This window comes from Kineococcus sp. GCM10028916 (assembly GCF_042674865.1).
Taxonomy (GTDB): Bacteria; Actinomycetota; Actinomycetes; order Actinomycetales; family Kineococcaceae; genus Kineococcus.
Genome location: NZ_JBHTFM010000001.1, coordinates 114,079 through 171,749 on the forward strand (window position 1 = coordinate 114,079; position 57,671 = coordinate 171,749).

Annotated in this window: 57 protein-coding genes (2 of these 57 only partly in view); 42 read left to right on the forward strand and 15 right to left on the reverse strand. The window is 71.3% G+C overall.

Annotation, left to right across the window (positions count from 1 at the left end):
- The 6 genes from ruvB to ACFQ46_RS00620 all read left to right on the forward strand — a co-directional run.
- Positions 1–862: the 3' portion of a Holliday junction branch migration DNA helicase RuvB gene (gene ruvB / locus ACFQ46_RS00595; RefSeq protein WP_380256170.1), read on the forward strand. It extends 209 nt beyond the left edge of the window; 862 of the gene's 1,071 nt are visible here — the last part of the coding sequence; its start codon lies off the left edge, out of view; the stop codon is at positions 860–862.
- A 174-nt stretch (positions 863–1,036) separates the two neighbouring features.
- Positions 1,037–1,399, forward strand: coding sequence for a preprotein translocase subunit YajC (yajC, locus tag ACFQ46_RS00600; RefSeq protein ID WP_380256172.1), 363 nt, complete (start codon positions 1,037–1,039; stop codon positions 1,397–1,399).
- Positions 1,400–1,493: 94 nt separating this feature from the next.
- A complete protein-coding gene (secD, locus tag ACFQ46_RS00605) occupies positions 1,494–3,503 on the forward strand; it encodes a protein translocase subunit SecD (RefSeq protein WP_380256174.1) in 2,010 nt (669 codons plus the stop codon).
- Positions 3,504–3,508: 5 nt separating this feature from the next.
- Positions 3,509–4,495, forward strand: a complete 987-nt coding sequence (gene secF, locus ACFQ46_RS00610; RefSeq protein WP_380256176.1) for a protein translocase subunit SecF — start codon at positions 3,509–3,511, stop codon at positions 4,493–4,495.
- Positions 4,492–5,049, forward strand: coding sequence for an adenine phosphoribosyltransferase (locus ACFQ46_RS00615; RefSeq protein WP_380256178.1), 558 nt, complete (start codon positions 4,492–4,494; stop codon positions 5,047–5,049). The genes secF and ACFQ46_RS00615 overlap by 4 nt, the downstream gene beginning before the upstream one ends.
- Positions 5,050–5,124: 75 nt before the next feature.
- Positions 5,125–7,563: a RelA/SpoT family protein gene (locus tag ACFQ46_RS00620; protein WP_380256180.1), complete on the forward strand. Its 2,439-nt coding sequence runs from the start codon at positions 5,125–5,127 to the stop codon at positions 7,561–7,563.
- Here the strand turns inward: ACFQ46_RS00620 and ACFQ46_RS00625 are convergent.
- Both ACFQ46_RS00625 and ACFQ46_RS00630 read right to left on the reverse strand, forming a co-directional pair.
- Positions 7,535–8,164, reverse strand: coding sequence for a hypothetical protein (locus ACFQ46_RS00625; RefSeq protein ID WP_380256182.1), 630 nt, complete (start codon positions 8,162–8,164; stop codon positions 7,535–7,537). The genes ACFQ46_RS00620 and ACFQ46_RS00625 overlap by 29 nt on opposite strands.
- 62 nt (positions 8,165–8,226) lie before the next feature.
- The gene (locus ACFQ46_RS00630; RefSeq protein ID WP_380256184.1) at positions 8,227–9,867 is read right to left on the reverse strand and encodes a DUF349 domain-containing protein; all 1,641 of its coding nucleotides are present in this window, start codon (positions 9,865–9,867) and stop codon (positions 8,227–8,229) included.
- A gap of 119 nt (positions 9,868–9,986) precedes the next feature.
- On the opposite strand from ACFQ46_RS00630, the gene ACFQ46_RS00635 reads away from it, so the two are divergent.
- Complete coding sequence (locus tag ACFQ46_RS00635; protein ID WP_380256187.1) at positions 9,987–10,679, forward strand: MBL fold metallo-hydrolase; 693 nt, start codon at positions 9,987–9,989, stop codon at positions 10,677–10,679.
- A gap of 2 nt (positions 10,680–10,681) precedes the next feature.
- Here the strand turns inward: ACFQ46_RS00635 and ACFQ46_RS00640 are convergent, their stop codons facing one another.
- Positions 10,682–11,368, reverse strand: a complete 687-nt coding sequence (locus tag ACFQ46_RS00640; RefSeq protein ID WP_380256189.1) for a pentapeptide repeat-containing protein — start codon at positions 11,366–11,368, stop codon at positions 10,682–10,684.
- A gap of 51 nt (positions 11,369–11,419) precedes the next feature.
- Positions 11,420–12,091, reverse strand: a complete 672-nt coding sequence (locus tag ACFQ46_RS00645; protein WP_380256191.1) for a hypothetical protein — start codon at positions 12,089–12,091, stop codon at positions 11,420–11,422.
- Positions 12,092–12,526: 435 nt separating this feature from the next.
- Between ACFQ46_RS00645 and ACFQ46_RS00650 the strand changes: the two genes are divergently transcribed.
- From ACFQ46_RS00650 to ACFQ46_RS00680, 7 genes are all read left to right on the forward strand, one after another.
- Positions 12,527–12,661 carry a hypothetical protein gene (locus ACFQ46_RS00650; protein ID WP_380256193.1) on the forward strand — a complete coding sequence of 45 codons (135 nt, stop codon included), beginning with the start codon at positions 12,527–12,529 and terminating at the stop codon, positions 12,659–12,661.
- Positions 12,662–12,975: 314 nt separating this feature from the next.
- The gene (locus ACFQ46_RS00655) at positions 12,976–13,875 is read left to right on the forward strand and encodes a GNAT family N-acetyltransferase (protein WP_380256195.1); all 900 of its coding nucleotides are present in this window, start codon (positions 12,976–12,978) and stop codon (positions 13,873–13,875) included.
- A gap of 76 nt (positions 13,876–13,951) precedes the next feature.
- Positions 13,952–14,320, forward strand: coding sequence for a hypothetical protein (locus tag ACFQ46_RS00660; protein WP_328295869.1), 369 nt, complete (start codon positions 13,952–13,954; stop codon positions 14,318–14,320).
- Positions 14,321–14,438: 118 nt separating this feature from the next.
- Positions 14,439–15,038, forward strand: a complete 600-nt coding sequence (locus tag ACFQ46_RS00665) for an ATP/GTP-binding protein (RefSeq protein WP_380256197.1) — start codon at positions 14,439–14,441, stop codon at positions 15,036–15,038.
- Positions 15,035–15,424 carry a roadblock/LC7 domain-containing protein gene (locus tag ACFQ46_RS00670; protein ID WP_380156736.1) on the forward strand — a complete coding sequence of 130 codons (390 nt, stop codon included), beginning with the start codon at positions 15,035–15,037 and terminating at the stop codon, positions 15,422–15,424. The genes ACFQ46_RS00665 and ACFQ46_RS00670 overlap by 4 nt, the downstream gene beginning before the upstream one ends.
- 86 nt (positions 15,425–15,510) lie before the next feature.
- Positions 15,511–17,301 carry an aspartate--tRNA ligase gene (gene aspS / locus ACFQ46_RS00675; RefSeq protein WP_380256199.1) on the forward strand — a complete coding sequence of 597 codons (1,791 nt, stop codon included), beginning with the start codon at positions 15,511–15,513 and terminating at the stop codon, positions 17,299–17,301.
- Positions 17,298–17,939 (forward strand): phosphatase PAP2 family protein, encoded by a 642-nt coding sequence (locus tag ACFQ46_RS00680; protein ID WP_380256201.1) that lies wholly within the window; start codon positions 17,298–17,300, stop codon positions 17,937–17,939. The genes aspS and ACFQ46_RS00680 overlap by 4 nt, the downstream gene beginning before the upstream one ends.
- Here the strand turns inward: ACFQ46_RS00680 and ACFQ46_RS00685 are convergent.
- The 6 genes from ACFQ46_RS00685 to ACFQ46_RS00710 form a co-directional block, all read right to left on the reverse strand.
- Positions 17,877–18,107, reverse strand: coding sequence for a hypothetical protein (locus ACFQ46_RS00685; protein ID WP_380256203.1), 231 nt, complete (start codon positions 18,105–18,107; stop codon positions 17,877–17,879). The genes ACFQ46_RS00680 and ACFQ46_RS00685 overlap by 63 nt on opposite strands.
- A gap of 129 nt (positions 18,108–18,236) precedes the next feature.
- Positions 18,237–20,321 (reverse strand): ArnT family glycosyltransferase, encoded by a 2,085-nt coding sequence (locus tag ACFQ46_RS00690; RefSeq protein WP_380256205.1) that lies wholly within the window; start codon positions 20,319–20,321, stop codon positions 18,237–18,239.
- The gene (locus ACFQ46_RS00695; protein ID WP_380256207.1) at positions 20,318–21,637 is read right to left on the reverse strand and encodes a glycosyltransferase; all 1,320 of its coding nucleotides are present in this window, start codon (positions 21,635–21,637) and stop codon (positions 20,318–20,320) included. Before ACFQ46_RS00695 ends, ACFQ46_RS00690 begins: the two co-directional genes overlap by 4 nt.
- Before the next feature lie 86 nt (positions 21,638–21,723).
- A complete protein-coding gene (locus tag ACFQ46_RS00700) occupies positions 21,724–23,247 on the reverse strand; it encodes a sensor histidine kinase (RefSeq protein ID WP_380256209.1) in 1,524 nt (507 codons plus the stop codon).
- Between the two features lie 28 nt (positions 23,248–23,275).
- A complete protein-coding gene (locus ACFQ46_RS00705; RefSeq protein ID WP_380256211.1) occupies positions 23,276–24,031 on the reverse strand; it encodes a response regulator transcription factor in 756 nt (251 codons plus the stop codon).
- 159 nt (positions 24,032–24,190) lie between these two features.
- On the reverse strand, positions 24,191–24,655 hold the full coding sequence (locus tag ACFQ46_RS00710) for an STAS domain-containing protein (RefSeq protein WP_380256213.1): 465 nt from the start codon (positions 24,653–24,655) through the stop codon (positions 24,191–24,193).
- 93 nt (positions 24,656–24,748) lie between these two features.
- On the opposite strand from ACFQ46_RS00710, the gene ACFQ46_RS00715 reads away from it, so the two are divergent.
- The 6 genes from ACFQ46_RS00715 to ACFQ46_RS00740 all read left to right on the forward strand — a co-directional run bounded on the left by ACFQ46_RS00715 (position 24,749) and on the right by ACFQ46_RS00740 (position 32,059).
- Positions 24,749–26,128 (forward strand): replication-associated recombination protein A, encoded by a 1,380-nt coding sequence (locus ACFQ46_RS00715; protein ID WP_380256215.1) that lies wholly within the window; start codon positions 24,749–24,751, stop codon positions 26,126–26,128.
- 17 nt (positions 26,129–26,145) lie between these two features.
- Positions 26,146–26,685: a type II toxin-antitoxin system PemK/MazF family toxin gene (locus tag ACFQ46_RS00720; protein ID WP_380256217.1), complete on the forward strand. Its 540-nt coding sequence runs from the start codon at positions 26,146–26,148 to the stop codon at positions 26,683–26,685.
- A 138-nt stretch (positions 26,686–26,823) separates the two neighbouring features.
- Complete coding sequence (gene alaS / locus ACFQ46_RS00725; RefSeq protein ID WP_380256219.1) at positions 26,824–29,505, forward strand: alanine--tRNA ligase; 2,682 nt, start codon at positions 26,824–26,826, stop codon at positions 29,503–29,505.
- 26 nt (positions 29,506–29,531) lie between these two features.
- On the forward strand, positions 29,532–30,074 hold the full coding sequence (gene ruvX / locus ACFQ46_RS00730) for a Holliday junction resolvase RuvX (RefSeq protein ID WP_328295883.1): 543 nt from the start codon (positions 29,532–29,534) through the stop codon (positions 30,072–30,074).
- 8 nt (positions 30,075–30,082) lie between these two features.
- Entirely contained in the window at positions 30,083–31,177 is a 1,095-nt protein-coding gene (mltG, locus tag ACFQ46_RS00735; protein WP_380256221.1) for an endolytic transglycosylase MltG, read from the forward strand.
- A gap of 21 nt (positions 31,178–31,198) precedes the next feature.
- Complete coding sequence (locus ACFQ46_RS00740; protein ID WP_380256223.1) at positions 31,199–32,059, forward strand: shikimate dehydrogenase; 861 nt, start codon at positions 31,199–31,201, stop codon at positions 32,057–32,059.
- A gap of 33 nt (positions 32,060–32,092) precedes the next feature.
- Here ACFQ46_RS00740 and ACFQ46_RS00745 read toward each other — a convergent pair whose 3' ends face one another.
- Positions 32,093–32,731, reverse strand: coding sequence for a hypothetical protein (locus ACFQ46_RS00745; RefSeq protein ID WP_380256225.1), 639 nt, complete (start codon positions 32,729–32,731; stop codon positions 32,093–32,095).
- A gap of 293 nt (positions 32,732–33,024) precedes the next feature.
- Here ACFQ46_RS00745 and ACFQ46_RS00750 point away from each other — a divergent pair, with 293 nt between their 5' ends.
- From ACFQ46_RS00750 to aroB, 15 genes are all read left to right on the forward strand, one after another.
- Positions 33,025–34,401: a type IV pilus twitching motility protein PilT gene (locus ACFQ46_RS00750; protein ID WP_380256227.1), complete on the forward strand. Its 1,377-nt coding sequence runs from the start codon at positions 33,025–33,027 to the stop codon at positions 34,399–34,401.
- A gap of 13 nt (positions 34,402–34,414) precedes the next feature.
- Positions 34,415–35,677, forward strand: a complete 1,263-nt coding sequence (locus ACFQ46_RS00755; RefSeq protein ID WP_380256229.1) for a type II secretion system F family protein — start codon at positions 34,415–34,417, stop codon at positions 35,675–35,677.
- A gap of 250 nt (positions 35,678–35,927) precedes the next feature.
- Positions 35,928–36,389, forward strand: a complete 462-nt coding sequence (locus tag ACFQ46_RS00760; protein WP_380256231.1) for a type II secretion system protein — start codon at positions 35,928–35,930, stop codon at positions 36,387–36,389.
- Positions 36,390–36,454: 65 nt separating this feature from the next.
- The gene (locus tag ACFQ46_RS00765; RefSeq protein WP_380256233.1) at positions 36,455–36,889 is read left to right on the forward strand and encodes a prepilin-type N-terminal cleavage/methylation domain-containing protein; all 435 of its coding nucleotides are present in this window, start codon (positions 36,455–36,457) and stop codon (positions 36,887–36,889) included.
- Between the two features lie 31 nt (positions 36,890–36,920).
- Positions 36,921–38,153 carry a type II secretion system protein J gene (locus tag ACFQ46_RS00770; RefSeq protein ID WP_380256235.1) on the forward strand — a complete coding sequence of 411 codons (1,233 nt, stop codon included), beginning with the start codon at positions 36,921–36,923 and terminating at the stop codon, positions 38,151–38,153.
- Between the two features lie 101 nt (positions 38,154–38,254).
- Positions 38,255–38,791, forward strand: a complete 537-nt coding sequence (locus ACFQ46_RS00775) for a type II secretion system protein J (RefSeq protein ID WP_380256237.1) — start codon at positions 38,255–38,257, stop codon at positions 38,789–38,791.
- 3 nt (positions 38,792–38,794) lie between these two features.
- Complete coding sequence (locus ACFQ46_RS00780) at positions 38,795–40,534, forward strand: hypothetical protein (protein WP_380256239.1); 1,740 nt, start codon at positions 38,795–38,797, stop codon at positions 40,532–40,534.
- A gap of 13 nt (positions 40,535–40,547) precedes the next feature.
- Positions 40,548–41,354: a prepilin peptidase gene (locus ACFQ46_RS00785; RefSeq protein WP_380256241.1), complete on the forward strand. Its 807-nt coding sequence runs from the start codon at positions 40,548–40,550 to the stop codon at positions 41,352–41,354.
- 218 nt (positions 41,355–41,572) lie between these two features.
- Positions 41,573–42,619, forward strand: a complete 1,047-nt coding sequence (pilM, locus tag ACFQ46_RS00790; RefSeq protein WP_380256243.1) for a type IV pilus assembly protein PilM — start codon at positions 41,573–41,575, stop codon at positions 42,617–42,619.
- A gap of 26 nt (positions 42,620–42,645) precedes the next feature.
- Complete coding sequence (locus ACFQ46_RS00795; RefSeq protein ID WP_380256245.1) at positions 42,646–43,272, forward strand: PilN domain-containing protein; 627 nt, start codon at positions 42,646–42,648, stop codon at positions 43,270–43,272.
- Between the two features lie 28 nt (positions 43,273–43,300).
- Positions 43,301–43,987, forward strand: coding sequence for a type 4a pilus biogenesis protein PilO (gene pilO / locus ACFQ46_RS00800; protein ID WP_380256247.1), 687 nt, complete (start codon positions 43,301–43,303; stop codon positions 43,985–43,987).
- Positions 43,987–45,072, forward strand: a complete 1,086-nt coding sequence (locus ACFQ46_RS00805; protein ID WP_380256249.1) for a hypothetical protein — start codon at positions 43,987–43,989, stop codon at positions 45,070–45,072. Before pilO ends, ACFQ46_RS00805 begins: the two co-directional genes overlap by 1 nt.
- Positions 45,056–46,477 (forward strand): cell wall-binding repeat-containing protein, encoded by a 1,422-nt coding sequence (locus tag ACFQ46_RS00810; protein WP_380256251.1) that lies wholly within the window; start codon positions 45,056–45,058, stop codon positions 46,475–46,477. The genes ACFQ46_RS00805 and ACFQ46_RS00810 overlap by 17 nt, the downstream gene beginning before the upstream one ends.
- A 105-nt stretch (positions 46,478–46,582) precedes the next feature.
- Positions 46,583–48,106, forward strand: coding sequence for a shikimate kinase (locus tag ACFQ46_RS00815; RefSeq protein ID WP_380256253.1), 1,524 nt, complete (start codon positions 46,583–46,585; stop codon positions 48,104–48,106).
- Entirely contained in the window at positions 48,103–49,191 is a 1,089-nt protein-coding gene (gene aroB, locus ACFQ46_RS00820) for a 3-dehydroquinate synthase (RefSeq protein ID WP_380256255.1), read from the forward strand. The genes ACFQ46_RS00815 and aroB overlap by 4 nt, the downstream gene beginning before the upstream one ends.
- Positions 49,192–49,206: 15 nt before the next feature.
- Here aroB and ACFQ46_RS00825 read toward each other — a convergent pair whose 3' ends face one another.
- Entirely contained in the window at positions 49,207–49,671 is a 465-nt protein-coding gene (locus ACFQ46_RS00825) for a hypothetical protein (RefSeq protein ID WP_380256257.1), read from the reverse strand.
- Positions 49,672–49,780: 109 nt separating this feature from the next.
- The gene (locus ACFQ46_RS00830) at positions 49,781–50,176 is read right to left on the reverse strand and encodes a hypothetical protein (RefSeq protein ID WP_380256259.1); all 396 of its coding nucleotides are present in this window, start codon (positions 50,174–50,176) and stop codon (positions 49,781–49,783) included.
- Positions 50,177–50,482: 306 nt separating this feature from the next.
- Between ACFQ46_RS00830 and efp the strand changes: the two genes are divergently transcribed.
- Entirely contained in the window at positions 50,483–51,046 is a 564-nt protein-coding gene (efp, locus tag ACFQ46_RS00835) for an elongation factor P (RefSeq protein WP_380256261.1), read from the forward strand.
- Positions 51,046–51,456 carry a transcription antitermination factor NusB gene (gene nusB, locus ACFQ46_RS00840; protein WP_328295909.1) on the forward strand — a complete coding sequence of 137 codons (411 nt, stop codon included), beginning with the start codon at positions 51,046–51,048 and terminating at the stop codon, positions 51,454–51,456. Before efp ends, nusB begins: the two co-directional genes overlap by 1 nt.
- An 81-nt stretch (positions 51,457–51,537) precedes the next feature.
- On the opposite strand, the gene ACFQ46_RS00845 is transcribed toward nusB, so the two are convergent.
- Both ACFQ46_RS00845 and ACFQ46_RS00850 read right to left on the reverse strand, forming a co-directional pair.
- Positions 51,538–52,470 (reverse strand): hypothetical protein, encoded by a 933-nt coding sequence (locus tag ACFQ46_RS00845; RefSeq protein ID WP_380256263.1) that lies wholly within the window; start codon positions 52,468–52,470, stop codon positions 51,538–51,540.
- A 236-nt stretch (positions 52,471–52,706) separates the two neighbouring features.
- Positions 52,707–53,201, reverse strand: coding sequence for a transcriptional regulator (locus tag ACFQ46_RS00850; protein WP_106206055.1), 495 nt, complete (start codon positions 53,199–53,201; stop codon positions 52,707–52,709).
- 280 nt (positions 53,202–53,481) lie between these two features.
- Between ACFQ46_RS00850 and pyrR the strand changes: the two genes are divergently transcribed.
- The 5 genes in view from pyrR to carA are tightly spaced (at most 2 nt apart) and all read left to right on the forward strand, a layout consistent with a single transcriptional unit that may run on beyond the window.
- Entirely contained in the window at positions 53,482–54,054 is a 573-nt protein-coding gene (pyrR, locus tag ACFQ46_RS00855) for a bifunctional pyr operon transcriptional regulator/uracil phosphoribosyltransferase PyrR (RefSeq protein ID WP_380256265.1), read from the forward strand.
- 2 nt (positions 54,055–54,056) lie between these two features.
- Positions 54,057–55,016 carry an aspartate carbamoyltransferase catalytic subunit gene (locus ACFQ46_RS00860; RefSeq protein ID WP_380256782.1) on the forward strand — a complete coding sequence of 320 codons (960 nt, stop codon included), beginning with the start codon at positions 54,057–54,059 and terminating at the stop codon, positions 55,014–55,016.
- Positions 55,013–56,305, forward strand: a complete 1,293-nt coding sequence (locus tag ACFQ46_RS00865; RefSeq protein WP_380256267.1) for a dihydroorotase — start codon at positions 55,013–55,015, stop codon at positions 56,303–56,305. The genes ACFQ46_RS00860 and ACFQ46_RS00865 overlap by 4 nt, the downstream gene beginning before the upstream one ends.
- Complete coding sequence (locus ACFQ46_RS00870; RefSeq protein ID WP_380256269.1) at positions 56,302–56,823, forward strand: hypothetical protein; 522 nt, start codon at positions 56,302–56,304, stop codon at positions 56,821–56,823. The genes ACFQ46_RS00865 and ACFQ46_RS00870 overlap by 4 nt, the downstream gene beginning before the upstream one ends.
- On the forward strand, positions 56,820–57,671 hold the 5' portion of the coding sequence (gene carA / locus ACFQ46_RS00875; protein WP_380256271.1) for a glutamine-hydrolyzing carbamoyl-phosphate synthase small subunit. The gene runs 294 nt beyond the window's last position; the window shows 852 of its 1,146 coding nt (coding positions 1–852); it begins with the start codon at positions 56,820–56,822; its stop codon lies off the right edge, out of view. The genes ACFQ46_RS00870 and carA overlap by 4 nt, the downstream gene beginning before the upstream one ends.

Consider the following 57,671-nt stretch of genomic DNA (forward strand, 5'->3'; position numbering starts at 1 on the left):
GATGATCGTGGCCTCCGAGATGGGCGCCCCGCTGCGCCAGTCCAGCGGTCCGGCCATCCAGCACGCGGGGGACCTCGCGGCGGTGCTGAGCTCGCTCGACGAGGGTGAGGTGCTGTTCCTGGACGAGATCCACCGGATGGCGCGCCCGGCCGAGGAGATGCTCTACATCGCCATGGAGGACTACCGCGTCGACGTCATCGTCGGCAAGGGCGCAGGGGCCACGGCGATCCCGCTGGAGCTGCCGAAGTTCACCCTGGTCGGGGCGACGACGCGGGCCGGCCTGCTCCCGGCGCCGCTGCGCGACCGGTTCGGCTTCACCGGCTACCTCGACTTCTACACGCCCGCGGAGCTCGTGCAGGTGTTGCGCCGCAGCGCTTCCCTGCTCGGGGTGCAGCTCACCGCGGAGGGGGCCGCCGAGATCGGCGGCCGCTCGCGAGGGACGCCCCGCATCGCCAACCGGTTGCTGCGCCGGGTCCGCGACTGGGCGCAGGTGCGGGGGTCGGGGATCGTCGACCGGCACGCGGCCCGGGCGGCGCTGGAGGTCTACGAGGTCGACGAGCGCGGCCTGGACCGCCTCGACCGCGCCGTGCTCGACGCGTTGTGCCGGCGCTTCGGCGGTGGACCGGTGGGCCTCTCGACCCTGGCCGTCGTCGTGGGGGAGGAGGCCGAGACCGTCGAGACGGTCGCCGAACCCTTCCTGGTGCGCGAGGGGCTGCTGGGACGGACCCCGCGGGGTCGGATCGCCCTGCCCGACACCTGGGCCCACCTGGGACTCACCCCGCCCCGCGACGCGCCGGTGGGGGCGGCGTGGGCGTTCGCTCCCGAGGACGACGAGGCCGACGAGGACCCCTCGCAACCCTGAGCGTCGCTGGGCTGGGCCGGACGGGTGAGCCTCTAGACTCCACGGGCGAGTCGGTCCCGGGTGGGTCCCTGCGGAACCTCACAGGGCCCCACCTCGTTGGCCCGGCCGTGCCGGCACCGGGTCGGCGCGAGCACCGGTGAGTCGTCGATCCCACCGGTGCGGAGAGGTTCTGTCGTGGGTGGTGGCAACAGCCAGCTGATCTTCCTGCTGATCATGGTCGCCCTGTTGGTGTTCATGTTCAGCCGGACGCGCAAGCAGCAGAAGGCTCAACAGCAGATGCAGACCGGGGTCGCGCCGGGCGCCAGGGTCATGACGACCTCGGGCATGTTCGGGACCGTCGTCGACATCGAGGGTGACGAGGTCGTCCTCGAGATCGCCCCCGGCCTGCAGACCCGGTGGACCCGCCGGGCCGTCGCCCGCGTGGTGGCACCGACCGAGGTGGCGCCCCTCGAGGAGAGCGCGGACCCGGTCGACGGTGGCCTCAGCCTGCAGAAGCGCGACGACGACGCCGCGGGCGGTGCCACGCGCGCACAGTGACTACTGATAAGACAGCAGTCGACCACTAGCAGTGACAAGCTTGCGCTGACCGGGTGAAATCCATCGCCCGGTGAGCGCCGTCCCGAGGTATTGAGTGTCCAACGACAGGCCGACGTCCACCAGCGGGTCCCCGAACCGGCCGCCCCGCGTGCGCCGCGGTGCGCCCATCCGCCGACCCCACCCGGGCCGCACCCTCGCGGTGCTGGTCCTCGTCGTCGTCGCGATGTTCGCGTCGGTGGCCGCCGGTTCGATCTGGAGCACCGCGAAGTGGTCGCCCGGTCTGGCCCTCGACCTCGAGGGCGGGACGCAGATCGTCCTGACGCCCCGTTCGACCAACGGCGGGACGGTTCCCACCGAGCAGGTCCAGCGTGCGGCCGAGATCATCCGGCAGCGCGTCGACGCCACCGGGCTGAGCGAGACGGAGGTCTCCGTCCAGGGCGGGCAGAACATCTCGGTCTCCATCCCGGGCCAGGCCACCCGTGAGCAGCTCAACCTCATCTCTCAGTCGGCGCAGATGCGGATGCGGGTCGTCCTCTTCGACGAGGCCGTCACCCCGCCCGCCACCGACACGCCCACCGAGGGGGCCACCCCCACGGACGGGGCCACGCCCACCGACGGTGCATCGGCGAACCCCACCGACGGGGCGACGCCCACCGACGCGGCGACCCCGACGGGCGCAGCCACGCCCGAGCCCACGCAGAGCGCGGACGGCGCGGCCGCCCCCGCCGCCCTGCAGGCCGCCACGACCGCTCCCACGGAGGCGCCCACCGCTGCGGTGACGCCGCCGACGCTCGCCGACATCGCGACCCCGACCGCCACCCCGGGGCCGGGGCAGCCCAGCGGCACCCCGGCGGCCTCGCCGACCGACGCGAGCGACTTCGACAACTACCAGACCATCCCGGACCTCCCGGCCCTGTTCCAGAACCTGGACTGCTCCGACCCCGCCCAGCGCGCGCGGGGCATCGCCGACGACCCGACCAAGGTCCTCGTCACCTGCAGCCAGGACGGCACGTACAAGTACGTCCTGGGCCCGGCCGAGCTCGAGGGCACCCAGCTCACCAGCGCGGTCGCCACGACCGCGACGAACAGCTCCGGGGTGAACACCGGCCAGTGGGTCGTGCGGCTGAAGTTCAACAGCGCCGGCGCCGACGCGTTCTCGAAGCTCACCACCCGCATCTCGACGCTGCCTTCGCCGAAGAACCAGTTCGCGGCGGTCCTCGACGGTCTCGTCATCACCGCCCCCACGGTGAGTCAGCGCTTCGGCGCCGACGTCGACATCGAGGGGAACTTCACCCAGGCCAGCGCCGAGGCGCTGGCCCAGCAGCTGCAGTTCGGCGCGCTGCCGGTGTCCTTCGTCGTGCAGACGCAGGAGCAGGTCTCCGCGACCCTCGGCTCGGAACAGCTGCGGAACGGCCTGATCGCCGGGATCATCGGTCTGGTCCTGGTCGTCGCGTACTCGCTGATCCAGTACCGGGCGCTCGGGTTGGTCACCATCGGCAGCCTCGTGCTGGCGGCGGCGCTGAACTTCGGGGTCATCCTGCTGCTGAGCTGGCTGCAGGGCTTCCGGCTCAGCCTGGCCGCGATCGCCGGGCTCATCGTCGCCATCGGCATCACCGCCGACTCGTTCATCCTGTTCTTCGAACGCGTCCGCGACGAGATCCGCGACGGCCGCATCCTGTCCTCGGCCGTCGAGGCCGGCTGGTTCCGCGCCCGGCGCACGATCCTCGTCTCCGACGCGGTCAGCCTGCTCTCGGCCGTGGTCCTCTACGTCCTCGCCGTCGGCAACGTCCGGGGGTTCGCCTACACCCTGGGCATCACGACGATCATCGACGTCGCGATCGTGATCCTCTTCACCCACCCCGTCGTCGCGCTGCTGGCGAAGACGAAGTTCTTCGGCGGTGGGCACAAGTGGTCCGGTTTCGACCCCGAGCACCTCGGGTCCGTCGTGGCCCGGGTCGCCCTGCACCACGGCGAGCACCGGCCCACGGTGGCCGAACGCCGTGCGGCGGAACGGGAGAAGGCCCGGGCGACGTCCGGGTCGGGCAGCGGTCAGGGTGAGGGCGAGCCGGACGCCGGCCGCGACGAGAACGAGGCGGGTTCCTGATGGGCATGGCGCAACTGGGCAACCGGCTCTACACCGGTGAGTCCTCCTTCGACTTCGTCGGCCGCCGCAAGCTGTGGTTCCTCATCGCGGGTGCGCTCGTGCTGATCTCGGCGATCCTGCTGGTCAAACCCGGACTCACCTACGGCATCGAGTTCGAGGGGGGTGCGGAGTTCCGCGTCTCCGGGACCACGAACCAGGACGCCGCCCGCGAGGCGGTCCAGGCGGTCCTCCCGGACGCCGTGCCGACGGTGACCACCGTCGGCGGGAACGGGCTCCGGGTCCAGACCGAGACGGTCAGCACCACGCAGCTCGACGAGATCCGGGCCGAGCTCGCGCAGAAGCTCGGGGTCTCCCAGAACGACGTGAACCCCTCGAGCATCGGTCCGAGCTGGGGTGCGGACGTGACCGACAAGGCCCTCACCGGTCTGATCGTCTTCCTCGTCATCGTGTCCATCGTCATGGCGCTGTACTTCCGGGCCTGGACGATGGCGATCGCCTCGCTCGTCGCGCTGTTCCACGACCTGCTGATCACCGCCGGGGTCTACGCCCTCGTCGGCTTCGAGGTCACCCCGGCCTCGGTGATCGGGTTCCTCACCATCCTCGGCTACTCGCTCTACGACACCGTCGTGGTCTTCGACAAGGTCCGCGAGAACACCGACGGCGCCTTCCTCAAGAAGGACCGCACCTTCGGTGACGCGGCCAACCTCGCGATCAACCAGACCATCGTGCGCTCGGTGAACACGACCATCGTGGCCCTGCTGCCCGTCGCCGCGATCCTCTTCATCGGGGACCTGCTGCTCGGCGCGGGCACCCTGCGCGACATCAGTCTCGCGCTGTTCGTCGGCATGCTCGTCGGGGCGTACTCGTCGATCTTCGTCGCCACGCCGCTGCTGGTCGTGCTCCGTTCCCGAGAGGCGCGGGTCAGGCAGCTCGACCGCGACGTCCGCGAGGGCGTCACCGCCGAACCCGTCACCGCGGGCGACCCCGCGTGAGCCGGGTGCTGACCGTGCCCGACGCCGAGCGCGTCGCGGCCACGGTGGTCGCCGGCTTCCGCGACGTCCCCGACTTCCCCGAACCGGGGGTCGTCTTCAAGGACATCACCCCGCTGCTGGCCGACGCGTCGGCCTTCGCGACGGTCGTCGGCGCGCTGGCCGAGGTGGCCCGGGCGGCCGGTGCCACCGCCGTGGCGGGGATCGAGGCCCGCGGGTTCATGCTCGCCGCCCCGGCCGCCGAACGCGCCGGGCTGGGGTTCTGGCCCGTCCGCAAGGCCGGGAAGCTGCCGGCGCCCGTGCACCGGCGCGACTACGCCCTGGAGTACGGCACCGCCGCCCTGGAACTCTCGGCGCACACCGTCGGTGCGGGGGAGCGGGTCCTCGTCGTCGACGACGTCCTGGCCACCGGCGGAACGGCCCGCGCGGCGTGCGAGCTGCTGGAGGAGGCCGGGGCCGAGGTGGTCGGCCTGGCCGTGCTGCTCGAGCTGGGGTTCCTCGCCGGTCGTCCGCAGCTGGGCGAGCGTCCCGTCGTGGCCCTGCACACCGAGGCCTGAGCGCAGGTCGGCCCGTCCTCCTCCCCTTCCGTCCGCGTTCACCTAGACTGGTGACCGGACGAACGGAGGGGCGACATGGCCGACGGCACCGAGACTCACGCCACTGCCACGAGTGCGCCCGACACACCGGCGCAGGTGGAATCCCCGACGCAGGGATCCGTGGTCCCCGCACCGGCACCGCAACGCCGTCCCCCCACGGGGCGACCCAACGGGCCGGAACGACGTCGCGGCACGGAGGCGCAGCACACCGGTCCGGTCACCGCCGGGCGGATGCTCTCGCGCCTCGCGCGCTTCGGCCAGCACCGCCAGTCCAGCGTCTCGCCGGTGCTGGAGCCGTTGCTGCGCACCGTCTCCAACACCCACCCGAAGGCGGACCTGTCCGTCGTCGAGAAGGCCTTCGACCGCGCCGAGCGCGCGCACGACGGCCAGCGCCGCAAGAGCGGCGACCCCTACATCACCCACCCCGTCGCGGTCGCGACGATCCTCGCCGAGCTCGGCATGACCCCGTCGACGCTCGCCGCGGCGCTGCTGCACGACACCGTCGAGGACACCGACTACACGCTGGCGAACCTGCGCGCCGACTTCGGTGACGAGATCGCCGTCCTCGTCGACGGCGTCACGAAGCTCGACAAGGTCACCTACGGCGACGCCGCGCAGGCCGAGACCGTCCGCAAGATGGTCGTGGCGATGGCCAAGGACATCCGCGTCCTGGTCATCAAGCTCGCCGACCGCCTCCACAACGCCCGGACCTGGCGCTACGTGTCGGCGGCCTCGGCGGAGAAGAAGGCCCGCGAGACCCTCGAGATCTACGCCCCCCTGGCCCACCGCCTGGGCATGAACACCATCAAGTGGGAGCTGGAGGACCTGTCGTTCGCGACGGTCTACCCCAAGGTCTTCGACGAGATCGTCCGCCTCGTGGCCGACCGGGCGCCCGCGCGCGAGGAGTACCTGCAGGGCGTCCGCGCGCAGATCGAGGACGACCTCAAGAGCGCCCGGGTGCGGGCGACGGTCACCGGCCGGCCCAAGCACTACTACTCGATCTACCAGAAGATGATCGTGCGCGGCCGCGACTTCGCCGAGATCTACGACCTCGTCGGGGTGCGGGTCCTGGTCGACTCCGTCCGCGACTGCTACGCCGTCCTCGGTGCGCTGCACGCGCGCTGGAACCCGGTACCCGGCCGGTTCAAGGACTACATCGCGATGCCCAAGTTCAACATGTACCAGTCGCTGCACACGACGGTCATCGGGCCCGAGGGCAAGCCCGTCGAGATCCAGATCCGCACCTACAACATGCACCAGCGCGCCGAGTACGGCGTCGCGGCGCACTGGAAGTACAAGGACGACCCGAACGCCGTCGGCGGCGGCGGGGCGCAGAACGAGATGGACTGGCTGAAGGCCGTCGTCGACTGGCAGCGGGAGTCCGCCTCCAGCGACTTCCTCGACGACCTGCGCTGGGAGATCAACGCCGGTCAGGTGTTCGTCTTCACCCCCAAGGGCGACGTGCAGGAACTGCCGGCCGGTTCCACCCCGGTCGACTTCGCCTACGCGGTGCACACCGAGGTCGGCCACCGCACGATGGGCGCCCGCGTCAACGGCCGCCTCGTCCCGCTGGAGTCGACCCTCGACAACGGCGACCTCGTCGAGATCTTCACCTCCAAGGCCGACGGTGCCGGGCCCAGCCGCGACTGGCTGCAGTTCGTCAAGAGCCCGCGAGCGCGCAACAAGATCAAGCAGCACTTCTCGAAGGAACGGCGCGAGGAGGCGATCGAGGACGGCAAGGACGAGATCGCCCGGGCGATGCGCAAGCAGCACCTGCCGTTGCAGCGTCTGCTGTCCCACGACTCGCTGCTCGTCGTCGCCCGCGAACTGAACCACCCCGACGTCTCGGCGCTCTACGCAGCGGTGGGGGAGCGTCACGTCTCCGCGGCCCACGTCGTGGAGAAGCTCATCGCCGCCGTCGGCGGGGAGGCCGCCGCCGAGGAGGACCTCGCCGAGGCGACCACTCCGGGCCAGACCCGGCCGAGTCGCAGCAGCGGTGACGCCGGGGTCGTCGTGGCCGGAGCGGACGACGTGTGGGTCAAGCTCGCCCGGTGTTGCACCCCTGTGCCGCAGGACCCGATCGTCGGGTTCGTCACCCGGGGTGCCGGGGTCTCGGTGCACCGGGAGGACTGCGAGAACGTGACGATGCTGCGCAACGAGCCCGAGCGGATCGTCGACGTGCAGTGGGCCTCGGCCATCGCGACCGGTCAGACCCGGCTCTTCCTGGTGCAGATCCAGGTCGAGGCGCTGGACCGGGCGCGTCTGCTCTCCGACGTCACCCGGGTCCTCTCGGACAACCACGTGAACATCCTGTCCGCGACGGTGTCGACGAGCCGGGACCGGGTGGCCCTGTCGAAGTTCTCCTTCGAGATGGCCGAACCCAACCACCTCAGCCAGGTGCTGAACGCGGTGCGCCGTGTCGACGGGGTCTTCGACGCCTACCGGGTCATGGCGTCGCGTCCGACGAAGGCCTGACCTCCTCCCGGGGGCGGGGTGCCCGCGGGAGGTCGAGGGCCCGGCGGGCGGTACGCACTCCGCCGCGCCCGCGCGCCCGGTCGCTGGCGTCCTGGAGGTCCCCGTCCGCCAGCAGTCCCGCGTCGAGCATCCGCTCGCGCAGCCACGGTGCGCGGTGGGGTCGGACGGCGGCGACGTCGAGCAGCGTGCGGGCGGGTGTCGTGAGGGCCAGCCCGGCGAGGTCCTGCACGTCACCGGGTGCGGGCCGCACGCGGGAGAAGCTCAACCGCAGCGGAGCGTGGGGGAGTTCGGGGAGGCGCCCGCCCGCGACCTGGACCTCGTGCGGTGCGGGCAACGGTCGGCCCAGGTGCACCCAGGCCGCGGCGTCGGCGATGACCACGACACCGGCGGGGACGAACAGAGCGAGGGCGCGGGCGCGCAGGGTCGCGTCCAAGGTCACGTCGGCCGCGAGGACCACGTCCCCGACGACCTGCTGCAGGAGCCCGTCGCGGACCTCACGGTCAGCCGCCGCCGCTGCGGCCCGACCCTCCGGTCGCCACGGGGTGTCAGCGCTGCCGGCAGCACCCCGGGCCAGGACGGAGGTCAGCCACTCGTCGCGCACGCCACCCAGTCCACACCGTGGACGGGAGCCTGCGCGACGAGCGGCTCGGACCTGTGGACAGCTCAGGCGTCGCGCAGGGTGGCCTGGGCGGCGTCCAACCAGGCGCGACGGGCCCGGAGGGCTTCCTCGGCGCGGGCCAGCGCCCGGGCGTCACCCTTGGTGCGGGCCTTCTCGACGTCGGCCTCGAGGTCCCGGATGGCGTTCTCGAGCTGGCTGGCGAGGCCACCGGCCCGGGCCTGGGCCTCGGGGTTGGACCGCGACCAGCGGGCCTGCTCGGCGTCGCGGACGGCGGTCTCGACGGCGCGCAGGCGCCCCTCGACCCGGCCGAGGTCGGTGCGCGGCACCTTGCCCGCGGCCTCCCAGCGGTCCTGGATGGAGTTGAGGGCCTTCTTCGTCGCGTTGAGGTCCTTGATCGGGAGCAGTGCCTCCGCCTCGAGGAGGAGGGCCTCCTTCGCGACGAGGTTCTCGCGGAACTCCTCGTCCACCTCGTCGTTGGCCGCGGTGCGCGCGGCGAAGAAGACGTCCTGGGCCGCGCGGAAGCGGTCCCACAGGGTGTCGTCGTCCTTGCGGCCGAGGCGGCCCGCCGCCTTCCAGCGGTCCATCAGGGCGCGGTAGGCGTTGGTCGTGCCGCGCCAGTCGGTGGAGGTGGACAGCGCCTCCGCCTCGGCGACGAGGGTCTCCTTCTCGGAGCGGATGGTGCTGCGTTCCTCACCCAGGGCGGCGAAGTGGTGACGGCGCATCTTGTCGAAGGCGCTGCGGGCGTGGCTGAAGCGCTTCCACAGGTCGTCCTCGCTGCGCTTGTCGAGGCGACCCTCGCGCTGGGCCGCCTTCCACTCCTCGAAGAGGGTGCGCAGGCGTTCGCCGGAGGAACGCCACTGGACCTTCTCGGGGTCCTGACCGGCGATCTGCTCGGCCTCCTCCACGATCGCGAGCCGACCCGCGCGCAGCGTCTCGCGCTGGGCCGCGCGGGCGCGGTCGGCGGCGGCCCGGGCCTCGTCGGCCACGGTGGCCAGCGCCTCCACGCGGGCGGCGAGGGCGTCGAGGTCACCGACGGCGCGGGTCTCGGCGAGCGCGGTGCGCAGCGTGGCGACTCCGGAGACGATGTCCTTGCCGGCCAGTTCGGTGCTGCGCAGGCGCTGCTCGAACAGGTCGACCTGGGCGACGACCTCCCCGTACTTGCGCACGAAGTAGGCGATCGCCTCCTCGGGCGTCGCGTCGGGGTAGGCGCCGACCTCGTGCTCACCGTCGGCGCGGCGGACCCAGACGGTGCCGTTGTCGTCGACGCGCCCGAAGGCGGCGGCCGCCTCGCGGTCCACCGAGGTCAGGTGCCCGACCTCGGGGCCCGCCTCGGTGGTCGTCGGGGCGACGACGGTCGGGGCGGGGGTGGGACGCGGGGTCGGGCGCGGCACGGCCGGCGTCGGACGCGGGCCGGGGGCCGGGGTGGGCTCGACCGGCTGCTCCGCCGGAGGGCCGGCCACGGGCTGCGGCTCCGCCGTCGCCTCCGGAGACGCCTCCGACGGTGCCTCCGACGAGGACTGCGGCGCCTCCGACACCGGGTCGGCCTCGGCCGCCGGCGTCTCGTCCGCTGTCGCGTCCTCCTGCGCGGCAGCCGTCTCCGGTGCCTCCGGGGTCGCTTCGGTCGGGGTCTCGGGGGTGTCCGCCACGTCCGTGAGGGACGCCGGCTCCTGGGGCTGCTCGGTCACCCGCCTGATTCTAGGTCCCTCGGGCCCCGATCGGAGCAGGCAGTCACGGCGTGCCCGGTCCTGATCGCGGGCCGTGAGCGGTGACGTCCCTGTCGGCGGCGCGAACTAGGGTGCGTGACGTGCTCATCGACACGGTCGAGGCGACCGTCTTCGGGACCAACTGCTACGTCGTCGCACCCCGGGCCGGGGAGGAGTGCGTCGTCGTCGACCCGGGGGTCGACGTGGCCGACCGCCTGGCCGAGGTCCTGCGCCGGCACCGGTTGAAACCCGCCGCGGTCCTGCTGACCCACGGGCACCTCGACCACACGTACTCCGTCACCCCCGTGTGCGGGGCGCACGGTGTCGCCGCCACGATCCACCGCGCCGACGCGTACCGGCTGAAGGATCCGCTGGCCGGGATCGGGGCACCCCTGCGCCACGCCCTGGAGGCGACGACGGGCACCGTGCAGTGGCGCGACCCCGACGACGTCGTGACCGTCGAGGACGGGGCCTCCCTGCAGGTCGCGGGCCTCTCGATCGCCGTCCAGCACGCGCCCGGGCACACCGAGGGGTCCGTGCTCTTCTCGGTCGACCGGGCCGGGGAGCCCGACCTGCTGCTGTCCGGGGACGTGCTCTTCGCCGGCTCCATCGGGCGGACCGACCTGCCCGGTGGGGACCACCAGGCGATGCTGCGCAGCCTGCTGACGCGGGTGCTGCCGCTGGAGGACGCCACCGACGTGCTGCCCGGGCACGGGCCGGCGACGACGATCGCCCGCGAACGCGCGACCAACCCCTACCTGCAGCAGCTGGCCCGTCTCGCCGGCGGCTCCTGAGGTCAGTCCGCCACCTGCAGTCCCAGGTGCTCGGCGAGCAACGGCGCGAGGCGGAGGAGCTGGAGCTCGCTGATCCGGGCGCCGCGCAGCGACCCGATCCCACTGACGGCCTCGACGTCGGCCCCGCTCAGGTCGACACCGCTCAACCGGGCCGAGGTCACGTCCAGGTGCCCGATCCGGCAGTCGAGGAACCGCACCCGCGTGAGGCCCGCGCCGGAGACGTCGACCTCACGCAGGTCGCACCCGGTGAAGGTGACGTCGGTCAGCGACGCCTCGCGCAGGTTCACGAAGTCGAAACGGCCACCGCGGACGGCCACGCGCGTCCACTGCGCCGCGGAGAGGTCCCACGCGCCGACGCGGCAGTCCTCGACGACCACCTCCTGCCAGGTGGAGGAGCGCCACGGCGCCTCGGTCGCGGCGAGCGCGGTGATCCGCACGTCGATCAGGCGGGCCCCCGCCAACGCCAGCCCGTCGGCGCGCACCCGGGACAGCACGCACCCCAGGAACCGCGCGTCCCGGGCGTCGACGCCGCTGAGGTCCCCGCAGGTCGCCTCGCCGAAGAGGAGTCCGTCGTGGGACTCACCCGCCCCCGGCGGCCGCGTCGCCGCCTCGAGGGTGGACTCGTCGAGCGGGAGGTCGGGGGTGGGCGTCGCCGGCTCCTCGGAGCGGCGGCTGGGCTTCTTCGGCACAGCGCCACTGTGCCCGATCAGCCGCGGTGCCCGATCAGCTGCTGTGCCGGACTAGCCGACGCCGACGTCCTCCGCCGCGAAGCCCAGCACCCGCGCGCCACCGCCGGGACCGTTGAGGACGCGTCCGCGTGCGACGACCACCCCGTGCCGCGGCGGCGCGATCCGGAAGCGCACGTCGTAGGGCAGCCCGGTCGAGGCGGAGGAGTGCAGCGCCGAGGAGACGAGTGAGCGGTCCTCGTCGTGGACGCTGCGCCGCAACCACTCCGGCAGCGACGCGACCCCGGGGTGCTGGCCGAGGCCGTAGAGGACGCCGCTGCGGGCGTCCCAGGCGACGGTGTCCGCGGTGGCGTCGTACTCCCACGCCCCGGTCGACTCGCTCTGCAGCGCGGCCTCCCCGGCGACCCGCAGGTCGATGAGGCGGCCCGTCGGCGGCAGGACACCGGCGAGGCGGGCCCGCAGGGCGGGCGGCACGAGGTGCAGGGTGGCGGAGCTGCGGACGTCGGCGAGGACCCGGGCCAGTGCCTCGTAGCCCAGGCCGTCCCCCTGGACGACGAGCCGGTCGTCCACCCCGTGCTGGTCGTCGACGGCGACGGCGTCCACGAGCACGGTCAGCACCGGGTCGGGAGCCTCGGGGAGCTCGTCCCCCCAGAGGGCCTCCAGGTCCGCGCGCACGCGCTCGGCGCGGTGCCGCAGGTGGTGCTCGCGGCTCAGGGCGTCCGACACGCAACCTCCCAGGGACGATCGACGTCGGACATCCCCCACCCGACGCGCGCAGCCGTCCGAGCGCAGGCTCCACCGGCTAGAGGTCAGTCAACCGTTCCCACGACGCTCCGACAAGGGGCGCGCGCCGGGGGGTGCGCCACCCGGGGCGGTTCCCCGTGGGACACCGGTGACACACCCGCCGACCTGGGCGCGGCGCGGGTTCACGCGGTGGCCGATTCCTCGCCCTCTCCGCCATCGCCGTCGCCCACCCGCACCGGGGCGCCGTCGTCCCCTTGGCCCGTGTCGTGGTCCCGCGCTCGACCGCGTCCGGGCCCCATCGTCGCCGCCTCCACCTGAGCTCTCACCGTCCCCTGTCGCCACCACGCTGCTCCAGGCAGTCGAGCCCCTCGGAGACCTCGCCCGATCCGCCTGGAGGAGAACGCCGCGGCGGCAGAGGTGGTCCTCACCGGTCAGGAGCTGCTCGACATCGACGAGACCGTCCCCAGCGGCAGCGTGACCGGAGCGCGCAACACCGACGCCGCGCTGGCCAGGGACCGCCTGTGGACCACCGTCGCCGAGGCGGGGCCATGACCCGGCCTCGAGTGCCTCGACGCAGGTGGACAGGTCTTCGTCAGCACGCTCGCGAACGATCACGAGCGGAGGATGGCGGACGCGCCATGCGGGGCCCAGCCCGTCGACGTCACGGACACGGTGAGAGTCAACCCCGGGACCAGCTACCTGGACTGAGCGTTGCTGCGCTACGCCGCCCTGCGCCCGACGTCACGGTCATCCCGCGTCGTGAGCGCTGTCGCCGGCGGCCGCGACGCTGCGGCCTCACCGAAGAGCAGACGCGCGACGCAGCCGCGGTGTCTCGAGCGAACGGCCCCCGTCCCTAGGGTTCGACGATGACCGAGGTGAGGCCCGCCGTCCTCGAGGACGCCGACCAGCTCGCACGCATCCACGTCGACACCTGGCGCGCCACCTACACGGGCCTCATCCCCGACAGGGTGATCGCGGGACTGTCGCTGAGCAGCTCCGTCGAACGGTGGCGTGAGGTACTGCCCACCACCCCACCACGACACTGCTCCGTCGCTCTCGACGTCACTGGGGACGTCATCGGCTTCGTGCGTCACGGCCCCAGCCGCGACGAGAGCGCAGCACCCACCACCGGTGAGGTCCAGTCCCTCTACGTCCACCCCGAACACTGGAACACCGGGGCCGGGCGAGCACTGCTCGACACCGCCACCACCGAGCTGCGCGACGACGGCTTCACCGACGTGACCCCGTGGGTCCTGGCCGGCAACGCCCGTGCCCGGCGCTTCTACGAACGGTGCGGCTGGCACACCGACGGACGCACCAGGCAGGACCACCGCCAAGGCGTCGTCCTGGACGAGGTGAGCTACCGGCGCGGCCTCGGACCCACTGACATCCATCCGGTCATCCCGCGGTGCGCGCGGTGGCTCCGGACCGACCACCCCCGGTCGGTGCGGCGCTGCGTCGACCTCCACGCCCGCGGCGCTCACGTGCCAGTCGAGTACCGGTCCGCGTCGTCACGACGGTCCCGCGAGCCGCGGGACCGTCGTCCGGCGGACGAGCGCGCAGGAGGGCGAGTTCCCCCTCGGGGCCACGCCGGAACGGAGCTCCGCAGACGCCGCCGCACCACGTCGGGCCACCCGGCCTCTCCCGACCAGGCCTCTTCCCGCCGGGACTCCTGGACGTCGTGGGCCACAGCGGGTCTCACCCGTTCGTCCGAGCGCGGTTCACCCGTTCACCGATCCCGATTGCGGTTCAGACCGGGACGTTGAGGACCGAAGTAATGGGGGACACCACCGGGCAGCGGATCGACCGCCGTCCGCAGCCCCACCTACGGAAGGACCTGACGTGACCAACGTCGACGCCACCCTGAAGGCCTGCCTCGAGATCGACGGCGCCACCGCCGCGGCCCTCGTCGACTACGAGTCCGGCATGTCGCTCGGCCAGGCCGGGGGCGGCGCCCTCGACCTCGACGTCGCCGCCGCCGGCAACACCGACGTCGTCCGCGCCAAGCTGCGCACCATGCAGCGCCTGGGCCTGTCCGAGAACATCGAGGACATCCTCATCACCCTCGGCACCCAGATCCACCTGATCCGTCTCATCCAGTCGCAGTCCGGCCAGGGCCTGTTCCTGTACCTGGTCCTCAAGAAGGACTCCTCGAACCTCGCCATGGCCCGTCGTCAGCTGACGATCCTCGAGCGCGACCTCGCGATCTGACGATCCCCCCGCACGACCGCACCACCGCACCACCCGTCGGCGGTCGGCCGGACGCCTCACCGCGTCCGCGTCCGACCGCCGACGCGCGCAGCACCCACCCCGCCTCCCGAGGAGCTCCGTGAGCAGCCCCGCCCGCAAGATCGTGGTCACCGGACCCTTCGGGGCCGGCAAGACCACGTTCGCCACCACCGTCACCGAAGGCCTCGGGGGTGGGACGCTCGTGACCACCGAGACCGGGGTCAGCGACGAGACGGCCGCGCTCAAGGCCTCCACGACGGTCGCGATGGACCACACCAGCTTCACGGTGCCCGCCCCCGCCACCGCCGGCTGGGACGACGTCAAGGTCAACCTCTTCGGCACCCCGGGTCAGGAACGGTTCTCCTTCATGTGGGAACTGCTGGCCCGGAACATGGACGGCTACCTCGTCCTCGTCGACGCCAGCCGCTCCACCAGCATCGAGGCGGCCGCCGACATCGTCGGGGCCTTCCAACGCATCGCCCCGGCCGCCCCGCGCCTGGTCGCGGTCAGCCGCTGGGCCGACCCCGCCGGCACCCGCGCCCGACTGGCGCAGCTCCTCGGCACCTCGCCGTCGGCGCTCATCGCCTGCGACCCCCGCGACCTGTCCCAGTGCACGGCCGTCCTGACCGTCCTGCTCGACGGCGTCCACACCCTCGAGAGCCGCCGCGTCGCCGCCGGCACGGACGGAGTCACAGCATGATCGTGAAGCAGCACGCGATGCGGGTCAGCGGCGCCCTCAAGCGCGACATCCCGGGGCTGCGGCGGATCCTCGTCGCCCGCACCGACGGCCTCGCCTTCCACGACGACGGTCCCGAACGCGACCACGAGTCCGCGGCCGCCATCGTCGCGACCGTCCTCGGCATCGCCCAGCGCGCCGCGGACGCCAACGTCCTCGGCCCCTTCCAGTCCACGACCGTCAAGGGCACCGACGGCGCTCTCGTCGTGTACGCGATCACCACCAGCCACATCCTCGCCGTCGTCACCGACCCCTCCGTCAACCTCGTGCTGCTCGACCGCCTCGCCCTCAAGCTGGTCGCCGACCTCGCCGGCGCCGAGTCCGGCGCGACACCGGCCCGCGCCCGCTGACCCCTCGGGGGAGTGCTCCCCGGGGTGCGGCGTTCCGTAGGATCGTCCGTGCGCACACCGCGCTCTGACGATCGAAGGGACCTCCCGTGCTCCGCACCCACGAGGCCGGCAGCCTGCGCGCCGGTCACGCCGGACAGACCGTGACGCTCACCGGCTGGGTGGCGCGTCGACGGGATCACGGGGGAGTGGCCTTCCTGGACCTGCGCGACGCCTCGGGTGTCGTCCAGGTCGTCGCCCGCGACGAGATCCTCGACGCCGGTGGTGCCCGCGACCTGCGCAACGAGTACTGCATCCGCATCACCGGCGACGTCCGGCTGCGCCCCGACGGCAACGACAACGCCAACATCCCCACGGGTGCGGTCGAGGTCGACACCACGGCGCTGGAGGTCCTCTCCGAGGCCGCGCCGCTGCCGTTCCAGATCGACGACCACCTCACCGTCGGTGAGGAGGCCCGGCTGAAGTACCGCTACCTCGACCTGCGCCGCACCGGCCCCGCGAACGCGCTGAAGCTGCGCTCGGCCGCGAACAAGGCCGCGCGCACCGTGCTCGAGGAACACGCGTTCACCGAGGTCGAGACCCCGACGCTGACCCGGTCGACCCCCGAGGGGGCGCGCGACTTCGTCGTCCCCGCGCGCCTGTCCCCGGGCTCCTGGTACGCCCTGCCGCAGAGCCCGCAGCTGTTCAAGCAGTTGCTGATGGTCGCCGGCATGGAGCGCTACTACCAGATCGCCCGCTGCTACCGCGACGAGGACTTCCGCGCCGACCGGCAGCCGGAGTTCACCCAGCTCGACATCGAGATGAGCTTCGTCGAGCAGGACGACGTCATCACCCTCGGCGAGCAGATCGTCTCCGCGCTCTGGAAGCTCATCGGCTACGACGTGCCGCTGCCGATCCCGCGGATGACCTTCGAGGAGGCCATGCGCCGCTACGGCTCCGACAAGCCCGACCTGCGCTTCGGCATCGAACTCGTCGAGTGCGCGGAGTTCTTCGCGGACACCAGCTTCCGCGTCTTCCAGTCCCCCTACGTCGGTGCCGTCGTCATGCCGGGTGGGGCCTCCCAGCCGCGCAAGACCCTCGACGCCTGGCAGGAGTGGGCCAAGCAGCGCGGAGCCCGCGGGCTGGCCTACGTCCTCGTCGGCGAGGACGGCGAACTCGCCGGTCCGGTCGCCAAGAACCTCTCCGACACCGAACGCGCCGGTCTCGCCGCGCACGTCGGCGCGAACCCCGGCGACTGCATCTTCTTCGCCGCCGGCGCCGTGAACCCCTCCCGCGCCCTCCTCGGAGCCGCCCGCGCCGAGATCGCCAAGCGCACCGGCGCGATCGACGAGAACGCGTGGTCCTTCCTCTGGGTCGTCGACGCCCCCATGTTCAAGTCCGCGGCCGAGGATGACGACGTGTCGATCGGCGGCGGTAGCTGGAACGCCGTGCACCACGCCTTCACCGCCCCGAAGCCCGAGCACCTCGACACCTTCGACACCGACCCGGGGTCCGCGCTCACCAACGCCTACGACATCGTCTGCAACGGCAACGAGATCGGCGGCGGCTCGATCCGCATCCACCGCCGCGACGTCCAGGAACGCGTCTTCGCGGTCATGGGCATCTCCGAGGCCGACGCGCGGGAGAAGTTCGGCTTCCTCCTCGACGCGTTCTCCTTCGGCGCCCCGCCGCACGGCGGGATCGCCTTCGGCTGGGACCGCGTCGTCGCCCTGCTCACCGGCTCCGACTCCATCCGCGAGGTCATCGCCTTCCCCAAGTCCGGCGGCGGCTACGACCCGCTGACGGCCGCTCCCGCGCCCATCACGGTGCAGCAGCGCCGCGAGGCTGGGGTCGACTTCACGCCCGAGGCCAAGAAGCCGACGGAGACCGTCGAGGCGTGATCCGGTCCGCCCTGGGGTGTGCCGTCCTGTTCGTGGCGCTCGCGGTCCTCGTGACCACGGGCGCCACGGCGCGTCCGGACCGGTTCCTCTCCGAGCTCGGGACGGCGGCCGCGGGTGCCCACCCCGGGCTCACCCGGGTCGCCCAGGTCGTCGAGGCCGTCACGCAGCCCGTGTGGGTGTACCTCGCGGGTCTCCTCGGCGTCGTGACCGTCTGGCGCCGCGGGCGCCGGCGGGCCGCGGTGGCTGCCCTGGTCGCGGGTGCGGTCGCGTCGGTGACGTCCCCGGCGTTGAAGGCGGCCTTCGACCGGGGACGTCCGGCCGTCGACCTCGGGTACACCACCGCCGGCGGCGGGTCGTTCCCCTCCGGGCACGCCCTGGCGTCGGCGACGGTGGTGCTGCTGTTCGTGCTCGTCCTGGTGCCCGCCCGGTGGCGTTCCCGCGCGATCGTCCTGGGTTCCCTGGAACTCGGGGTGGTCGCGGTGGACCGGGTCTGGGTGGGCGCGCACTGGCCCAGTGACGTGCTGGCCGGGTTCCTGCTGGCGGGTCTGATCGTCCTGCTCGCCGCCCGGTCCGCGTCAGAGGCTGACGGTGACCCAGCTGGTGCGGCGAGTGGTCCCGGTCCCGAGGCTCGCGGGTAGCGCCGCGGGGGAGACCTCGCTGACGTGCACCGGCGCGCGGTGGCCGGCGTCGACGGTCGTGGGTTCGGCCTGCGCCGCCCCGGCGAGCCCGAGGCTGCCCACCCCGGTGACGAGGCCGGCGGCGAGGAGGCGGCGGGGGAGGCGGTTCGTGCGGGTGCGCTGCGTCATGACGTCATCCTGGGGCCGGGGGTTCTGCGTGGCCCGGGAGGTTCCTGTGCGGTGGCCCAGCCCGCACCCGGCTCCCGACGACAGCGAGCGTGGTCCCGCGGGACCACGCTCGCGCTCGTGCCGACCGGGTCAGGAGGCGGTGAGGTCGTAGACCGTGGTGCCGTCGACCGTGGTCGCGGTGAAGTTCGCCGCGACCCACTCGGAGATCTCGTTGGCGTCGTCGCTGCCCCCGGAGGTGGTGGAGGCCATCGAGGAACTCGCGACGTAGTAGTGGATGTCGCCGGCCGCGACGTGGGCCTGGAACTGGGCCAGCGTCGGCGCCGGGTCGGTGCCGTTGAACCCGCCGACGGCCATGACCGGTTCCTGGGTGGCGAGCTGGTACCCGGCCGCGTTGTTCGAACCCGTCGTGGCCGCGACCCACGAGTAGGAACCGGCGTCGGCCTCGAGGAGGGCGGTGAGCGCGGCACCCGGGGTGCTGGCGCCCAGCAGGCCACCGGCCCCGCCACCCCGCGCGGACCGCGTCCCGAGTCCGGTGCCGGCGGAGCCCGTCGTGCCGCCCGTCCCGGTCGGCGGCCCGAACGTCCGCTGACCGGTCTGACCGCCGGCCCCGCCGTGGGCGAACATCCCGCTGAACTGACCGCCCCCGCGGGTGCCGGGCACCCCGCCGGCCATGCCGAAACCGGAGGACACCGTCGGGCCCGCGGAGACGATCGCCCCGGTGTGGGCGGTCGACGCCGTCTGCAGGGAGTACGAGGTGGGACCGGCGAGGACCGCGATGGCGGCCGCGACGGCACCGGCCTGCCGCAGTGAACCCCGCAGCTGACCGGACACCGGGCCACGGACGAACGCCGCCGCGACGAACCCGGCGACGGCCAGGACCCCGGCGACCAGGACGACCCAGCGCACCCACGGGACGAAGTCGGCGCTGCGGGAGAGCAGGACGACGGACCACGCCGTGCTGACCGCGACGACGACCGCGAGGACGGGCAGCGCCCACCGGGCCGACCGCAGCCGCCACAGGTCCACCGCACCCGTCGCGACCAGAGCCGCGACGGCCGGGGCCAGGGCCACCGTGTAGTAGGGGTGGATGATCCCGGACATGAAGCTGAAGGCCACGAACGTGACCAGCAACCAGCCGGCCCAGGCGAGGTAGCCGGCGCGGTGAGCGTCGGTCCGCGGGGCGCGTCGGGTCACGACGAACCCGGCGATCGCGAGCAGGAACGCCGCGGGCAGCAACCAGGAGATGTTCCCGCCGAACTCGGAGGAGAACATCCGCCCGAGACCGGTCTCGCCCCAGCCGTGGGTGGCGCCGACGCTCCCGGTCTCATCGCCGGTCAGGCGACCGAAGCCGTTGTAGCCGAACGTCAGTTCCAGGAACGAGTTGTCCTGCGAGCCGCCGACGTAGGGGCGCCAGGAGTCCGGGACGAGTTCGACGACCGCGACCCACCAGCCGCCGGCCAGCACCACCGCGCCACCCGCGACCAGCAGGTGCCGGACGCGCCGGCCGAGGCCGTGCGGCGCAGCCCACAGGTAGGCCAGTCCGAGGCCGGGTAGGACGAGGAACACCTGCAACTGCTTGGTGAGGAAACCCAGGCCGATGAACACCCCGGCCCAGCACAGGAACCGGGCCCGGCCGGTGTCGATCGACGTCAGGACCGCCCAGGTGGCGGCGATCATCAGCAGGACCAGCAGGGCGTCGGGGTTGTTGAAGCGGAACATCAGGACCGCGACGGGCGTGGTGGCCAGCAGCGCTCCGGCGATCAGACCGGCCGCGGGGGTGCTGCGACGGCGGACGGTCGCGTACAGCAGCGCCACCGCGGCGACGCCTTCGAGGGCCTGGGGCACGAGGATCGACCACGACGACAACCCGAAGACGCGCACCGACAACCCGGTGACCCACAACGCCGCCGGGGGTTTGTCGACGGTGATGGCGTTCGCCGCGTCGGAGGAGCCGTAGAACCAGGCCTCCCACGACTGCGACCCCGCCTGCGCGGCCGCGGAGTAGAAGGGGTTCGCCCACCCCGACTCCGACAACCCCACGAGGTAGAGGACGCCGGTGGTCAGGAGGAGGACGAGCAGGACGGGTCGGACCCAGCGCGGATCGGCGTCGCGACCCCGCCAGACCGACGTCGTCGCGCGTCGCCACCGCCCGGTGCTCGGCGAGGTGCCGGCGGTGCGCTCGAACCGCGGGACGGCGTCGGAGGTGGTGCTCATGCGTGCTCCTGCGGGGTGTCGACGGCCTGCTCGGCCCCGGGTTGGTGGTGCCTGCGGCTGCGGAACACCCAGGAGCGCAGCAGCAGGAAGCGGACGACCGTCGCCGCGAGGTTCGCCGCGGTGAGGACCGCGAGCTCGACCCCGCGACCGGCGTCGGGGTTCCCCGAGTGCAGCGCCGACAGGCTGCCGGCGGTGATGGCCCAGCCGAGCAGGAACACGAACAGCCCCTGCGCCTGGTGCCGTCCCGCCCCGTCCCGCCCGCGGACCCCGAACGTCACGCGACGGTTCAGGGCGGTGTTCGCGACCGCGGTGACGAGGAGGGCCACGAAGTTCGCGACCTGGGCGCTGCCGAACTCCTGGAACAGCAGGTACAGCAGGGCGTAGGCGGCCGTGCTGGTGAGCCCGACCGCGATGAACCGGGTGAGCTGCCCCGCGAGCGAGGTCGGGACGCCGGCGAGGGCGGCGGGCTGCGGGCCGCGGCCGAGGCTGGCGCGGATCTCCTTCAGCGGCAACTGGCCCGAGGCCATCGCCCCCGCGAGCCGGCGGATCCCGCGCAGGTCGGCCACCGCGGTGGCGACGATGTCGACGGTGCTGTCGGGGTCGTCGACCCAGTCGACTGGGATCTCCTGGATCCGCAGGCCGGACCGTTCGGCGAGCACCAGCACCTCGGTGTCGAAGAACCAGCCGGTGTCCTCGACGAGGGGCAGGATCTCCCGGGCCACGTCGGCGCGGAGGGCCTTGAAACCGCACTGGGCGTCGGTGAAGCGCACCCGCAGCGTGCCGTGCAGGATCAGGTTGTAGCAGCGGGAGATGATCTCGCGCTTCGCGCCGCGGACGACGTGGGAACCCTTCGCCAGCCGCGAACCGATGGCGACGTCGGAGTGGCCGGAGAGCAGGCCCGCGACCAGCGGCAGCAGGGCCGCGAGGTCGGTGGAGAGGTCGACGTCCATGTAGGCGAGGACCTCGGCGTCGGAGGCGGACCAGACCCGGTTCAGCGCCCGCCCGCGCCCCTTCTCCTCGAGCCGGACGTGGCGGACGTCGGGGAGCTCCTCGGCCAGGGCGCGGGCGACCCGCGGGGTGCCGTCGGTGCTGGCGTTGTCGGCGACGGTGATGCGGGTGCGGAAGGGGAAGCGGGCCACGTGCGCGTGCAGGCGGCGGACGCAGGGTTCGAGGTCGGTCTCCTCGTTGAAGACGGGGACCACGACGTCCAGGACGGGAGCCCCGGAGGTGGCGGCGGTGGTGCCCCAGGTGGCGGTGTCCGCGGCCGGCCGGGGCCGGGGTGGCGTCGTCCCCGTGGAGGAGGTGGTCGCTGTCATGGTCCCAAGGTCGTCCCGCGACCTCCGGGTGCCGTGGGCTGCCGCTGTGGTCGACCTGTGAGACCCCGCGCCCGCGATCACGGGTCTCAGCTCGAGGGCAGGGTGACGCGGAACGCGGTGCGTCCGGGGCGGCTGTCCACCGTCACGGACCCGTGGTGGGAGGTCACCACGGCCTGCACGATCGCCAGGCCGAGGCCGGTGCTGCCGGCGGCCCGGGAACGCGAGGAGTCCGCGCGGGCGAACCGCTCGAACACGCGGGGGAGGACGTCGGGGTCGATGCCCGGACCGTCGTCGACGACCTCGAGGTGGGTCCTCGCGCCGTCCGGCACGATCCCGACGGTGACCGTCGTCCCCGGCGGGGTGTGGGTGCGGGCGTTGGCGAGCAGGTTCGTCAGCACCTGGTGCAGTCGGCCGGGGTCACCGACGACCTCGACGGCTTCGTCGGGCAGGTCCAGGCGCCACCGGTGGTCGCGGCCGGCGACCTGCGCGTCGCTCACCGCGTCGAGGACGGTCATCGTGAGGTCGACGTTCTCACGGTCCAGCGGACGGCCGGAGTCGAGGCGGGCCAGCAGCAGCAGGTCTTCGACGAGACCCGTCATGCGGACCGCCTCGGACTCGACCCGGCCCATGGCGTGCGCGACGTCGGGCGGGACCTGGTCGCGGGAACGGCGGGTCAGCTCGGAGTACCCGCGGATCGCGGCCAGCGGGGTGCGGAGCTCGTGGCTGGCGTCGGCGACGAACTGCCGGACGCGCTGCTCGGACGTGTGCCGGGCCTCGAGGGCGGACCCGACGTTCTCCAGCATCCGGTTCAGCGCGAGGCCGACCTTGCCGACCTCGGTGGCTCCGTCGGCGTCGGCGTCGGGGACGCGCAGCGAGAGGTCGACCTCACCGCGGTCCAGCTCGAGTTCGGAGACCCGGGCCGCCGTGGTCGCGACCCGTTGCAGCGGAAGGAGATCACGCCGCACCAGGAAGGAACCCACGACGGCCGCGACGGCGACGCCGCCGAGGATGACGGCGACCTCGACGCCCACGACGGTGAGCAGGGTCCGGTTCACGTCGGCCAGCGGCAAGCCGGTGACCTGCAGCGACCCGTCGTCGAGGATGGTGGCCGCGATCCGGTACCGGCCCAGACCGTCGAGGTCCACGGTGAGTTCCTGGCCGGCGGTGATCTCCTCCAGGACGTCCGACTGCGCGGCGCTCAGCTGACGGACGCAGGGGGTCTGCGTGGAGATCGAGTCGTCGTAGACGCCGGACTGCGACGTCAGCAGCTCTCCGCCGGAGTAGCGCGCGTACAGGGTCCCGTCGGTCTGACCCGGTCCGACGAAGGACGGGGTCGTGCCGTCGCTGCACGTGGTCCGGTCGAACTGCTCCGGGGGCGGGAAGTTCCCGCCGCTGCCCCCGCCGCGGTCGGGGTCACCGACGAAGCGCTGGGAGCGGTTCACCGTCGCGTCCAGCTGCTTCTCGACCCGCCCCATGAGCGAGAAGTAGAGCGCCCCCGCCGTCACCACCCCGATGACGAGTCCGACCGCGACCAGCAGCGCGCTCGTCGTGAGCACGAGCCGGCTGCGCAGGGTCTGGGGCTGGCGCAGCCGGGGGAAGGGGGACAGCACCCGGGGATCAGCTCCGACGGATCGAGGGTCAGCTGGCGACGGCGACGACACCGTCGGCGGGCTTGAGCACGTAGCCGGCGCCGCGGACGGTGTGGATCATCGGGTTGCGGCCGGCGTCGAGCTTGCGGCGCAGGTAGGAGATGTAGAGCTCGACGATGTTCGCCTGGCCACCGAAGTCGTAGTTCCAGACGCGGTCGAGGATCTGCGCCTTGGACAGCACCCGGCGGGGGTTGCGCATCAGGTAGCGCAGCAGTTCGAACTCGGTGGCGGTGAGCTTGATCTCCACGCCGTCGCGGGTGACCTCGTGGCTGTCCTCGTCGAGGACGAGGTCCCCGACGGCGAGGACGGGTTCCTGCTTCGCTGCGGCGAGACCGGAACGGCGCAGCAGGCTGCGCAGCCGGGCCACGACCTCCTCCAGGCTGAACGGCTTCGTGACGTAGTCGTCACCCCCGGCGGTGAGACCGGCGACGCGGTCCTCCACGGCGTCCTTCGCGGTGAGGAAGAGGACGGGGACGTCGGTCGCGTCGGCGCGCAGGCGGCGCAGGACCTCGAGGCCGTCGATGTCCGGGAGCATGATGTCGAGGATGACGGCGTCGGGACGGAACGTCCGGGCGGCGCGGACCGCGTCGAGACCGTTGCCGGCCGTCTGCACCTCCCAGCCCTCGTAGCGCAGGGTCATGCTGAGCAGCTCCGACAGCGTCGACTCGTCGTCCACGACGAGGACCCGCAGAGCGGTGCCGTCGGGGCGGGTGAGTTCCGATCGGCGGTTGGTGATCGCGGTCATGGCTCCATGCTCGACCCTGAACCTGCCAGCTGTCGTGGGAAACCCTGAGACGGACCTGTGTGTCGTCACTGGATCGGACCAATGAGGACCCTGTGACTGCTGGTGCGCCACTCCGCCCATCCACCACGCTTCTAGGGCCCTGTCCCGCAACCCCTCTGCTCAGGAGGCGGCGAGTTCCCCGTCGACGACGGGCCGGGCCAGCGCGAGGACCTGCTCGACCGCGGGGCGGGCGGTCGAGGTCGTGCACTCGGCCCCCCACGCGGCGCAGAGCCGGCGCACCCGCTCCACGAAGCGGAGGGCGCTCGCGTCCACGGCGGTCACCTCGCGGACGTCGAGGTGCACGCGGGCCCGGGTGGTCGCGAGGTGGGCGCAGTGCTGCTCCACCCGGCGGGCGATCCGGGCGAGTTCCTCGGCCAGGACGAGGTCGACGTCGCCGGTGAGCGTGACCGTGAACCGGTCCCCGTCGGTGCGGGTGCTCACGCCGGACACCGCGACGGCGGCCCGGGACTCGGCGGAGGTCTCGACCGGGGTCCAGGTCCGTGTCGCGCCCGGGAGCTCGGCGCCCCGCAGGGGCCCGGTGCCCGAGCGGGTGACGAGGTGGATGCGGAGAGGTGTGTGGGTCATCGCGGCAGCCTCGCTGCGCGGTGTGGGTGGGAGTGCGGAGGAACCTGTGACTGGGCTGCGTGCCGTGTCCCGGGGAGCACGTACCTTGTCCGCGTGGCCGACCTCTTCTCCAGTGCGAGCGCGGAGGACTCCGTGGGGGCGGACGGAAGCACGACCCCGTCGGTGCTCGCCGGGGCGCCGCTGGCCGTCCGGATGCGACCGCGCTCGATCGACGAGGTCGTCGGTCAGCAGCACCTCCTGCAACCCGGCTCGCCGTTGCGCCGCCTCGCCGCCGACGGCGACCTCGGTCGCGCCGGTCCGGCCTCGGTGATCCTCTGGGGGCCCCCGGGAACGGGGAAGACGACGCTGGCCAACGTCCTCGCGCACTCCGGGGGTCGCAAGTTCGCGGAACTCTCCGCGGTCACGGCGGGGGTGAAGGACGTCCGCAAGGTCATGGAGGCCGCCCGCGACGACCGCGACCTCTACCGCCGTCAGACCGTGCTGTTCCTCGACGAGATCCACCGCTTCACCAAGGCCCAGCAGGACGCCCTGCTGCCCGGGGTGGAGAACCGCTGGGTGGTGCTCGTCGCCGCCACCACGGAGAACCCGAACTTCTCCGTCGTCACCCCGCTGCTGTCCCGCTCGCTGCTCCTGACGTTGCAGCCGTTGACGATCGCCGACGTGGAGGGGTTGCTGCGCAAGGCGGTCGAGGACCCCCGGGGGCTCGCGGGGGAGGTCACGATCGACGACGACGCGCTCGCCCACCTCGTGCGGGTCGCCGACGGTGACGCCCGACGCGCGCTGACGGCGCTCGAGGCCGCGGCCGGGACGGCGCTCGACGACTCCGCGGCCGGGACGGCGCGGATCACCCTCGTCCACGCCGAACGCGCCCTGGACCGCGCCGCCGTCCGCTACGACCGGCAGGGCGACCAGCACTACGACGTGGCCAGCGCCCTCATCAAGTCGATGCGCGGTTCCGACGTCGATGCCGCCCTGCACTACCTGGCCCGCATGATCGAGGCGGGGGAGGACCCCCGCTTCATCGCCCGGCGGATCGTCATCGCGGCCTCCGAGGACGTCGGGATGGCCGACCCGTCGGCCCTGCAGACGGCCGTCGCCGCGATGCACGCCGTGGCCCAGATCGGGATGCCGGAGGCGCGGATCGTCCTGGCCCAGGCCGTCGTGCACAACGCGACGGCGCCGAAGTCCAACGCCTCCTACCTGGGCATCAACGCGGCGATCGCCGACGTCCGTGCGGGTCTCGGCGGGTCGGTCCCCCCGCACCTGCGCGACGCGCACTACTCCGGCGCGCAGAAGCTCGGCCACGGCAAGGGCTACGTTTACACCCACGACGTCCCCGCCGGGGTCGCGGAGCAGCAGTACGCCCCCGACGAACTCGTCGGCAAGGACTACTACGTCCCCACCGACCGGGGTTTCGAGAACCAGGTCCGCGAGCGCCTCGCCCGGCTGCGCCGGATCCTGCGGGGTCGCTGAGCCGGTACGTTCCCCGCGTGCCCGGTCTCCGTTCCGCCCTCACCCGCCTCCTCGCGATCGGCGGTCGCGCGGCGCTGCGCGAGCTCGAACGCCAGACCGCCGCGCCCCGGCGGACACCCACCTCCGCCGACGCCGGTCGCGAACGTCTCCGTCCGCGTCGCGGCGGTGCCGCGGTGGCCTCCGGCGGGGTGGCGATCGAGTACGCGCCCCGCGCGGACGGTCGCCCCGACCCCGGCGAGGTCGTCTGGGCGTGGGTGCCCTTCGAGGAGATGGACGGGCGCGGCAAGGACCGCCCGGTGCTCGTCGTCGGTCGCTCCGGCGACGACCTCGTCGGGCTGATGATGACGAGCAAGGACCACGACCGCGACCCCGCGGACGGCCGGGTCTGGATCGACGTCGGCTCCGGCCCCTGGGACCGCCAGGGCCGGCCCAGCGAGGTCCGCGTCGACCGCGTGCTGACCGTCTCCCCGCGCGACGTGCGCCGCGAGGGTTCCGCGCTGGAGCGCGCCCGCTTCGACGCCGTCGTCGCCGAAGGCCGTCGCCTCCACGGCTGGTGAGCCCGCCGGGTCCTGACGTGGATCCCCGACCGACCGCTCCACGCAACCCGCTGGACGGGGACGGGTAGGGTCGATGGCTGTACTGAGCACCACCCCCGCACCACACGGCAGCAGACCCAGCAGCAGGAGGCACGTCCGATGCAGACGGCAGAGATCCGTCGTCGGTGGCTCGACTTCTTCGAGCGCAAGGGGCACACCATCGTGCCCAGCGCCTCGCTGGTGTCGACCGACCCGAGCCTCATGTTCACCGTCGCCGGGATGGTGCCGTTCATCCCCTACCTCACCGCTCAGGTGCCCGCGCCGTACAAGCGCGCGACGAGCGTGCAGAAGTGCCTGCGGACCCTCGACATCGAGGAGGTCGGCAAGACCACCCGGCACGGCACGTTCTTCCAGATGAACGGCAACTTCTCCTTCGGCGACTACTTCAAGCGCGAGGCCATCACCTTCGCCTGGGAACTGCTGACGACGCCCGAGGCCGACGGCGGCCTCGGCTTCGACCCGACGCGGCTGTGGACCACGGTCTACCTCGACGACGACGAGGCGTTCCGGCTGTGGCAGGAGATCGGCATGCCCGCCGAGCGCATCCAGCGCCGCGGCAAGGCCGACAACTACTGGAACACCGGCCAGCCCGGCCCCGGCGGCCCCTGCTCCGAGATCTACTACGACCGCGGTCCCGAGTTCGGCGCCGAGGGCGGCCCCGAGGCCGACGAGGACCGCTACATCGAGATCTGGAACCTCGTCTTCATGCAGTACCAGCTCTCCGCGGTGCGGTCGAAGGTCGACTTCGACGTCGAGGGCGAGCTCCCCGCGAAGAACATCGACACCGGCATGGGGCTCGAACGCGTCGCCTTCCTCAAGCAGGGCGTCGACAACATGTACGAGATCGACGAGGTCCGCCCCGTCCTCGACTACGCGGCGCTCGCGGCCGAGAAGGACTACGGCGCCAACCACGAGGACGACGTCCGCATGCGCGTCGTGGCCGACCACGTCCGCAGCGCCCTCATGCTCATCGGCGACGGCGTCACCCCCGGCAACGAGGGCGCGGGCTACGTGCTGCGTCGCCTGATCCGTCGTGCGGTCCGCGCGATGCGCCTGCTCGGTTTCGAGGACGAGGCGCTGCCGATCCTGCTGCCCGCCTCGATGGAGGTCATGAGCGCCTCCTACCCGGAGCTGCGCACCGACTTCGACCGGATCTCGAAGGTCGCCTACGCCGAGGAGCAGGCGTTCCGGCGCACCCTCGTCTCCGGCACCGCGATCTTCGAAACGGCTGTGGCGCAGACGAAGGCGGCGGGCGGTTCGACGCTGACGGGCGACCGCGCGTTCCAGCTGCACGACACCTACGGGTTCCCGATCGATCTGACCCTGGAGATGGCGGCCGAGGCCGGCGTTACCGTCGACGAGCCGGGTTTCCGCACGTTGATGGCCGAGCAGGTCGGCCGGGCCAAGGCGGACGCGAAGGCGAAGAAGCTCGGCGGGCTGGACCTGTCGATCTACCGCCAGACGCTGGAGCAGCTGACCGCGCCGGTCACCTTCACCGGCTACGAGCTCGCCGACGGGGAAGCACGGATCTCCGTGGTCCTGCAGGGCGGGGTCTCCACGCCGTCCGCTCCGACCGGCAGCGACGTCGAGGTCGTGCTCGACCGCACGCCGTTCTACGCCGAGGGCGGTGGACAGCTCGCCGACCACGGCACGATCACCACGACCGGTGGCGCCGTCGTCACCGTCACCGACGTGCAGCAGCCCGTCCGCGGGCTCTATGTCCACAAGGGCAGCGTCACCAGCGGTGAGGTCGTCGCGGGGGACGGCGCGCACGCCGTCGTCGACGCGAACCGCCGTCGTGCGGTGAGTCGCGCCCACACCGCGACGCACCTCGTGCACCAGGTCGTGCGCGAGCACCTCGGTGACACCGCCACCCAGGCCGGGTCGCAGAACGCGCCGGGCCGGATGCGCTTCGACTACCACTCCAGCTCCCAGGTCGCGGCGGCCCTCGTGCGCGACATCGAGGGCGTCGTCAACGAACGGGTGGCCGACGACCTCCCCGTGTCCGCGGCGATCATGGACCGGGAGTCGGCGCTGAACTCGGGGGCCATGGCCCTCTTCGGCGAGAAGTACGGCGACAAGGTCCGCGTCGTCTCCATCGGCGAGAACTGGTCGAAGGAACTCTGCGGGGGGACGCACACCCTGACGTCGCAGCAGGTCGGGCTCGTCTCGATCGTCTCGGAGTCCTCCATCGGTTCCGGTGCGCGCCGCATCGAGGCTCTCGTCGGCACCGACGCGTACGCGTTCCTCACGCGTGAGCACCTGCTGGTCAACCAGCTCACCGAGGTCGTCAAGGCGCGGCCCGAGGAACTGGCCGACCGCATCGGTTCGCTGCTGACCCGTCTCGGCGACGCCGAGAAGGAGATCGCGAAGCTGCGCGCGGGCCAGGTCCTCGCGCTCGCGCCGACGATCGCCGCCGACCCCGTCGACAAGTTCGGGGTCCACGTCGTCACCTACGACGCCGGGACGGTCTCGGCCGACGACCTGCGCACGCTCGTCCTCGACGTCAGGTCGCGGCTCGGGGACGCACGGCCCACGGTCGTCGCGATCGCGGGGGTCGCCAAGGACCGTCCGGTCGTCGTCGTGGCCACCAACGCCGAGGCGCGCCGCTGGGGCGTCAAGGCCGGTGAACTCGTGCGCGGCGCCGCGCAGACCCTCGGCGGGGGCGGTGGCGGCAAGGACGACCTCGCCCAGGGCGGTGGTCAGGACGCGACCAAGGTCGTGGCCGCGCTGCAGGGGATCGAGGACTTCGTCGGCGCCCGCGTGACCGGCTCGGTCTGAGGGTGCGGCCAGGCGCCCGACTCGCCGTGGACGTCGGGAGCGTCCGGGTCGGCCTCGCGGCGTGCGACCCTGCAGGCGTGATCGCCTCACCCGTGCGGACCCTCGTCCGCGATCCGGAGCGCGACGGTGACGTCGCCGAGATCGCGGCCGAGGCCCGCGCGCGGGCGGCGGTCGAGATCGTCATGGGTCTGCCGCTGTCGATGGACGGGTCCCAGGGCCCGGCGGCCTTGCGCGCGCTCGACTACGCGGCCAAGATCGTCCGAGCCGTCCCGGAGGTGCCGGTCCGACTCGTCGACGAGCGGCTGAGCACCGTCGACGCGCACCGGTTGCTGCACGCCGCCGGCAAGAAGGAGAAGCAGTTCCGCGCGGTGGTCGACCAGGCCGCCGCGGTGGTGCTGCTGCAGTCAGCGTTGGACGCCGAGCGTGCAGGTCACGCGCCCGGACGGGTGATGGAAGGGCCGAAGGGGCGCCGCAAGGCCCGCCACCGCGGGCACGGTGTGACCTCTGAGGGTCAGCAGGCCGCGGAAGGACAGGCACGTCCCGACGCCACGGAGGGCAGGGGCTCATGATGGACCTGATGGATCTTCCCGACACCCGCTCGGACGGGTCACGGCGGCGACGCCGCCTCCGTCGCCGACGCGCGCTCGTCGCGATCGTCGCGGCGCTGGCCGTCATCGGGGGCGGGACGTGGGTGGCCTGGGGCACCCTCGGACCGGTCGTGGCCCACTTCACCGAGAGCGACGACTGGGACGGTACGGGCACCGGGAGCGTCGACGTCAAGGTCGCCAGCGGTGACACCGGCCGGGCCATCGGGCGCACCCTCGTCGACGCGGGCGTGGTGAAGACCCAGAACGCGTTCGTGTCTGCTGCCCAGACCCAGCCGAAGTTCTCCGGGATCCAGCCGGGTACCTACCGGCTGAAGGAGCACATGTCCGGCACCGCCGCCGTCGCGCTGATGCTCGACCCGAGCGCCAAGGTCACCACCAAGCTGACGATCCCCGAGGGGCTGCGGGCCGAGCAGGTCTACGCGCTGATCGAGAAGAACACCTCCATCGCCGACGCCGACGTCCGCGCGGCGCTGGCGAACCCGGCCGCGCTCGGTCTGCCGGCGTCCGCGAACGGCAACGTCGAGGGCTACCTCTTCCCCGCGACCTACGACGTCGACCCTGACGAGACCGCCGTCGAGCTGCTCACCGCGATGGTCGCCCAGTCGACGAAGGTCATGGCCGACCTCGGCGTCACCCCCGAGCAGATGCACGACGTCGTGGTCGAGGCGAGCATCGCGCAGAAGGAGGCGCGCAGCGCCGAGGACATGACCCGGGTGACGCGCGTCCTCGACAACCGGATGGCGATCGGGATGAACCTGCAGCTGGACTCCACGGTCAGCTACGCGGTGAACTCCTCCAACGTCGTGACGACCACCGCCGAGCAGCGGGCGACCGACTCGCCCTGGAACACCTACCTGCACCCCGGCCTGCCCGCCGGACCGATCAGCAACCCCGGCGCGGACGCCCTGCGCGCCGCCCTGGCCCCCGCCGACGGCCCGTGGCTGTTCTTCGTGACGGTGAACCTCGAGACGGGTGAGACCCGTTTCGCGACCACCATCGAGGAGCACAACGCCAACGTCGCGTTGTTCCAGCAGTACCTGCGGGAGCACCCGGAAGGCAAGTGACGTCACGATGAGGGGCTCCCGATGAAGGCCGCGGTCTGCGGTTCCCCCATCCGGCACTCGCTCTCGCCCGCCCTGCACCGGGCGGCGTACGCGGCGCTCGGGCTGGAGGGGTGGAGCTACGACCTGCTCGAGGTCGACGAGGAGCGGCTACCGGCCGTGATCGGCGACCTCGACGCCGGCTGGGCCGGACTCAGCCTCACGATGCCGCTCAAGCAGGCGGTCGTGCCGCTCGTCGACGAGGTCAGCGACTTCGCCCGCGCCGTCGGCTCCGTCAACACCGTCGTCGTCACCCCCCGACTGGACCGGCGCAACACCCCGGGGCGGCGGGGGGTGCGGTTGCGGGCCGAGAACACCGACGTCATCGGTCTGGTGACCGCGCTGGCCGAGGCCGGCGCGTCGCGGATCCGCCGGGGCGTCGTGCTGGGCGGGGGAGCGACCGCGCGGTCCGCCGTCGTGGCCCTGCTGCAGGCCGGTTGTCCCCGTCCCGTCGCCGTGGTCAGGTCTCCCGACCGGGCGGCGGAGCTGCGCGGGGTCGCCGCCCGCCTCGGCGGCGAGGTGGAGATCCGCGACTGGTCCGAGCTGGCCGTGGCGTTGTCCGCGGACGTCGTCATCTCGACCGTCCCCATCGGCGGCTCGGACGCGATGACCGACGCCGTCCTCGGCGCCTTCCGCCCGGTGTGGTGGCCGCTGCTGCTCGACGTGGTCTACGCGCCGTGGCCGACCCCGATCGCGCAACGCTGGGGCGGGGTCGTCGTCGGCGGTTTCGAGATGCTGCTGCACCAGGCCGTCGCCCAGGTGGAGCTGATGACCGGACGGGACGGGCCGGTGGAGGCGATGCGCGCGGCCGGGTTGGCGGCGCTGGCGGAGCGGGCGCGGGCCTGATCCACCCCTCGTGGGGACCAGGCACGTCCGTCCTCAGGACGCGGTGAACCGCGCCTGCGACAGGTCGACGGTGAGCTGCGCGGTCGGCGGGGCCGTGCGGTCCGGGTCGGTGGTCGCGCTGGCCACGGTCCACACCGCCAGCGTCGCGGGCCCGTCGCCCCAGGCCGCGTCGCGGGCGAAGACGTGCTTGTCGGTCACGGGCCGGTCGACCGCGATGTCCAGGGCTCCGGTCGCGGGGCACGAGGCGCTGCTCTGCTCCGACGCCGACGCCGCGAGGGCGTCCGACGTCGCCCACCACGACCCACCGGGGGCGGAGTCGCTCGCGCACGAGAGCTGGACGTCCCGACCGGTCGTCGTGGACCAGGTCAGCGCCACCGAGACCGTCCTCGCCGACACGACCACCGACGTCGCCTCCACGCGCACCGCGCCGTCGTCGACGGAGGCGGTGCGGCCCTCGCCGGGCTGGGTGGTGAGGTCGTACGTCCCGAGCTGGGGGAGGTGCTCACCGGCGCGCGCCACCTCATGCGCCTCGCGGGCCGAGCGGACCAGCAACGACGCGATCGTGACCAGGACGCCGACCGCGATGACGGCCGCGATCCCGCCCAGCCACACCAGCGGCCCACCCCGTTGCCGCCGCGTCGTGCCCCGGTCGTCCATCGCCTGCTGACTCACTGCTGTCCCCTCGAGTTCCTGCCCTGCGTGCGGGCACCAGCTTCCACCCGTCGCCTGGGAGGCGCCGGACGGGGACCGCGGCGGCGCACGTGACCTTCGTCGCGTCTGCCGAGGAGGTGCACCACCCGAACGGGCCAGCGTCGTGATCGCCGCTCTCAAGCGGGTCCCCACCCCGACCGATGAGCACAGGGGAGTGCTGGAGGTCAGCGCTCTCCTTCGTCGTGGTCGTGTGTGTGGGGAGCGAGATGGACAACGCTGGTCAGGGCGGACAGCCCTCGGAGGCTTACGTCCCGGTGAACTTCCGACCGGGCGGGGGCGACGGGGTGCCTTCGGCGCGCCCGAACATCAGCGCGCTCCTGAAGCAGCTGGAGAGCGACGAGGCCGTGATCGCCGCGCCGCCCGCTCCCGCTCCCGCTCCTCAGGAGTTCCAGCTGGCGCCCGTGGTCGAGGAGGTGCCCCGGCACTCCTCCACACCCCTCGCCGTCTCGCCCGTCGCCCCGGTGCCCGTCGGTGTGCCCGTCGTGGCGCAGCTCGTCCCCGAGGCCCGGACCGAGCACCCCGAACCCGAGGCGCTCGTGACCTCGGGTGCGGACGCCGACCGCGGCGCGACCGTCCGCATCAACGAGGTCCTCATCCGCGCGCTGGAACTGGGGGCCTCCGACGTCCACTTCACCGTCGGCACACCCCCCTCCGTCCGGGTCTCCGGCGAGGTCGAGCCCATGGACGAGTTCCCGCGGATGACGACGAACGTGCTGCAGGAGATGATCTACGCGATCCTCACCCAGAAGCAGCGCGAGACCTTCGAGGCCAACCTCGAGCTCGACTTCGCCTACCAGGTGCCCGGGCACTCCCGCTTCCGCGTCAACGTCTACCGCCAGCGCGAGTCGACCGGGGCGGCGTTCCGCCAGATCCCCTTCGACATCAAACCCCTCGAGGACCTCGGCGTCCCGCCCGTAGTCGGTTCCTTCGCGAGCCTGCAGCGCGGGTTCGTCCTCGTGACGGGTCCCACCGGTTCCGGCAAGTCGACGACCCTCGCCTCGGTGGTGGACCTCGCGAACCGGACCCGCAAGGACCACATCATGACCGTCGAGGACCCCATCGAGTTCCTGCACCGGCACAAGAGCTGCATCGTCAACCAGCGCGAGGTGGGGGAGGACACCAAGTCCTTCGCCAACGCGCTGAAGAGCGTGCTGCGCCAGGACCCCGACATCATCCTCGTCGGCGAGATGCGCGACCTCGAGACGATCTCGGTGGCCCTCACCGCCGCCGAGACCGGTCACCTCGTCTTCGGCACCCTGCACACCTCCAGCGCCGCCTCCACGATCGACCGCGTCATCGACGTCTTCCCGCCCCACCAGCAGACCCAGATCCGCACCCAGTTCGCCGGCGCCATCCAGGGGATCGTCTGCCAGACCCTCTGCAAGCGCGCCGACGGCCGCGGCCGCGTCGTCGCCACCGAGGTCCTCGTCGCCACCCCCGCCATCCGCAACCTGATCCGCGAGGGCAAGACCCACCAGATCGGCACCGCCATGCAGGCCGGCGCCCAGTTCGGGATGCACACCCTCGACCAGCACCTGGCGGAGCTCGTGAAGACCCGTCAGATCACGTTCGAACACGGCCTGGAGAAGTGCTCCGCCGCCGACGACTTCCGTCGCCTGACCGGGCGCTGAGAAAGGACCAGAGATGGCAACGGCCACGAAGGCGGCACCCCGGCAGGTCAAGGCCGGGCACACGAGCTTCGAGTACTCCGCGCGCGACCGCGGCGGCAAGCTGGTCAAGGGCGTCCTGGAGGCGAACGATCAGCAGGCGGTCGTCACCCGACTCGTCAGTCAGGGCATGGCCCCGGTCTCCGTGGTCGCGTCCAGGGCCGGCAAGGGCGTCAACATGGAGATCACCCTCCCCGGGTCCAACCGGGTGGGGCTGAAGGACCTGGCGCTGATGTCGCGGCAGTTCGCGACGATGGTGTCCTCGGGCCTCTCGCTCATCAAGGCGCTCTCGATCCTGGCGGAGCAGACCGAGAGCAAGAAGCTCGCCGCCACCCTCGGCGAGGTCCGCGGGGAGGTCGAGTCGGGTACGTCCCTCTCGACGGCCCTCGCCCGGCACATCGACGTCTTCCCGCCCTTGATGATCAACATGATCCGCGCCGGCGAGGTCGGCGGTTTTCTGGACCAGGTGCTGATCCAGCTCGCCGACAACTTCGAAGCCGAGGTGAAGCTGAAGGCCAAGGTGAAGTCCGCCATGACCTACCCGGTCGTGGTGTTCGTCATCGCCATCTTGGCGGTCGTCGGGATGCTGCTCTTCATCGTCCCGGTCTTCGCCACGATGTTCTCCGACCTGGGGGGCAAGCTTCCACTCCCGACCCAGGTGCTGGTGTGGCTGTCCAACGCCATGAAGTTCGTCGCTCCGATCGGCCTCGTCGCCGGGATCGCCGGGTCGATCGTCTGGCGCCGGGTCAAGAACCGGGACGGTGTGCGCAACGTCGTCGATCCGCTGAAGCTGAAGATGCCGATCTTCGGCATGCTGACGCAGAAGATCGCCCTCAGCAGGTTCACACGGAACCTGGGGACGATGCTTCGATCGGGCGTCCCCATCCTTCAGAGCCTGGAGATCGTCGGATCGGCCAGCGGAAACGTCGTGGTCCAACGGGCGGCCACTGACGTCATGGAGAGCGTGAGATCAGGGCAGTCGTTGGCGGGTCCCCTGGCCCAGCACCGCATCTTCCCCGCCATGGTCGTCCAGATGATGAGCGTCGGCGAGGACACGGGCGCACTGGACACCATGCTGCACAAGATCTCCGACTTCTACGACCAGGAGGTAGAGGCCACGACCGAGGCCCTCACCAGCCTCATCGAGCCTCTGATGATCGCCGTCCTGGGCAGCATCATCGGCGCCATGATCATCGCCATGTACATGCCGATCTTCGGCGTCTTCAACCTCATCAACTGATCGGATGGGGCCCACTGCCGAGTGGGCTCCGGGGTCAGTGAGCAGGCCGGTCACGGCTCATGAGCGGCAGGCTCCTCACGGGCCGTGGCCGTCGGTTGTTGGAGCGTTGATCTCAACGGGTGATCGCGTGATCTCGATGCTCAAGCCCTGGTCGCCTGCGACCGAAGAACTAAGTGTCAAGAGCCGCCACACCGGACAGCCGGTGCGCGACCAGCGAGCGGCTCCGGATCTCACCGAAGGGGAGCATCGAATGCTCGCTCGCATCCGCAAGTCCATCGACGAGAAGGACCAGGGCTTCACCCTGATCGAGCTCCTCGTCGTCATGATCATCATCGGCATCCTCGCCGCCATCGCCATCCCGGTCTTCCTGTCCCAGCGCGCGAAGGCCCGTGAGACCTCGGCCAAGTCCGACGTCTCGGTGATCGGCAAGGAGCTCGCCGCCTACTACGTCGACGCTTCCGGTGGCCTCACCGCCAGCTCCACCGCTGGCAACTGGAGCCTCAAGACGACCGCCACCCCGGCCGTCGAGGTCACCAAGGGCAAGCTCAGCTCGGGCAACAAGATCCTGCCCGTCTCCACCATCACGAGCTCTACCCAGTACTGCGTCGTCGTGCAGAGCGGCTGGGGCGACAACCTGTCCGCCACGAGCTCCAGCGACAAGGCGTGGAAGTTCACCCAGGACGGCCTCACCCAGGGCGAGACCTGCCCCTGATCCAGGTCAACCGCTGACTGGGCCGGGACCCCGTGTCCCGGCCCAGTCTTCGTAGGAGGCCAGTGATGGGAATCCCCAAGAACCTCAAAGACGACGGTTTCACGCTGGTTGAGCTGCTGGTCGTGGTGATCATCGTCGGCATCCTCGCCGCCATCGCGATCCCGGTCTTCCTCGGCCAGCGGCAGGCCGCACGGGACACCACGACGAAGCACGACGTCTCAGCGTGGGGGCACGAGGTGGCCGCCTACTACGTCGACGGCAAGGGGTCGCTGTCGACGCTCGACACGACCAGCCGCCCCGGCTACGTCCTGCTGAAGGACGACGCCACCGCCCCCTACGTGGTGACGCTCCGGCTCACCGCAGGCACCCAGGTGCCGGCCACCGCCGTAGTGAACGGGGGAGACCCAATCAACTGGTGCGTCGCCCTCACCAACTCCGACGGCAAGGTCAAGACGTTCCACTACAGCGGCAACGCGGGTCTTGGCCTCGGCGCCTGCTGACCCGACACAGACCGACGAACTCGGAGAAGACATGGACGAGCAGAAGGACCGGGACGAGGGTTTTTCCCTCCTCGAAACCGTGGTCGCCATGGTCATCTTCGGCATCATCGCGGCCTCCACCGCCGCTGTCCTCGTGCGAACGGTTGGGGGCGCCAGCGACAACCGCGCCCGTATCGCCGCGGCGAACGTGGCAGCCGCGGCCATGGATGCGACGCGGGACGCGACCCAGAACGCGACCGGGTACACCGCGCTGGCTACATCCGACCTGGACGACCAGACGGTCCAGGACCGCGTCTTCCACGTCTACCGCAGTGTCACACCGGTCACCGGCAACAACGCCGGGAGCGCGTGCACGAGTGGTGGCATCACCAACCAGAAGTACAAGAAGGTCACGATCCAGGTGACCTGGGACGACCGCCCCGCCACGATCAAGCCGGTGGTGAGCGACTCCCTCATCCAGAACCCCGGTGTCTCCTCCGACCCGACCAAGGGTGCGATCGGTGTGATCGTCACCGGCCCCGCCGGCAACGCCGAAGCCCAGGTCCCCGTCCAACTGAGCACCGGTCAGACCGTCCTGACCGACGCGTCCGGTTGTGCCTACTTCGATGGGCTCGCGCCCGCTCAGTACGGCATCACCGCGAGCTCCACGGGCTTCGTGAGCCTGGCCGGTCAGGCCACGGCCACGAGTTCCGCGGGTGTGCAGCAGGCGACGGCGACGACCGTGCAGCTGTCCTACGCGCGCGCGGCGACCGTCGGGCTGAGCTACGCCACCGTCCTCGCCGACGGCACCGTCGACACCAGCTACCAGTGGCCGGGGTCGTGGGCGTACACGCTGACCTCCGGTTCCTCGAGCCGCAGCGGGACCGCGACCACCTCGTCGGTGACCCCGATTCCTGGCCTCTACCCGTTCACCGCCGGCTACACGAGCTACCTCGGGACGGCCGCGTGCGGCAACGCCCCGGTGAACCCCTTCAACTTCGCGAGCCTCGAGGGCGACGCGTCGACGGTCACCATCCCGACCGGCGGCCTGACAATCAGGAACACTACGTCGTCGGCGGTCACCGTGACCCTCGCCAACGCCTCGAACTCCACCTGTCCTGCCCCCGCGCCGGTCTCGGTGCCCGCCGGAGGTCAGGCGAAGATCGCCGTTCCGTTCGGAAACTGGAAGGCGACACGTCCCGGACTGCTGGGCCTGTCGATCGCGTCGTCGCCCAGTTCCGTCACGCTGACCCAGGCCGCCCCCACTGCGACGTTGGGATTCTGACCATGATCTGGCCGAACAGGCAGCGCCGTGGTCGTCAGGAGGGGGACGAGGGTCTGACCCTCGTCGAACTCCTCATCTCGATGATCGTGGGCGGCATCGTCGTGACCCTCGTCGCCACGGTGACGTTGCAGGCCTTTCGGCTGCAGCGGGACACGCTCAGGCGTGAGCAGGACACGACAGCTGCATCACTGGCCATGGAGACCATCACTCGGGACGTACGACAGGCGCTCTCCACCCAGCCGAACAACACGACAGTGAACGCGTTCGCGACCAGCCTCCCGTCGTCCTTGACCGTGATCACCTGGGTGTCGAGCGACCCGGTCAAGGTCACCTACACCTTGGACAACGGGAACCTCACACGGTCCGTGAAGGTGGCCGACATGGTCGGTCAGGGGGTGGCCAGCACGTTCACCAACGCCTCGCCGGTGGCGACCACCACGACGCTCGTCGGGAACGTCACGGGGTCGGCCCTGTTCAAGTACACGCTGAAGGACGGCACATCCGCGGCGTCCTACACCGCGGCGAACGACCAGGCCTCGATCAGCGGGGTGCAGGTCACCCTGAGGGTCAACTCCGACGTCACAGGCAAGCTGCCCGGGACCATGCTCGTCAATTCCGTCGTCTGTCAGAACCTCTGAGGAGTGATCGTGATCCGCCGATTCGCTCGGGTGCACAACCCAGGCAGGACTGACGACGAGGGCTTTGCGCTCATGGGCGTCGTGATGTTCATGATGGTCATGCTCCTGGTCTGCTCGGTCGTCGTGGCCGCCGTGGTGCAGGGTGCGACCTTCCAGCGCAAGCAGCAGGACTGGAACGCCGCGTTGGCCGCCGCACAGGCCGGCGTGGACGACTACATCTCGCGCCTCAACACCAGCAACGGTGGGTACTACCAGTACAACGGGGTCACGACGATCGACCCCACCAACGGTGCGATGGGCACCAATCCAAACGGGTCGCTGAAGTACCAGAAGGTCTCCACCGACTCGGCGTCGTCCTTCCACTACACCGCCGATACGACCGCGTACGTCGGGTCGGCCAGCGTGTCGCAGACCGGCAACATCGTCGTCACGTCGACGGGACGGGTGGGCACGCGCGAGCGCACCCTCCGCTCAACCGTGGGTCGCAAGGGGTTCCTCGCCTACCTGTACTTCTCCGAGTACGAGACGGTGGACCCCGCACTGAAAACCCAGACGGACGTCTGCACGAACTGGTTGAACTCCCGGTCCGACGGACAGAAGCACCTCTACGACGGACGTCCGTCCTCGTGCACCGGCATCCAGTTCGCTTCGGACACCCTGGACGGCCCCGTCCACAGCAACGACACCATCCTCATCTGCAACAACGTGACCTTCAAGGGGCCCGTGACGACGGCTTCCCCGCTGGTCAGCGGCACGCGGTACTACCGCAACTACGACCCGAACTCGACCTGCACCACGAACCCTGCCCCGGTCTTCCAGGCGGGCGAACCGTCGAAGATCACCTCGATCCCGGTCCCAGACAGCAACCAGTCGCTGAAAGACGAGACAGCCGCCACCAGCAACCCGCGGGGCTGTCTTTACGTGGGTCCGACCACCATCACGCTCAACGGGAACACCATGTTCGTCCACTCGCCGTGGACGAAGAGTACCGCTTCCGGGTGCACGTTGGACCAGTGGATCACCATTCCGGCCAACGGAACCGTGTACGTTGACGACCGGCCGGCCAACGGTGTGGTGAGTGACCCCAACAGCTGGACCACCGCAACCGAAGGAACGGTCCGGAACCTCTGTGGGAGCGCGGGCAACCCCGTCGGCTACCCCGTCGCGGGCGAGGCGACCGGGTCCAGCGCCTACGCCTGGTCCAGGTACTCCTGCACGGACGGTGACGTGTTCATCCAAGAGCTCAACGGCCAGGCGGCCAACGGACTCGCGGGGCGTCTGACGGTCGGGTCGGCCGGCAGCATCTACATCACCGACAACCTCGACTACGCGTCCAACAACGCCATGCTCGGGCTCATCGCCAACAACAACGTCTGGTACTGGCACGGGTTGAGCTCTAGCGGCACCAACCTCAACCTGCCGGCAAAGACCTTCCCCACCCAGGCTGCGAAGAATGCGCCGCTCCAGAACCCGACAGTGTCCGCAGCGATGGTCGCTCTGAGCGCATCCATCGGCACGATGAACTCCGCCTACGGGGCGGGCCTGGGGACGCTCACCATCAAGGGCGCTCTCGCGCAGCTCTACCGAGGCGTCGTGCGCCAGGGAACCACGGGCTACGCGAAGAAGTACAGCTACGACAAGCGGCTGATCTACGACGCGCCACCGCACTTCCTGAACCCGCAAACGAGCACTTTCGTCACCAAGTTGTCGGCGGAGCTCCCCGGCTACGCACCGACGCAGTGAGGTGGTCCAACTGATGATCCTGACCACTGATCTCGCACTGCTCGCGGGCGCGGGCGCGGTCGTCGGGTTGCTCGTGGGGTCGTTCCTCAACGTGGTGATCCACCGGGTTCCGCTGGGACTCTCGGTGGTCAACCCACCGAGTGCATGTCCTCGCTGTGGGCACCGCATTCGGGCCCGGGAGAATGTCCCGGTCGTCTCGTGGTTGCTGCTGCGCGGTCGTTGCAGCGGTTGCCAGGGACGGATCAGCGCCCGCTACCCCGCGGTGGAGGCCGGGACGGGACTGCTCTTCGGAGCGGTCACCGCCCTGGTCGGACCCAGCTGGGAACTCCCGGCCTACCTCTACCTCAGTGCCCTCGTCGTGTGTCTGACGCTCATCGACCTCGACGTACGTCGGCTGCCGGACACCATCGTCAAACCGGCCTACCCGGTCACGTTGCTGCTGCTCCTCGTGCCCGCCTGGATCGGGGGCGAGTGGTCGTCCCTCTTCCGGGCCGCCATCGCGGGAGTCGTGCTCTGGGCGGTCTACGCCCTGCTCTTCCTCATCTGGCCCGGAGGGATGGGCCTGGGAGACGTGAAACTCGCTGGGGTTCTCGGAGCCTACTTGGGCTGGTGGGGCTGGTCGGCCCTGGCGGTCGGGGGGTTTGCGGCCTTCTTGCTGGGAGGTGTCGTCGGTGTCGCCCTGGTGGTCCGCGGCGCGGGACGCAAGACCAAGATCCCTTTCGGCCCCTACATGCTGGCCGGCGCCATGCTCGCGCTCTTCGTGGGCGCCCCCGTCGCGCAGTGGTACCTGAACCTCGTCGGTCTGCCCGCAGCGGGCTGAACCACACCTCCCACGGACATGCCACTTCCACGGATGTGTTCGTTGCGCCATCCGTGTGGCGGCTGGATTCGTCTGGCGTGGTCTGTCTCAAGATCTCCTTGCGCGACGCCGACGAACAGAAGGAACGAACTGCAGCGGTGAGCCGCAGTTCACGGCCCTACGGTCATCCATCGACCTGTGCAACGTGAGCCCGTCGGGCTCGGAACTAAGGAGGCGACGTGCCTGGACGGACCGCAATCGGTCTCGACATCGGAACGTCCGGTGTGCGCGCAGCCGAGCTGTCGTACGGACGCGGTGGGATCACCCTGGAGAAGTTCGGCCAGGTAGCCCTCCCGGACGGAGCGGTGCGAGACGGCGAGGTCATCGACCGCGCCCAGGTCGTGGAAGCGATCAAGACCCTGTGGAAGGGGAGCGGTTTCTCCTCCAAGAGCGTGGCCCTCGGGGTCGCCAACCAGCGGGTGGTCGTCCGCCAGGTCGACCTCCCGTTCATGCCTCCTTCGGAGCTGAAGAGCTCGCTCCCGCTGCACGTCCAGGACTACCTCCCGATGCCGGTCGACGACTGCGTCCTCGACTTCCACGTCACTGAGGAGGTGGCGGATGAGAACGGTCGGCGACTGCGCGGGCTGCTGGTCGCGGCCGCCCGAGACATGGTCGTGGGCAACGTGGACACCGTCCAGGCTGCGGGACTCCGCGTCTCCTCCGTGGACCTCACGTCCTTCGCCGTCCTGCGCAGCGTGGCCAAGGCGAGCTCCGAGGTCGCTACTGAAGCGCTCGTGGACATCGGCGCCCGGGTGTCGAACCTGGTCATCCACTCCGACGGGACGCCGCGCTTCGTGCGCGTGCTCTTGAGTGGTGGGCAGGACGTCACCGAGGCGATCTCCGAACGCCTCGGGGTTCCCACCGCGCTCGCCGAGGCCGTGAAACGCGGTGCCGAGACGGACCTGGGCGGTCAGAACCCCGCGCTCGTCTCGAGCGCGGTCGAGCTCATGCAAGAAGTCTTCGTCGATGAGATCCGCAGTTCGATCGACTACTACAGCGCTGCGAACGCGCAGTTCCCCGTCGAGCGGATCGTCCTGACGGGTGGCGGTTCTCTCCTGGCCGGCCTCGCCGACCGGTTGGCTGCCGTGACCCGACGCCCGGTCGTCCTCGGGAACCCGGTCGCCGGCCTGCACCTCGGCAACACCGGGCTGAACGACGACCAGCTCGCATCCGTCCAGCCCCTAGCCGCGGTCCCCGTCGGCCTTGCTCTAGGAGTCGTGCTGTGAGTTTCCAAACCCTGGAAGCAGTGGGAGTGCGGCAGCGGGTCGTTCGCGTCAACCTGCTCCCGACGGAGTTCGCCGACTCACGGCGCATCCGGCGCATCCGTTTCATGCTCGGAGCCGGGCTCGTTGTCGTCCTCGGCGCCTGCGGCGCGGCCGCGGTGATCTCCGGTCAGCACGTCGACGCGGCTCAGTCTGCCTTGTCGGCCGAACAGGCCAGGACGACTTCGCTGCAGGCGGAGCAGAACACTTACGCCGAGGTCCCCGAGGTCCAGACCGCTCTCGCGACCGCGCAGAGGGTCAAGAAGACGATCCAGGCGAACGACGTCGCGTGGTACTCCTACCTCGACAAGGTCGCCTCAGACACTCCCGACGGGGTCGCCCTGACGACGGTGTCTTTCGGGCTGGCCGACACCTCGACCAGCGGGACCGATACGACGTCCTCGAACCCCCTCGCCGTGACGGGCGTCGGCACCGGGACGTTCACCGGCCAGGCGACATCGCTGAACCTGGTGTCGGACTGGCTCGACCAGATGGCCGAGGTGCCTGGCTTCGCCGGCGTCACGCTGTCCAACAACGCTCAGGACCCCGTCAGCGGGGTCATGACCTTCAATGCGACGGTGGCTCTCACCGCTGACGCACTGACTTCCTCGCAGTGATCGTCGAGACGAACGGAGGTAGCACGAGATGAACAAGTCGCAGAACACTGTGTGGATCGCGGGCGCCGGCGTCCTCGCCGCACTGATCGTGATCGCCACGTACTTCCTGGCGGTGGCGCCGCAACGCTCCGAGGCGGCCGACCTGGCGACGCAGCGGGTCTCCGTCGCGGAGACCAACGCTGGCATTGCCCAGCGCACCGAGGAGCTGAAGTCGGAGTTCCAAACCCTGGACGAGAAGAAGAACGAACTCGCAGCCATCCAGGCAACGCTGCCCAAGGCGGCGGAGGTCCCCGACCTCTTGCGCCAGCTCGCGTCCTTTGGTGAAACCTCTGGTGTGAACATCGAGCAGATCACCCCGGGGACCCCTGAGCAGTTCAACGCCACCGCAGACGCGACGACCGACGCTAACAGCGGGATCGTCGCGATTCCGCTCGTGCTCGGCGTGAAGGGGACCTTCCCCGAGGTCGAGCTCTACGTGAAGACCCTTCAGGCCGACTTGACCCGCGACCTGTTCATCGAGGATCTCACCGTCGCGACGGCCGCCGAAGCCGGCGCCACCGACGGTGTCACGGCGACGATTTCCGGCAGGATCTTCGTTCTGCCTGACGCCGCTGACGCGGGAACCTCCACGGGTTCTACCGAGACGACGGGGACTGCCGAGACCGGGACGCCGACCACGACGTCGGGGACTGCTAGCACGGGGACGGTGAGCTGATGAGCGACGAGACGCAGAGCGACGAGTTCGGCAACGGGAACCACTTCGCCGATCTCGGTGCCTACGACGACCTGGTCCGGGTTCCCGTTCGATCCTCGCGGCAGGTGGCCATCGTGGCTGCCGCCGGGATCCTCATCCTCGGTGGTGTCGCTGGAGGGTTCCTGTTCGTCAGCAGCAACCCCGGTGGGGACAGCGCCAGCGCAGCGGTCCCGGGTCTCACGACGAGCACCAGTTCGCCCTCGACCGCGGCGCCGACCACGTCGGCGAACATCCCGCTGGTCGGCAAGGACGTCTTCGTCCCCATCACCGGCAACGCCGCTGAGACCACTACCTCGACCGGTCAGACCGCAGCGGCGGAAACGTCCGTCGCGCGCTCCTCCACCTCGGTGGCGGCTAACACAGGCCCCTCGGTGGCGGTGAGCACAGGGCGTACCACGTCCACCAGCGCGGCGGGCGGCAAGTCCTCTGCGGGCAGCACGAAGACCACGGCGCCGTCCGCGTCCACCACGACCGGCACGGTTCCGTCCGCGATCCCGACGCACTCCACGGCTCCCACCTGGGAGCAGCCGTCGGTCGGTTTCGTCACGGGGACCGATGCGTACGGCATCTTCACGGTCGACGGTGAGCAGGTCCGGGTGGCCAAGGGCACCTTGATCTACCCGCTGTCCGTCCGCTACCAGGGCATCGTCGTAGAGACGACGGCCACTGCGACCGCCACAGCAACGGCGACGAGCACCGAGGACACCAGCGTCCTGGGGGTGTTCACGTCGGAGAACAACAGTTCGACGGGGTGGCTGGTCCCGTCCGACACCGGCGCTCCCACGGAGCTGCCCGCGACCGCGCTGGGAACGACGCACGGTCAGGTTCGCCTGGGGGGTGTCCTGCGCGACAAGTTCTGGCTCCGTGTGGACCGCAACGACGACGTCCTCCTCGCCGCGGGTACGGCCGTCGACGGCACGGGCCTCACCTTCGCGGGTGCGGTGGACACGCGCGTCCCTTCTGCCAGCGCGTTCTTCACCGACGCGGCTGGCATCGTCTACTTCGGATCGATGGGGGAAGGAGACTCCGATGGCGTTCTCTACTGACACGAGTCGTCGAGCTGCTGTCATCGGCGTGCTCGCTGCCACGATGGTGGCCGGCTCGGCCCTTTCGGCGGCGGCCGGGACCCCGGTGGTCGCGCACCGCACGTATGGTTCCGACCGGTACGCGACGGCAGCGTTCCTGGAGGACTACTCCAACCGCACGACGGCCTACATCGTCACTGGCGAGAAGTTCGCCGACGGCGTCACGGCCGGCGCGGTCGCCGGCCGAGCGGGCTCCAACCTGTTCCTGAGCCCGAAGGGCCAGTTGCCGGAGGGCGTCCGCAAGGTCATCGGCTACTACTCCAACGTGGTGGTGGTCGGCGACAAGAACTCGGTGAGCGCCGACGTCGTCACGTGGCTGCAGCAGAACACGCGTGCCCACCTCAGTCGCGTCGGCGGGTTCGACCGGTACGACACGGCGGCCGAGCTGTCGGCGTCAGAGTTCACCGCAGGTGTTTCGACCGTCTTCGTGACGACCGGGGCGAACTACGCCGACGCGCTGGCGGCCTCGGCCGCGGCCGTGAAGCTGGGCGCACCCATCCTCACCGTGCCGGGTACGAGCATCCCGGACAGCACGCGTGCCGAGCTGGCGCGGCTCAAGGCGAAGAACGTCGTCGTGCTCGGTGACGAGAATGCAGTGTCGGAGACGGTGGCTTCCGACCTCAAGCAGTACGCGACGGGCACCGTGGAGCGCATCGCCGGCGTCGACCGGTACGACACCGCGGTGAAGCTGAGCCAGAAGTACTTCGCTCCTGGCGTGGCCTTCGTCCAGTTGGCGGCAGGCACCAGCTGGCCGGACGCCATCGCGGCCGGGGCCAACGCAGGTCGTAGTTCGTCGCCGCTGCTGCTCACCCCCCAGTACTGCATCCCCCAGTCGGTGAACCTCGAGATCGAGCGGTTGCGGACCAACGACCTCCAGGCCATCGGTGGGAACGGCTCGTACTCGACGGTGGCCGCCAAGCGCACCGACTGCGAAGCCGGCGTGAAGACCTACCTGGACGAGCTCGCGGCGCCCACGGGCAACGCGAAGTTCCTCGGCTCCAACGTCACCCTCACGGGCCGCTTCTACCCCAGGACCGTCGCGTTCTCGACCTACGCCCCGACGAACTCCTCGCAGGAGCTGCCCAACGGGGAGTACCGCACCTGGCACCTCGGGGTGAAGTACTCGCGCTTCACGACGGTGGCCGGTGTGGCCGACGGCACCACGTCGGGTCTGCAGTCCACCGTCCAGGTCTTCGGTGACGAGCGCCTCCTCGGCACCTACCAGGTCTCGGCGGGGAAGACGGCGGCGGTCGACCTCGACGTCCGGGGGGTCGACAACCTCAAGATCGTCACGACCTCCTCCGCCCGCACCACCTCGACCGAGGGTGACGCCACGGTGTTCTTCGGAGATGCAGCCGTCAACTGAGGTCAGGACGAGGAGAGCCCGCACCCCACCGGGGTGCGGGCTCTCCTCGTCCTCCGCCGTACGATGCCGGGGCCCGACCGCCCAGCCGTCCTCAGGAGCCCGTCCGTGATCGTCCTCGTCGGCTTCATGGGTGCCGGCAAGACGACCGTGGGTCGCCTCCTCGCCGACCGGCTCGGCCTCCCCTTCGTCGACACCGACCTCGTCGTCGAGGAGCGGGAAGGGCGCCCCGTGCCGGAGATCTTCGCCACCGACGGTGAGACGACCTTCCGCGACCTGGAACAGGCCGCGGTCGCGGACGTCCTCGGCGGCCCCGAGGCCGTCGTCTCCCTCGGAGGCGGAGCCTGCGGACGGGAGGGGACCCGGGGGATCCTGCGCGGTCACACCGTCGTCCACCTCGACGTCTCCCTCGCCGGGGCCAGGGAGCGGACCGCGGCCGACCCCCACCGGCCGATGCTGCACCGGCCCGGCCTCGAGGACCTGCACGCCGCACGGCGCGTGGTCTTCGAGGACCTCGCGGACGTCAGTGTCGTCACCGACGGACGGCGGGCCGAGGCCGTGACTCTCGAGGTCCTCGACGGCGTCACCGGGCACGACGGCCTGCTCGTCACCCCACCCGACGGGACGTCTCGGGTGCTGGTCCGCCCGGGTGTCCTGGGCGAGATCGGTGGGCTGCTCCCCGCCACGGCCCGGGTGCTGATCGTGGCCCGGGCCGGCGATCCTGCCCTCCCGACGATCCTCGCCGGTCTCGGCCGCCCCGGAGTGGTGGTCGAACTCCCGCCCGGTCCCGTCAGGACGCTCGCGACGTACGGGCTGCTCGCCGGCCGGGCGGTGGAGTTCGCGCTGCACCCCGACGACCTCGTCCTCGCCGTGGGCGACGCGGCCGTGGTCGACGTCGCGGGGTTCCTCGCTGCGACCTACCGTCGCGGCGTGCGGTGGGCGGTCGTCCCGCGTTCGCTGGAAGCTCTCGTCGACTCCTCGATCGGAGGGGAGATCGGCCTCGACCTGCCGCAGGCCCCGGACGTCCTCGGTGCGATCCACCACCCCGTCGCTGTCTTCGACGATCCCGTCGGCGTCTCCCCGGAGACCGACCCCCGGTTCGCAGCGGGGTTGGCGCAGGCGATCAAGACCGCACTCGTCGCCGACCCGGCCGACCTCGACCTGCTGGTGCGGGAAGCCCCGGACGTCCTCGCCGGCCGGCCTGAGGCCGTGGCAGCGGTGATCCGTCGTGCGGTCGCGACCAAGGCCCGGATCGTCACCGCGGGCGGGAGAGAGACCCGGAGGCAGCTGAACTACGGGTGCACGTTCTCCCGTGCCTTCGAGCAGGTCCTCGACGACGACGTCGGTGCGCTGCCGTTGGGCCTGATGGCCGCGGCGCACCTGGCCCGGCGGCTCGGGATGTTGGACGACGCCGGGGTGGAACTCCACCGCCGCGTCCTGCGGGCCCTCGGGCTTCCCACGTCGGCGCGGTTCGAGCTGCCCCGACTGGAAACGTTCTGGTTGCGGGACAGGACTTCTCGGAACGACGTCCGGTTTGTGCTGCTGCGCGGCCCGGGCCGGCCCGAGGCGGGGGTCCCCGCCGACCACGACGCGCTCACCGGCGCGCTCGACGACCTCGCGGAGGACAGATGACCACGACACAGCCCGTTCGCATCACGGTGCCCGGCGACGCTCCCTACGACGTCCTCATCGGACGCGGGTTGCTGGGTGAACTCCGCGGCCTGCTCGGCCCCAAGGTCGCAAAGGTCCTCGTCGTCCACCCGCGCGCCCTGCGCAGCACCGGAGAGGCCGTTCGTGACGACCTCGTGGGGCAGGGCCTCGAGGCGATCCTCGCCGAGGTCCCCGACGGCGAGGAGGCGAAGTCCGCCGAGGTCGCGGCGTTCTGCTGGACGGTGCTGGGGCAGTCCGACTTCACCCGCTCCGACGCCGTCGTCGGTGTCGGCGGGGGAGCGGTCACCGACCTCGCGGGGTTCGTCGCCGCGACCTGGTTGCGCGGGGTCCGCGTGGTGCAGGTGCCGACGACGTTGCTGGCCATGGTGGACGCGGCGGTCGGAGGCAAGACGGGGATCAACACCGCCGAAGGCAAGAACCTCGTCGGTTCGTTCCACCCGCCGGCCGGGGTGCTGTGCGACCTCGACGCCCTCGACACGCTGCCCGCTCATGACCTGCGGGCCGGGCTGGCCGAGGTCGTCAAGTGCGGTTTCATCGCCGACCCGCGGATCCTCGAACTGCTCGAGACCGACGTCGACGCGGCGACCGATCCGCGCTCACCGGTGCTCGCGGAACTCGTCGAGCGCGCGGTGCGGGTCAAGGCCCGCGTCGTGGGGGAGGACCTGAAGGAGTCCGACCTGCGCGAGATCCTGAACTACGGTCACACCTTCGCCCACGCGGTGGAACTCGTCGAGCGATACCAGTGGCGCCACGGTGCGGCGGTGAGCGTCGGCCTGGTCTACGTCGCCGAACTCGCACGGATGGCAGGCCGGTTGTCCGACGCCGACGCCGACCGCCACCGGGCGGTGCTCACGTCCCTGGGGTTGCCGACGACTTACCGCGGTGACCGCTGGCCCCAGCTGCTCGACGCGATGAAGCGGGACAAGAAGGCACGTGGCGCGGTGCTGCGTTTCGTGGTCCTGGACGGGATCGGCAGGCCCTCGCGACTCGAAGGTCCGGACCCGGCGATGCTGCAGGCCGCGTACGCGGAGATCAGCGCCGGTTGAGCTCCCTGGTCGGACTCAGCCGCAGGCCTTGTCGGAGACGCCCTGAGCCGGGGTGTAGTAGAGGACGACGTCCCCGGTGACGGACCTGCCCCGGAGGCAGTAGCCGACGGCCGTGACCCCGACCACGGTGACCTGACTGACCGTCTTCGGCATGCTCAGGGCGTCGAAGTCGCTGCCGTAGCTCCCGTTGAGCTTGAAGTAGCTGGTCTGCCCGGCGGCAACGCCCGCGAGGTCGGCGCTGACGGCTTGGATTTCCTTGGCGTGCACCTTCTCCATGACGACGGGGTATCCGTACTTCGCGCCGATCGCCCCCAGGGTGAGCACCACGGCCCAGGTCAGGAGCGTCGTGACCGGGTTGCGACCGACCCGCCGGGGAACCGCCTCGGTCCGCGGCACTTCGAACGGGCGGTTGTTCCCGGGGTTGAACACGGGAGCCCGGGGTGCGTAGAAGTCGTCGCCACCGGTAGGTGCGTTGTTCATCGCGGGTCCCTTCGTGTTGCTGCGGGCGCGCTTCTCGCGTGGCCCGAGGACTGCATCGACCGTTCCCCCGCCGATCTCCAGTTCCACGCCGGGAGGTCACCCGTCGGCACTAGCCGCAGGAAGTACCGCTGAACCCGCGGGCGGGGGAGTAGAAGACCGCCGACCTCGTCCCCGGGTCGTAGGCCCCCACGCAGAAGCTGCCCGCGTCCGCCTGCACGATGGCCAGGTCGTCGTCGTGCCCTGCGAGGCCGAGATCGGCGAGCTGTGTCGTGTAGCCGCCGTGCGCGGCCCTCCAGGCGTCCTGCGCGGTCGCCACCTGCTGCAACTGCTCCCGCAGGTCCGTCGCGGCGCTGGAGGCCCGGTCGTCGAGGACGACGGGGAGGGTGACGGCGCTCGCCAGCCCGAGCACGAGCAGCACCCCGGCGCCCACGACGACGGCGCGGTGCGGTCGTCGACCCGGGCGCGGGGAGTCGGGACGGGTGGGGGTCTCCACGGACAGGCTCACACGCGGTCTCCTCTCCCTGGTCCGACGTCGGCGGTGGTCGCTCGAGCGTTGCCCAGGAGTGATCGGGCGGGGTGTCCGCGTGACTGAGGTCCGGAGCCTCCGGGCCACCCGGACGCGCAGCCCCCTCCACCGTCCGGCCCAACGGGCGCTCCCGCAGGCTGGGCGCAGGGTGATCGCTGGGACACCCGGACGCCACCCGTGCGGACGGGACGGGGGCCGTGCGCTCGGTAGGATGCATCAGCTACACCCGCGCCCGTTCCCGGTCGCCGGGTGATCGACGGACAACGAGATGGACTGAGAGACGACGTGGCATCGACGAACGACCTGAAGAACGGCACCGTGCTGAACCTCGACGGCAACCTCTGGGCCGTGGTCGAGTTCCAGCACGTGAAGCCCGGCAAGGGCGGGGCCTTCGTCCGGACCAAGCTCAAGAACGTCCTCTCCGGCAAGGTCGTGGACCGCACCTTCAACGCCGGCTCCAAGGTGGAGACCGCGACGGTCGACAAGCGCGACATGCAGTACCTGTACAAGGACGGCGAAGACTTCGTCTTCATGGACTCCGCCACCTACGACCAGCTCTACGTCAGCGCGACCACCGTCGGTGACGCCGCCAACTACATGCTCGAGTCCACCGAGGCCATGGTCGCGACGCACGAGGGCACCCCCCTCTACGTCGAGCTGCCGGCGTCGGTCGTCCTCGAGATCACCTACACCGAGCCCGGCCTGCAGGGTGACCGCTCCACCGGTGGCACCAAGCCCGCGACGGTCGAGACGGGCTATGAGATCCAGGTCCCGCTGTTCCTCGAGACCGGCACCAAGGTCAAGGTGGACACCCGCTCGGGCGACTACCTCGGCCGCGTCAACGACTGATGGCTGCCCGCCGCAAGGCACGCACACGCGCGCTGGAGGTCCTCTTCGAGGCCGACCAGCGCGGGCTGGCACCCCTCGACGTCCTCAAGGACAAGATCGTCCGCGCCGACCCACCCGTCGGCGAGTACGCCGTCACCCTCGTCGAGGGCGTCGTCGCCCAGCAGGCCCGCATCGACGAGATCCTCTCGACGTACTCGATGGGCTGGACGATCGACCGGATGCCGGCCGTCGACCGCGCGATGCTCCGCATCGGGGTCTGGGAGATCCTGCACGCCCCCGACGTCCCCGACCACGTGGCCGTCAGCGAGGCCGTGGAGATCGCGCAGGACCTCTCGACGGACGAGTCCCCGAAGTTCGTGAACGGGCTCCTGGCCCGCATCGCCGAGCTCAAGGAGACCCTCTCCGCCTGAGTCGGTGGGCGTGCTGGTGGGGGATCGTTGCCTCCCCGATGACGTGGAGCGTCATCGGGGAGGCAACGATCCCCCTCCGCGTCAGCCGACCCGTCGGGCGGCGACAGCGAGGGTCGCGCCCAGTTGCCGGAGGAACCCGTCCAGGTCGGCGAGGACGTCGGCGGGGGCGATGGAGACGAGCAGGATCCCGGTTTCCGCGTAGGCCCGCTGCTTCGCCTGGGTACGCCGGATGTCGTGGGGCGTCGAGTGCCAACGGATCCCGTCGACCTCGAGTGCGACGCCGAGCTCAGGCCAGTACGCGTCGGCCTCGCCGACGACCAGACCGTTCACGACCACCGTCTCGTTCCAGAGCGGCTGCGGCAGGCCGGCCGCCGAGATCGCACGGAGGACGGTCGCCTCCGCGGTGCTCCTGACCCCGGCCGACACCTCGCTCAGGACGAGACGGGCGTCTGCGGTGCGTTGCGTCGGTCCGTCGAGGACCTCGTCCCTCAACTCCTCCACCGTGCAGCGCCGCTGGTGCAGGGTGGCGCCGAAGATCTCGCGGATGCGCTCGAGGTCGGCGCCGTGCCGGGCGGCGTCAGCAGCGGCTCGCGCGGGAGGAACGACGGGGAGGCCGCGCCGCACGCTGGTGGTGGCCTCGCGCTGGGTGCGTTCGACGGTGACGAATCCCGTGGACAGGCGTTTCCGGGTCCACGGGATGAGCACGAGGATCTGGCCCCCGATGGCGATCCGATCGCCGGTGACGCCCAGGACCTCGAGCGCGTGCTCTCCGCTCAGGACCGCAGCCGGACCGCAGTAGGCCAGGGCGCCGAGGCGTCGCTGACGCCGCGACAGCGTGCCGCGGTGGCCGGCGACGACGCCGGGGAGGACACGCTGCCAGGGGCCCCTGCTCGCCCACCGCGCGATGGTCTTGATCGGCATCCCCAACGCCCTCAGCTGCGCGTGCGTCGCGATGCGGTCGTTCTCCCGGAGGAGCGCTTCGACAGCGTCCGGGTCGAAAGTCCGTCGAGTCATGCCGAGGATGTTCGGGCGGCGCGGTGGCCCACGTGTCGTCCTGCGGTGCCGGGTGTGGACGGCCGGGTGCTCGGGGCGGCTGTGGAGACGGCGCCGTCAGCCCTCCGGTGGGATCGTTGCCTCCCCGGTGACGTCTAGTGGCCTCGGGGAGGCAACGATCCCACCCCCGAGGCGCCGACAACGCCGAACGGCCCGGCCCCCACGGGGGGACCGGGCCGTTCGGCGTTCGGGTGGGATCAGCCGTGCTCGACGGCGCGACGCGCGTCGGCGTTGAGCACGCCCCAGGCGATGAACTCGTCGCACAACGTCGTCGCGGGGACGTCGTAGATGACGGCGAGGGTGCGGAGGTCGTCGGCGCGGATCGAGAGGACCCGGCCGTTGTAGTCGCCACGCTGGGACTGGATGGTCTTCGCGTAGCGGTCGAGGGGGCCGGCCTTCTCGGCGGGGACCTCCTGGAGACGCTCGAGGTCGAGCACGAGCCGCGGCGGCGGCTCGGAGCTGCCCTGCGGGGCGCCTTCGGGAAGCAGGGCCGAGACGGGGACTCCGTAGAAGTCCGCGAGTTCTGCCAGTCGCTGGACGGTCACTGCACGGTCGCCACGTTCGTAAGAACCGACGACGACAGCCTTCCACCGTCCCTCGGACTTCTCTTCGACGCCGTGCAGGGACAGACCCTGTTGAGTACGGATGGCGCGAAGGCGCGATCCGAGTGCGCGGGAGTAGTCCGATGCCATACGAGAATCGTCACGGAGCGTGAACGTCTTCGTCAAGCTGACCTGCCGTTTCCCACCCTGTTCTCAGAGATTCACCACTCTCTCGGCACTCCAGCCATTACTCTGTGTGAGCGTTTGACCCCGCAACGACAGCTCTCGGGAGTCGAGGCGCCCCCGCACGAGGACACCAGCCTGCTCCTGTAAGGTCCCCGGTGACCAGCACCCACCGTCACGACGAGGTGGGGAGCCGGTGAAGACGTCCTTTAAGGATCCGTCCAGTGAGGCGGGGAAGGAGGTCGCAGTGAGCGCTGCCCATGACCAGGCAGACCCGTCCGCGCAGGGCAGGGTGCTCCTCGAAGGAGCCGACATCTCCCGTGCCGTGTCGCGCATCGCGCACGAGCTGCTGGAGACCAACCGGGGTGCGGACGATCTCGTCCTGCTCGGCATCCCCACCCGCGGGGTCCCCCTCGCGAAGCGACTGGCGGCCAGGCTGGCCGAGGTCGAGGGACGCACCGTCCCGACCGGCTCCCTCGACGTGACGATGTACCGCGACGACCTGCGCCGCCACCCCACCCGCGAGCTGCTCCCCACGGAGCTGCCGGCCGGCGGGATCGACGACAAGGTCGTGGTCCTCGTCGACGACGTCCTCTACTCCGGGCGGACCATCCGCGCCGCCCTCGACGCCCTGAACGACCTCGGCCGCCCCCGTGCGGTCCGGCTCGCCGTCCTCGTCGACCGCGGTCACCGCGAGCTGCCGATCCGCGCCGACCACGTCGGCAAGAACCTCCCGACCTCCTCCACCGAGCGCGTCAGCGTCCTGCTGAGCGAGCTCGACGGCCGCGACGCGGTCATGATCACGGGAGGCCCCCAGTGACCATGCGCCACCTGCTCTCCGCCGCCGACCTCGACCGCGACGCCGCCGTCCGCGTCCTCGACGTCGCCGAGGAGATGGCCGCCACCCAGCGCCGGGAGATCAAGAAGCTCCCCACCCTGCGCGGGCGGACCGTCGTGAACCTCTTCTTCGAGGACTCCACCCGCACCCGGACGTCCTTCGAGGCCGCCGCGAAGCGCCTCAGCGCCGACGTCATCAACTTCTCCGCCAAGGGCTCCAGCGTCTCCAAGGGCGAGAGCCTCAAGGACACCGCGCTGACGCTGGAGGCCATGGGCGCCGACGCCGTCGTCGTCCGGCACGGCTCCTCCGGGGCCCCGCACCGCCTCGCGCACGCGGGCTGGACGAAGGGCGCGGTCGTCAACGCCGGCGACGGCACCCACGAGCACCCCACCCAGGCCCTGCTCGACGCGTACACGATGCGTCGTCACCTCCGCGGCGGCACGGGCGACCTCGCGGGCGCGAAGGTCGTCATCGTCGGCGACGTCCTGCACTCCCGGGTCGCCCGCTCCAACGTCCTGCTGCTGCACACCCTCGGCGCGCAGGTCACGCTCGTGGCCCCGCCGACGCTGCTGCCCGTCGGGATCGAGAGCTGGCCGTGCGCCTCCTCCCACGACCTCGACGCGACCCTGCGCGAGCGCGACCCCGACGCGGTGATGATGCTGCGCGTGCAGGCCGAGCGGATGGACGCCTCCCAGGGGTCGTTCTTCCCCTCCGCGCGGGAGTACAGCCGCCGCTACGGCCTGGCCCGCACGCGGCTCGAACTGCTCAACGACCACGCGATCGTGATGCACCCCGGCCCGATGAACCGCGGGCTGGAGATCTCCGCCGAGGCGGCCGACTCGGTCCGCTCCACCATCGTCGAGCAGGTCGGCAACGGCGTCGCGGTGCGGATGGCCGTCCTCTACCTGTTGCTGGCCGGCGAACTCCCGGGAGGGGACGCGTGAACACCACGATCATCCGGAACGTGAGACCGCTGGGCGGCGAGGCGACCGACCTCCTGCTGCGCGACGGCCGCATTGACGCGATCGGTCCGGGGCTCAGCGCCGAGGGCGCCACGGTGCTCGACGCCACGGGGCTCATCGCGCTGCCGGGTCTCGTCGACCTGCACACCCACCTGCGCGAACCGGGCCGCGAGGACGCCGAGACCGTCGAGTCCGGCACCCGCAGCGCGGCCCGCGGCGGCTACACCAGCGTCTTCGCGATGGCCAACACCTTCCCCGTCGCCGACACCGCCGGGGTCGTCGAGCAGGTCCAGCGCCTCGGCGAGGAGGCCGGCTGGGTCGACGTCCGTCCCGTCGGCGCCGTCACCGTCGGTCTCGCCGGACAGCAGCTCGCCGAACTCGGCGCCATGGCCGACTCCCGTGCGGGGGTCCGGGTCTTCTCCGACGACGGGCACTGCGTCTCCGACGCCGTCCTGATGCGCCGGGCGCTGGAGTACGTCAAGGCGTTCGACGGCGTCATCGCCCAGCACGCCCAGGAACCCCGCCTCACCGAGGGCGCGCAGATGCACGAGGGCACCGTGAGCGCCGTCCTCGGCCTGCGCGGCTGGCCGAGCGTGGCCGAGGAGGCGATCATCGCCCGCGACGTGCTCCTCGCCGACCACGTCGGCTCGCGCCTGCACGTCTGCCACCTCTCCACCAAGGGGTCCGTCGACATCGTGCGCTGGGCCAAGGCGCGCGGTGTCCAGGTCACGGCCGAGGTCACCCCCCACCACCTGCTGCTCACCGACGAACTCGTCCGGGGCTACGACCCGGTCTACAAGGTCAACCCGCCGCTGCGCACCCAGGCCGACGTCGAGGCCGTCCGCGAGGGTCTGGCCGACGGGACGATCGACGTCGTCGCCACCGACCACGCCCCGCACCCGGTCGAGGCCAAGGACTGCGAGTGGTCCGCCGCGGCCATGGGCATGACCGGCCTGGAGACCGCGCTGAGCGTGGTCCAGCACACGATGGTCGACTCCGGCCTCATCGGCTGGGACACCCTCGCCGACCGGATGTCGTCCGCCCCCGCGCGGATCGGCCGGCTCGCCACCCACGGTCGGCCGCTGGACGTGGGCAGCCCCGCGAACCTCGTGCTGCTCGACCCCGCCGCGCGCTGGACCGTCGACCCCGCCGCGATGGCCACCGCCGGGCGCAACTCGCCCTTCCGGGACATGGAGCTGCCCGGCCGGGTCGTCGCGACCTTCCTGCGCGGGCGCGCGACCGTCCTCGGCTCGCAGCTGGTGGACGCGTGAAGGTCCTCGCCGTGATCGTCCTCGTCGCGGCGCTGCTGGTGCTGTGGCGGATGATGTTCATGGGCTACCGCGGCCGGGCGTTGCGCCAGCGGCGCGACCTCCCGCGACCGGTCGGGGCCAGGGACTGGAAGGCCATGAGCCGCTCCGTCGAGGGGATCTACGTCTCCACGACCGACGCGGAGAACGCCCTGGACCGGATCGCCGCCCACGGGCTCGGCAGCCGCAGCGCGGTGCAGCTGGGCTTCGTCGAGGAGGGCATCGGGTTCCTGCGCCAGGGCGCGCGCTCGTTCGTCGTCCCGGTCGGTGACGTCCTCGGCGTGGGCCACGGGCCGGGCATGGTCGGCAAGTGGATCGGCAAGGAGAAGGGGCTCATCGTCCTCCGCTGGAAGCTGGGGGACAGGGTCGTCGACACGGGAGTGAAACCGCGACACCCCGCCGAGGGTGCGGCGTTCGCGGAGCAGGTGGAGGAACTCGTGCGGAAGCACAAGAACACGAAGAACCCCGGAGGTGCCCAGTGAGCGACCGCGTTCCCGCCGTGCTCGTCCTCGAGGACGGCCGCACGTTCCACGGACAGGCCTACGGCCGCGTGGGTCAGACCGTCGGTGAGGCGGTGTTCTCCACCGGCATGACCGGCTACCAGGAGACGCTGACCGACCCCAGCTACCACCGCCAGGTCGTCGTCATGACCGCCCCGCACGTCGGGAACACCGGCTACAACGACGAGGACCAGGAGTCGGGCCGGATCTGGGTCGCCGGCTACGTCGTCCGCGACCCCGCGCGCACCCCCTCGAACTGGCGCTCGCAGCGCGGTCTCGGCGAGGAGCTCGACGCCCAGGGGGTCGTCGGGATCTCCGGCGTCGACACCCGCGCGCTGACCCGGCACCTGCGTGAACGCGGCGCGATGAAGGTCGGGGTGTTCTCCGGCGACGCCGCCGCGAAGTCGCCCGCGGAACTGCTGCAGGCCGTGCACGACGCCCCCGACATGGAGGGCACCGACCTCGCCTCGCTGGTCAGCACCGACGCGGACTACCTCGTGCCCGCCGTGGGGGAGCGACGGTTCTCCGTCACCGCCGTCGACCTCGGCATCAAGTCGATGACCCCGCACCGCCTCGCGGAACGCGGGATCGACGTGACCGTCGTGCCCTCGACCGTGACCCTGGAGCAGGTGCTGACCTCCGGGCCGGACGGGAGCGCCCCCGACGGGGTGTTCTTCTCCAACGGCCCGGGCGACCCGGCCGCCGCGACCCACGAGATCGAGGTCCTGCAGGGGGTGCTGGAGCGCCAGATCCCGTTCTTCGGGATCTGCTACGGCAACCAGCTCCTCGGCCGTGCGCTCGGGTTCGGGACCTACAAGCTCAAGTACGGC

Coding starts and splice junctions, on each gene's coding strand:
- secF (WP_380256176.1), top strand. CDS start 3,509: ATGGCGCAACTGGGCAACCGGCTCTACACCGGTGAGTCCTCCTTCGAC.
- ACFQ46_RS00620 (WP_380256180.1), top strand. CDS start 5,125: ATGGCCGACGGCACCGAGACTCACGCCACTGCCACGAGTGCGCCCGAC.
- ACFQ46_RS00655 (WP_380256195.1), top strand. CDS start 12,976: ATGACCGAGGTGAGGCCCGCCGTCCTCGAGGACGCCGACCAGCTCGCA.
- ACFQ46_RS00670 (WP_380156736.1), top strand. CDS start 15,035: ATGATCGTGAAGCAGCACGCGATGCGGGTCAGCGGCGCCCTCAAGCGC.
- ACFQ46_RS00685 (WP_380256203.1), bottom strand. CDS start 18,107: ATGACGCAGCGCACCCGCACGAACCGCCTCCCCCGCCGCCTCCTCGCC.
- ACFQ46_RS00690 (WP_380256205.1), bottom strand. CDS start 20,321: ATGAGCACCACCTCCGACGCCGTCCCGCGGTTCGAGCGCACCGCCGGC.
- ACFQ46_RS00695 (WP_380256207.1), bottom strand. CDS start 21,637: ATGACAGCGACCACCTCCTCCACGGGGACGACGCCACCCCGGCCCCGG.
- ACFQ46_RS00705 (WP_380256211.1), bottom strand. CDS start 24,031: ATGACCGCGATCACCAACCGCCGATCGGAACTCACCCGCCCCGACGGC.
- ACFQ46_RS00710 (WP_380256213.1), bottom strand. CDS start 24,655: ATGACCCACACACCTCTCCGCATCCACCTCGTCACCCGCTCGGGCACC.
- alaS (WP_380256219.1), top strand. CDS start 26,824: ATGCAGACGGCAGAGATCCGTCGTCGGTGGCTCGACTTCTTCGAGCGC.
- mltG (WP_380256221.1), top strand. CDS start 30,083: ATGGATCTTCCCGACACCCGCTCGGACGGGTCACGGCGGCGACGCCGC.
- ACFQ46_RS00740 (WP_380256223.1), top strand. CDS start 31,199: ATGAAGGCCGCGGTCTGCGGTTCCCCCATCCGGCACTCGCTCTCGCCC.
- ACFQ46_RS00755 (WP_380256229.1), top strand. CDS start 34,415: ATGGCAACGGCCACGAAGGCGGCACCCCGGCAGGTCAAGGCCGGGCAC.
- ACFQ46_RS00760 (WP_380256231.1), top strand. CDS start 35,928: ATGCTCGCTCGCATCCGCAAGTCCATCGACGAGAAGGACCAGGGCTTC.
- ACFQ46_RS00765 (WP_380256233.1), top strand. CDS start 36,455: ATGGGAATCCCCAAGAACCTCAAAGACGACGGTTTCACGCTGGTTGAG.
- ACFQ46_RS00770 (WP_380256235.1), top strand. CDS start 36,921: ATGGACGAGCAGAAGGACCGGGACGAGGGTTTTTCCCTCCTCGAAACC.
- ACFQ46_RS00785 (WP_380256241.1), top strand. CDS start 40,548: ATGATCCTGACCACTGATCTCGCACTGCTCGCGGGCGCGGGCGCGGTC.
- pilO (WP_380256247.1), top strand. CDS start 43,301: ATGAACAAGTCGCAGAACACTGTGTGGATCGCGGGCGCCGGCGTCCTC.
- ACFQ46_RS00805 (WP_380256249.1), top strand. CDS start 43,987: ATGAGCGACGAGACGCAGAGCGACGAGTTCGGCAACGGGAACCACTTC.
- ACFQ46_RS00810 (WP_380256251.1), top strand. CDS start 45,056: ATGGCGTTCTCTACTGACACGAGTCGTCGAGCTGCTGTCATCGGCGTG.
- aroB (WP_380256255.1), top strand. CDS start 48,103: ATGACCACGACACAGCCCGTTCGCATCACGGTGCCCGGCGACGCTCCC.
- ACFQ46_RS00825 (WP_380256257.1), bottom strand. CDS start 49,671: ATGAACAACGCACCTACCGGTGGCGACGACTTCTACGCACCCCGGGCT.
- nusB (WP_328295909.1), top strand. CDS start 51,046: ATGGCTGCCCGCCGCAAGGCACGCACACGCGCGCTGGAGGTCCTCTTC.
- ACFQ46_RS00845 (WP_380256263.1), bottom strand. CDS start 52,470: ATGACTCGACGGACTTTCGACCCGGACGCTGTCGAAGCGCTCCTCCGG.
- ACFQ46_RS00850 (WP_106206055.1), bottom strand. CDS start 53,201: ATGGCATCGGACTACTCCCGCGCACTCGGATCGCGCCTTCGCGCCATC.
- ACFQ46_RS00860 (WP_380256782.1), top strand. CDS start 54,057: ATGCGCCACCTGCTCTCCGCCGCCGACCTCGACCGCGACGCCGCCGTC.